The organism is Marinobacter santoriniensis NKSG1 (genome assembly GCF_000347775.1).
GTDB classification, from domain to species: domain Bacteria; phylum Pseudomonadota; class Gammaproteobacteria; order Pseudomonadales; family Oleiphilaceae; genus Marinobacter; species Marinobacter santoriniensis.
This window is the reverse complement of record NZ_APAT01000023.1, coordinates 1-56602: the sequence shown is the minus strand read 5'-3', so window position 1 is coordinate 56602 and position 56602 is coordinate 1. Positions and strand designations below refer to the sequence as shown.

Here is a 56602-nt window from a genome sequence, read left to right as displayed (position 1 = left end):
TGCCTTTTGCCGGAGACCGGCTGTGTCATCTATCAGCCGCCCGCCAACGCACCGGGCGTCGACTTCGACCGGTGGCTGGGAAAGGTTCCCGCGCTCACCGGCACCCTCAGGGCCGGCGACCGGCTGGTGGGACTGTTCTATGCCGACAACGCTGCGGCCGGCTACACGCCGTCCGCCGAGCAACTAACGGCGTTCGAGCACTTCATCCAGAACGCCCAGCTCTGTCTCACCCTGCTTTCCAGCCGAGGGTGAGACGCGGCGCCGGTCACAGCGAGTACAGCTTGGTCACGTGCAGGATCGGTCCGGTCGGTGCGCCGGTCGGCGAACCGCCACGAGGCTCCAGACTGATGGCCAGCGTCCGACTCTCGGACAGGGCCTGACGGGCTTCGTCGCTCAGGCGGACCGTGTGTACGCCACCGGCCGGAATCACACCCAGTGACAACGGCTGGCCACTCTCGGGCACGACCCAGAGCTCGTAGTCCTTACCGGTGGCAGCGGCGGTGGCAGCCACCGAACGCAACTTCAACAACCGGTCGGACGCCGACTCGGACACCAACCACAGCGGATCTTCCATATTGGCCTGAACCACCGCCCCGGAGAGCTGGCCCGTCGCAGGCTGACGAGGTTGCTGAACCAGCACCACCGCCAGCACCAGAACCGCCGCCGTGGCCACCAGGCTCCAACCGGGCCAGAACCAACGGGCAAACCCGGACCGGGCCGGTTCAGCCTTGGGCTGCTGCGGCCACAACTGCCGTTCGATACCTTGCCAGACCGACCGGGGCGGAGCCTCCTCGGGTAGCTCCCGGCTCAGTTCGCTGAGGCGCTCTTCCCAGAACCATACTTCCTGGCGTACCCGGCCGGATTCCATCATCCATTGTTCGAAGCGTCTGCGGGCGGGGCCCCTTAGAGAGCCAAGCACATACTCGGCCGCCAGTGCCTCGATACGTTCAGGTGTCTTTTTCATCGTTCCAGGCACCTCTTCAAGGCCATCAGTCCACGGCGAATCCAGCTTTTTACCGTTCCAATCGGCGAGCTCAAGGCCTGTGAAAGCTCCTCATGGGTAAATCCCCGGTAATAGGACAACAGGATGCTGTCTCTCTGGACATCAGACAACTCATCGAGGCAGCCGGTCAACCGACTGGCGCCAGCATCACGCAGGGATGACTCCAATGGACCACCCCGGCCGTCATCGAGTTCCTCAAGACCTTCATCACCCACCGTGGGGCGAGCCTTCCGGGCGCGCATGAGATCCAGCGTGCGGTAGCGGGCAATGGTCATCATCCAGTTGAGCGGTGCGCCCCGATCGCGATGGTATTCGCTTGCACGGTGCCAGATCTGAACAAAGGCATCCTGCAGCGCCTCTTCGGCAAGATCCCGCTGCCCCGCCAGCTTCAGGCACATCCCGAACATTCGGGCCGCCACCAGTTCATACAGTTGCCGGAATGCATCCCGGTCATCCCGGGCGATCTGCATCAGCAGCCTCATCAGTCGGTCATGGTCGGTGTCGTTCTGGGCATAAGCCACTTGTGGTCCTCCCTTTTTGTTAATCATACGAAGGGACAGAGATTGGAGATGCAGCAACCGGGGCCGATTACAAATTTTTACAGGCAGGTGCATCTCATCCGGACCGGCGCCCGTTTCTCCTTGTGCAACACAACAAAATCTGTGTGAGGAGAGAACAATGAACACCGTCATAAAAACATCCGCCCTTGCGGCGCTGAGTGCAGCCACCCTGCTCTCAACCGGCATAGCGCAGGCCTCCAGCCATCGCGAGGCCCCGTTCATTACCGAGATGCCCAAAGTCGATGCGACCGACTTTTACATGTTCCGAAGCTACGAGTCCGGACGAAGCAATTACGTGACCCTGATCGCCAACTACCTGCCCCTGCAGGATGCCTATGGCGGTCCCAATTACTTCGACATGGACGACGACGCGCTCTACGAAATCCACATCGACAACAACGGTGACGCCAAAGAAGACCTGACGTTCCAGTTCCGTTTCGAGGATCAGTTGACCGACAAGCAGATCCCGGTGGGCAGTGAGATGGTGTCGGTACCGCTGAAGAACATCGGCGATGCCACCGACAACGCAAACGTACAGGTTCGCCAGCGGTATACCGTCAAGGTCGTCAGTGGCGATCGCCGTAAGGGCACCGTTCAGACCGCCACGAACGTGGATTCCGGCACCGAATATTTCTTCAAGCCGCTGGACAACATCGGCGAGAAATCCTTCGGCGGCAACATGGATCCGGCGGCTTACGGAAACTACGCCGACCAGCATATCTACACCGTTAACCTGCCGGGTTGCAGCGCCAACGGCCGGGTCTTCGTCGGCCAGCGTAAAGAGGCATTTGCAGTCAATCTCGGCGAAATTTTCGATCTGGTGAACACCAATCCGCTCGGTGCTCGGGACGCAGAAGGCCCGGGAGACCTGGTAGACAAGAACGTCACCTCCTTCGCACTGGAAGTCCCGACCTCCTGCCTGACCGGTTCGGCCATGACCGCCGGTGGCGATCCTGTGATCGGCGCCTGGACCACGGCCAGCGTTCGGCAGGCGCGGGTGATCAACCGTGCACCGTCTGCTAACGGCAAGGGAGCCACCGTCGAGGGTGGTGCCTGGGCCCAGGTATCCCGGCTCGGCATGCCGCTGGTCAACGAAGTCGTGATCGGCCTGAAGGACAAGGATCGATTCAATGCCAGCGAACCCATGAACGACGGCCAGTTCCTGACCTACGTCACCAATCCGACCCTGCCTGAATTGCTGGAAATCCTGTTCAGCAGTGCCGGCGCCGAGGCACCGAACAACTTCCCGAGAACAGACCTGGTCAGCGCCTTCCTGACGGGTATCGATGGCCTGAACAAGCCTGAAGGCGTAACCGCTTCCGAGATGCTCCGGCTGAATACCGCGATTGCGGTCACGGCCGCCGGCTCCCAGAACGACCTGGGTGTACTCGGTGGTGACACCGCCGGCTTCCCCAACGGCCGCCGCCCGGTGGATGACGTGGTCGACGCTGAACTCCGTGTCGCCATGGGCGCACTGACCACCGATGCTCCCAACAAGGATGTCCCCTTCACGGATGGTGTCCAGCTGGACCCGAACACGCTGAGAACCACCTTCCCGTACCTGGCAACGCCGGTCGCGGGCTCACCGAACGGACTGTGAGGAGGCCGACATGAAAGCGCTTATCAACCTGGGAATTGCGGTCTCCACCGCAATCCTGCTTAGCGGCTGCTTCGGAGGCTCCAGCTCCGATTCCCGATCCGGTTCCGGATCCGGCGTTGCCGCTTCGACGGACTTCACGACCTTCGTGAAGAAGGAAATCGCCAATACCCGTGATGATCGGGAGGCGGTCAACATCAACTCGGTGAAGTTCAGCTTCAATGACCGGAACAATGCGCAAGCCTACAGCGACCTGTTCAGTCAGTAAGCGGTGGGGACGGTGGCGGTTCGTCCGTCACCGTCTCTCCGCCGGCCTGATTCTGATGGTCCTGTCGACGGAGCCGGCGGTCGCCGGCCCGTCTCCGATTCACCCGGATTTCGCGGATACGGCCATTCTGGCGCAACTACCAAACGTCCGGGTGGATACGGCCCAACCGCCATCCTCGCCCGAAGCCCTGGCCAGACAGGTCCGTGACTACATACAACAGGCCCGATCCACCGGTGATCCACGTTTCATCGGTTACGCCGAAGGCATCCTCTCGCCCTGGCCGGAGAACCGGATGACCGACGAGCTCCGGGTTCTGAGAGCGACTCTCTACCAGAGCCAGCACAAGTTCGATAAGGCACGGACCGACCTCCGGCCCGTGATCCAGCAGGGCCACGGGCCGCAACGATTGCAGGCGCTGCTGACCCTGGCAAACGTGCAGACCGTGCAGGGGCGCTACGATCAGGCCCGTACAGCCTGCCAACAGCTTCAGCAGGCGATGCCCGGCCTGATCGCACAGAGCTGTCTCGCGCTGGTGGATGCCCGCACCGGTCAGGCCAGCGAGGCTTATGAAAAATTGCTTGCCGGATACCGGCAGGCCCGGGGCGCAGCAACGGCCGAACAACTGTGGGCCCTGGGCACCCTGGGCGATCTGGCCGCACAGCTCGACAACGACAAAGCCGAGCAGTACTGGCGCGAAGTCCTGCTGTCCAACCCCGATGATCTCTATATCCGGGCGGAGCTGGCCGACTGGTATCTGCAGCACCATCGGGCACAACCGGTGCTCGCACTCACGCGGGGCTATGAAAAGGTCGATTCCCTCGCGGTATTGCGGGCCATTGCCATGAGGCGACTCGATCACCCTGACGCGGCGTCGCTGGTCCAGCGACTGAGGGAACGGTTCAGCGAGGCCCGCTGGCGGGGCAGCATGCTGCACAAACGGGACTACGCCCGGTTTCAGCTTCACGTTGAAAACAATCCGGAGCTGGCACTTGAATTCGCACTGGCCAACTGGAAGACCCAGCGCGAGCCACCGGATACCCGGCTGCTGCTTCTAGCCGCCCGTGACGCCGGCCAGACCGAACGGTCCCGACCGGTTCGGCAATGGCTGGCCCGTCACCATCAGACTGACGCCCGTTATCCTGGAGACACGCCATGAAACCCCGTACCCCGCTTGCCTTCGCGGTCCTCTGGATGGCGTTGCTGGCCTTCATGTCGCCGGTCGCACACGCGCACAAGGCGAGCGACAGCTTCATTTATGTCAGCCCCGACGATGGCCAGCTCCGAGTGGATCTGGCGCTAAGGGACCTCGCTCTGCTGGTGTCGCTTGACCGCAATGGCGACCAGGCGATCAGCGGCGCGGAGGTCCGGGCCGCCAGACCGGCCATTACCCGCACCGTGGAGCAGGGTGTGACGGTGAGTAATGCCGGCGGCCCCTGCCAGCTGACCGGACAGCGCTGGGGTATTTCCGAACACAGTGACGGTAACTACGCAGCGGCCGACTACCGGATTGACTGCGCCGATGGCCAACCGGCGGATACACTGCGCTATACCCTGCTGTTCCGCATCGATCCCCTGCACAGGGCACTGGTCAGCATTGAAGGCACCAGCGGCTCAAGACTGGCCGTGTTCGGGCCCGAAACCGGAAAACTGTCACTCGTCACCCGACCGCCCTCCCCATGGCAGACGTTCCTTACTTTCGTGCATCAGGGCGTGCTGCACCTGTTGATGGGGATGGATCACCTGTTCTTTTTGCTGGTGCTCGCCATCCCGGCGACATTGGGTGTACGGGCAGGGACCAGGTCTCGCAAGGCATTGGGCCTGACGGCGCGATTGAAAAAACTGGCAGGCATCGCCACCGCGTTCACCGTTGCCCACTCGATCACGCTGGCGCTCTCGGCCCTGAACATCGTCAACCTGCCCAGCGCCTGGGTGGAAACCGCCATCGCCCTGTCCATTACCATCACCGCCATCAACGTTATCTGGCCGGTTCTCGGCGAACGGACCTGGCTGCTGGCCTTCGGCTTTGGCCTGGTGCATGGATTCGGCTTCGCCAGTGTGCTGTCGGATCTGACCAGTGGTCAGTCGGAACTGGCCTCGGCCCTGGCGGGTTTCAACATCGGTGTGGAACTGGGGCAGATCGGTTTGCTGCTGGTTGGCTTCCCGTTGCTGTATGCATTGGCCCACCGACCAGTGTACGAACGGGCGATGGTGCCCATCATGCTCGCGGTGGTCGGCGTCACCAGCCTGATATGGGCGGGCCAGCGAGTGCCCCTGCCCGGTTGGATCGGGTGACGCCTTCCGCTCAGTGCAGTGACCGCATCTGCCGCGGGTAGAGCGCGGCACTGACCTCCGGCTCTTCCAGGAGATCGGCCAGTTCCCGATCCACCTCGGTCTCCTCACCCTCTATCGGCAACGGCTCAAACAGGGTGCTGAGCCACGCCGCCACGGAGGGCGCTTCTTCACGGCGATAGTCCGTGGACAACGCCTTGATCCGACGGAAACCAATGATCCGCTGGTGGCGGGGATCACGGATCTGCTCGAAACCACGCCAGTAGACATGGTCCCGGGTGTGCAGCTGGACGAAGAGGGTGTCGATGGGGTTACTGCCATCGTCCTCAGCTTCCGTCGCCGCTTTCTCTTCATCGGTGGGTTTCTGCCGGATGGTGGTCCAGGCCGGGTAGAGCACGGCCACCGCATCGGCTTCCACATGTTCGCGGGCCGCCCGCAGAATCAGGCCCCAGCGGGCCTTATCGGCATCGGTTTCAAGGGAGTTTATGGGCAGATCATAGCTTTGCTCACTGGACAGGACGATTGCCATCATCGGGGCATCCAGTTCCCCCATGGCTTCGGCCTGTGCTACGGATACCAGATCGTCGATTGCCATCGGTTGGTTCATAAGACGCACGCCTCCTCGATGCCATCAGGTAGGTCAGGAAGAAGATGTCTTCCTGACTGACAGCATAGCCTGTTCCGCACACAAAGATAAACGTGGAGTTGCTCCGGGTGGATCACAACCCCCTAAAAAGCATCTTCAAGCCGTTCGTAGTGATTGAACCAGGGGGTCGCCTCTTCCAGCTGGGCCGCCAGTTGCAGCAGCATTCCCTCGCCGCCATGGGGCGCGCCGAACTGAACACCCACCGGCAGCCCGGATTGGGTCCAGTGCAGCGGCATGGACATGGCAGGCGTCCCGGTCAGGTTGGCCAGCTGGGTAAACGGGGTGCGCGCCAGACTCTCCATGGCCATCTGATCGACCTGACCACTGCGATGGACCAGTTTTCCGGCCTTGAGCGTCAGCATCAGGCGGGCCGCCAGCTTCAGGTGGGCCGGGGTCTCCAGCTCACCGATCCGGGCAGGCAGCTGGCCGGTTGTCGGGCACAGGTAGAGGTCATAACCTTCAAAGAAGGTCCCCAGCGCCCGGGCAAAATCGTTCCACTGCTGCCGACGGCGGACGTAATCCGGCAGCGGCATGGTCCGTCCCAGCATGCCGATCAGTCGGGTATCCAGCTCAAAATCGTCCTCGGATGCCCCGAATTCCTCCCGCGCCCGGTCCATCAACGCCGAGACTTCACCGAAGTACATTCCCAGATAACACCGCGCCAGGGCCATACCATCGAACTCCGGCCGGGCATACTCCACCTTGTGGCCCAGGTGCTCCAGGGTCCGGGCCGTAGCCTCGACCGCAGCCACGCACTCCGGCGCCACCTCGGTGTCGTAGGGCGACGATGTGAACACGCCGATCCGGAGCTGTCCGGGGGCTTTTTGCATCAGTTCCCGGTAGGGCTGCGACGGTGGTGCGATCACGAAGGGATCGCCCACGGCGGGGCCGCTGAGTACGTCGAGCATGGCAGCGCTGTCGCGCACCGTCCGGCTGACCACGTGGTCCGACGAGGCACCGGTCCAGGCTTCGCCCATAAATGGCCCGCTGGAGAGGCGTCCGCGCGAGGGTTTCAGACCAAACAGACCGTTGTAGGCAGCCGGGATACGGATAGAACCACCGCCATCGTTGGCACCGGCCATGGGCACCACGCCTGCGGCGACCGCTGCACCTGAGCCACCGCTGGAGCCACCCGGCGTGAGGTCGGGGTTCCAGGGATTACGACAGGGCCCCCAGAGTTCCGGCTCGGTAATGGCCTTGAGGCCGAACTCGGGTGTGGTGGTGCGACCGAGGATGCGCACACCGCCGACACGGGCACGCCGGACGAACTCCGAATCCCGCGGCGCCACATTGTTCTTCAGTCCGCGACTGCCAAAGCTGCACGGCTGCCCGCCCTGTTCCTGGGCCAGATCCTTGAGCAGAAACGGAACGCCTGCAAACGGCGCGGCTTCCGGAAAATCCTGCTCCACCGCCTCCGAAAACTGGGGATGGCAGATGGCATTCAGCGTCCCGTTGACCTGGGTGGCCCGTTCAATGGCCGCGTCACAGACTTCGCGGGCCGTGATATCCCCCCGGGCAATCAGGTCGGCAAGGGCGGTGGCATCGTATCTCAGGTACTCAGCTTGCTTCATAATGGATTCCGTTTGTTATTCTGTTGGCTGAATGGTGACGGGTGATACACAGATGAACCGTAAACTCAAAAGCTTACGCCAGCTCCTGCTGTTTTTCATCCTGGCTGCACAGGCCTTGTTCAATGGTGCCAAAGCGCAGGATACCGATCCCACCGGTACCACCGAAAGCAGTGACTGGACCGATGTCATCCGCGCGTCGCCCTATTGGGTCAGTCAGGGGGTGTATCGCAATATCCTGACGATTCGGCAATGGGTACTGGAAGAAAGCGCCTACTGCAGTGACAGCGACCGCCACATTCTGTTCGACATGCGCGGCCAGTTTCTGTCCTGGCTGGCCGACGGCCCCGACAGCCAGCACACCCAGAAATTGTTGAACGAAACCCGCCAGTCCCTCTTCCAGCGGGGCCGCGTCGACTCCTGGGTGCCCGGCAGTGATGGCCAGACTGGCTACCCGTTTGCTCTGTCCTGCGACCAGCCCCACGTCAACTTGGACGAAGCCATCGCCCGCTACCTGGGCACTCTGCCTCCGGATCGGCTGTGGGGGAGCTGGGACGACCTGACGTTTGCCGACGCGGAACAACCCGGCAGCCTGCATGACGCTCTGGTGTACGTCTTCGACACACGCTCGGAGCAGGGCCGGGTCAACCTGCCTCCGGCCATTCGCCACCACATTGCCGGCCAGATCCTGATTGAGAGCGGAGGACAGGCCCGGGCCCATTCCGCCGCCAACGCCCGGGGCATCCTTCAGCTTTCACCCACCGCACTGTCCGATTGCCAGATCAAGCCGGACAACTACTGGCACCGACTCGCGCAGCTCGACTGCGCCCTTCGCCTGACCGCCCAGAATGCGCGGAACATCCGCCCGGCCTTCGACGCCCGGTTCGGCAACCTGCCCGACGACAAGCGCAAGCGTCTGTTCAACCTGCTGTTGATCCAGGCCTACCATGGCGGAGCCGCCCGGGTTCAGGCACTGCTTGAAGACGAGACGCTTTCCCGCCCCGCCGCCTATTTTGCGCAACATCAGGAGCGGTTTACGGCCGGAGACATTGCCTTTGGCATAGTGTTCCACAACCTCGGTCGGGACCGACTGGGGCTGGCGTCCCTGTATTACGTGGCAGATGTCCAGCTGGCCAGCAACGCACTGTGCAGCACGCCCCGGCTCAGCAAGACGGAATTCTGCGAATGGAAATGACCCTGCTTCCCGACTCGCTCCCGCCGGGCATTGCGGTGTTCCTGCTGGCGTGTTCGGTACTCACTTCCATGATTACCGCCAGCCTCGGCGCCGGGGGAGGCCTGCTCCTGCTGGTCCTGATGGCCGGTTGGCTGCCGCCGGCGGCGATCATACCGGTGCATGGCATGATCCAGCTGGGCTCGAACGCGGGCCGCATGTCGCTGACCTGGAAACACGTGGACTGGGGCGTGATCGCCGCCTTCGCCCCGGGCGTCATCCTCGGTGCCGGCCTCGGCAGCCTTGTGCTGGTCCACCTGCCGGAATACCTGTGGCAACTGACCATTGCCCTGTTTGTGCTGTTCCTGTGCTGGGGACCGCCACTGCCAAAGGGTGCGTTCGGCCGTCCCGGGATTTTCCTTGCGTCGGGGCTGACCAGTTTCGCCAGTCTGTTCGTTGGCGCCACCGGCCCCCTGGTGGCCGCATTCGTCAAACAGATTCACCGGGACCGGTTTACCACCGTTGCCACCTTTGCCTCGGCGATGACGCTGCAGCACCTGCCCAAGGCGCTGGTGTTCACGCTGGCGGGATTCGTGTTCTCGGACTGGCTGGTGTTCATCCTGGCCATGATTGTCTGCGGCTTTGCCGGCACCTGGCTCGGGCTGCACGTACTCCGAACCATGAACAACCAGAAATTTTCCCTGATTTTCAACATCACACTGACCGCACTGGCCCTGCGCCTGCTCTGGCTTTCCGGTGTGACCGCCGGCTGGTGGTACTGGCCCGGCTAGGCGCCATCATCGCCGTCGTCGGGAGGCACCGGCACCACCACCACTGCATTTCGGCCCCTGGACTTGGCCGCGTAGGTCCCTTCATCCGCCCGGGCCATCACTTCACGTGGACCGCTGTCACGGGGGCTCACCTCGGTAAGACCGATGGATGTGGTAACGCCATAACTCCGGCCGTCCTGTTCAATACGGAGCGACTCGACCGATGTCCGGATTTTTTCCGCCAGGGTCTCCGCCCGGGTCAGCCCGCATGCCGGGAGGATAATACCGAACTCATCCCCGCCGAGCCGGGCAACGGTATCCGAGCTGCGGACAGAATCCTTGAACAGTTCCGCCAGCCGCCGCAACAGGTCGTCTCCGACCAGGTGTCCGCCCTCATCATTAACCGGTTTGAAATGGTCCAGGTCAATCAGCATCAGCACCGACGGCACATCCTGCCGACCGGCTTCGCCCAGAACCTTGACCAGTGAGGCGGTAAACGCACGACGATTCAGCAGCTGGGTGAGGCTGTCGTGGGTCGCCTCCCAGGACAGGCGTTCTTCTTCACGGCGCCGGGTGGTGTCATCCCGAAGGACAAACACCATTCGTTCGTTGTGAAGCCCCTGCCGGATGTGCAGCATGGTAAGGTCAATATCGAAAACCTCGTCCGCAGTATTGCGCAGGGTGCAGTAAAGGCTGTCGAGTTCCTCCGATGTCAGGAAATCCTCCCGGGACCACACCCTGTCTTCCGTTTCTACCGTGATGTTCTGGAAAAACGGATGATCGCTCCAGTCACCCTCAATGCCCAGGAAACGACAGGCAGCGAGATTGGCATAGCGGATAACACCATTGACATCCACCATGAGCACGCCCTCCTGCAACACGCCCAGAATACTTTCCGCGCGATGTTGCTCCTGGCGCAGCGCTTCTTCCACCTCCAGTTCGTGGGTGATGTCCTGGACCACCGTAATGGTCCCCAGGGTTTTGTCCGGAGTCCCGATCACCGTAGACATGACGTCGACCCAGACCTCGCCCAGCCGGATCGGAGTATCGAGTCTCAGCCGGGTGCGGTAGATGCTCTGATGGTGCAGGGCAACGCGCCAGCCATCGAGTATCCGGGCCCGGGTATCAGGGTGAACCGTCTCCATGATGAAGGTTCCGGCCAGTTCCTCCTGGGTGCGCCCCATGATGTTTTCATACGCCGGATTCACAAATTCGATACGGCCAAGCACGTCGGTCTGAACAATGCCGATGGGGGCGCTGCGGGTCAGGGAACGGAAAAACGCCTCCCGCTCGGCCAGATGGGAGAGGACATCGTTACGCTCGTCCATGACCCGGTTGAAGGTCTCCGCCACCTGCCGGATCTCCAGGCCACCGGAAATATCGACCGGCCGGTTCCGATCGCCAAGATGACTTTCCTGAATCTGGAGCCCGAGGGTTTTCAACGGTGCCATCAGACGGCGGAACCTCCAGAGCGCCAGGGGCACAACAATGGCGACGACGCCAAGCAGTATCCAGACAAAGGCATCCGCTATGCGGGTAATGGGGGCAAAGGCCTCGCGCTCGGGCCAGACAGCCACCACGAACCACGGCACCTGTGCCAGCTGCCGGACCGACATGATGCTGGTTTTGCCGTCCCCGTTGCGGCCCAGACGGGTACCCTCGAAGCCAGACATCGCATCCCGGAACACGGGATTATCCGGATCCGCCGTCTTTAACGGTGCCTCCCCGGGGCTGCTGATCACAGTGGCGCCATCCCGGGTAATGACCCTCACGTAACCCGTGTGGCCAATCCGGACGCGGGCAATGTCTTTCATCAGACGCCCGCTCTGAAGGGTCATGGCACCGCCGATCATACCGATAAAACGGCCTTTGTGATCGAAGATCGGTGCGGCGATCATCAGTGCCGGGAGGTTCTGGTAGTTGGACAGGTAGGGGGCGCTGATGACGGGCGTCAGCTGGCTGGAGGCGATCTTGAAATAGTCCCGATCCGACACATCAAGGCCGGTCTGATGGTATTTTTCCGGTGTCTCCGCCAGCACCTCACCGCCCGCACCAATCAGATACACGCCATCGAACTGGTGCTGGAGTGCCACTTGCTGCTGAACGATAACCCGGGCTCGCCCCCGAAAGGCCTCTTCTGACATGGTGAGGTTGCCGGCCACATGGCTCAGGGTGTCCAATCGGCGCCGAAGCCGGTCATCCAGCTCACTCGCCACCAGCTCGGCAATGGTCTCTACCTGCCCCCGGGCCTGTTTTTCCAATTCCCCCCGGCTGAGGAACGAATTCGCCAGCGTCAGAACCAGTGCCGTGACCAGCACGGCCGCCACAACCAGCGCGACGGCACGGTTGACCAGACTCCCGAACCACTGCCTCAGCATCACGCCTGTTCGACTCCTGACCCGGCCAACAAAGAGTAGATAGGCACCTCCGGTAACATTTCATGCCTTTACGACTGATTATAAGGCTGAACAATCTATCCGTCGGTTTCCAGTCTAGCAAACCGCGGTTTGACTTCCTTCGACTCTAACCAAGTCTGGCCGGGAATGATTACCCTTTCGGGCAACTTATTGCCCTGACAGCAATCCCTCGCCCACACCTCGGGCACAGTCTTGCTCCGGCACGCTCACGTCAGCCCCTTCGAAATTCTCAACCAACTGTTTTTATTAGAAATAATGAAAGTGGCATAGCCCTTGTAGAGGCAAGCACCGTCCAGGGAGAAACCCACGGACCGATTTTCATTCACACGTCATGGAGCAGACTATGCCAACCCCCTGTTATATCAGCATCGAAGGACAGACCCAGGGCAACATCACCGCAGGCGCATTCACCTCGGATTCCGTCGGCAACATCTATGTCGAAGGCCACGAGGACGAAGTGCTGGTCCAGGAATTCAGCCACGTTGTCACCGTGCCGACCGACCCTCAGTCCGGTCAGCCCTCCGGTCAGCGGGTGCACAAGCCGTTCAAGTTCACCTCTGCCCTGAACAAGGCCACCCCGCTGATGTACAACGCGCTGGCCTCCGGCGAAATGCTGCCCAAGGTCGAGCTGAAGTGGTATCGCACTTCCGTTGAGGGCAAACAGGAGCACTTTTTCTCCACCATCCTGGAGGATGCGACCATTATCGACATCAACTGCAACATGCCCCACTGTCAGGATGCCGGCAACGCCGACTTCACCCAGCTGGTGACGGTTTCCCTGTCCTACCGCAAGGTCACCTGGGAACACGCCGTGGCGGGAACGTCTGGCGCGGATGACTGGCGTTCGCCGATTGAAGCGTAGGTCAGAGCGTTCTTAGCGTAATGGACGTTTCGGAGACCGGAGAGGTCTCCGAAACGTCAGCTATGGAACTTCAAGGAACGAACGAAATGAGTGAATCAATTACTCAGAATGATGTTGATATCATTCAAGCAATCATCAAGTCGTTTTACGGGCAAGGCAACGCGCGTCTGTTTACTTCATCCACAATCACGGATGACACTATCCTCAAAGTAGTCGAATTATTGGCAGAAACGGAAGACTGCAGCACTTGGATTGATTCAGTTCCCAACCCGCAGGATTTGCTTATGCCCGCCAATAAATTGAGAAAGTGGGCTCTGCGCATAATTCGGAAGTCAGGAGAGCCCTTTCTGGTCGGAAACATGCGCATTAACATAATGTGTAAGCGCTTCCGTGCTGCTCAATTCAAACCTGCTATCATCGACTCTTTAAATTGAACAGGGATCCGTTTAATGAAAGTGTTAATCGCTTGCGCGATGTTTTCGTTCAGCCTGTTTTCAGGTTGTGCCTCTCTCAATCAAGAATCCATCCAATTTCACACTTCCAATAACGCCATATTTGAACTCCGCAGTGGAAAATTCGATAGTGTCAGAGTTCAACCGTTTGAGACTCAGCTCTGGCTCGACGCAAATCTGGTGGGCTCTATAACGACGATGAAGACCAACTCCGACTTCTCCACGGCAGTAGAGGAAGTCAGACAGGGTTTTCGGGAAGCGCAAAAATCCTCGGGCAAGGTAACGGAACTGGACCTGGGCGAGGGAAACTTCGGCTTCTCTGTGACAGTAAACGGCTACACCACCGCATTTATAGCAACGTCCCAAGAGCCGTTGTCTTGGGCTACTATCAGCATGACCGATAGCGTTTCCGACGACGTTTTATCCAATTTAAGGGTTCACTAAAGGCATTAAGTCTCCCCACTCTCATGACCGCTTCGAAAGCCCAGGCCCATCTGCTCGGCCAACTCATGTGCGACACCACCCGCGATACCCTCTGGCAGCCCGCCGCCGGGTGGATCAGGGAGCGTCTGCCCGGAAGCGAACTGGTGTGCCGCGTCGGGTCTGGCCAGGCCACCTACCACCGGTTTGACCGGCAACGGAAGCAGCACCTGATCACCTATGGGGTGCGCATGATCGAGGCGAAACACCGCCCTGAAACGGCGAACGGTTGGCTGTCGAGCCGGGAAATACAGAAACGGGGTTACTTTGGCGGTGAACTGAGTGTCCTGAACCTGCTTGCCCACACCTGCTGCCATGAATTTGCCCATCTGCTGCAACAGAGCGCCGGGCAACGGTTCCGTGGCTCGGTCCACAACCGGCATTTTTACGCCATCCTGGATGAGCTGCACGAGAGCGGAGGCGCCGACAAGACCCGGCGGGCGCTGGCCGAACGATCACATGATCGGGGCATTCCCCTGTCGGATGCGGCGTTTGTTCTGCCAGACCCGGGGCATCAACGGGAATGCTGGCAGGTTGGCGAGGCCGTCGCTTTCGGGAAAGGACAGCGAGAGATTCGGGGTCAGATTATCCGCATCAATCGCAAGACCTGCACCGTCGATGGCACAGGCCGTGCGCGGGGCGTTCGCTATCGGGTGCCGCTGCAGATGCTACGCAAGGCTGGCTGACCTCGTCGGATCATTGGCCATGGTCTCACTGCCGTGTCGGTCGAGCATCCGTCGAAGTTCCGGAATGCAGGAACCGCAGTTGGTTCCGCACTGGAGGCTTTGCCCCAATGCATCGATGGATCGTTCCCCGTTTGAAATGGCCGCCTCGACCTGCTTTTCACCGACCTGAAAGCAGGTGCAGATCAGGCGACCGGTATCCTCGGTATCCACTGCCCGCCCGGCCAACAGACACTGACGTTGCTCCTGGCTCAGTTCGCTCTCGGCAAAGCACTGATCCAGCCAATCGAGCTCGGGCAACGCACCAGTCACCGGATCCACCAGCAACACGGCCTCAAGACGTCCCGCCACGACCCTGGCGGCACGGAACCGGCCTTCCGCTGGATCTTCAAGAAGCAGGTTCGGGTCGCCGCCCAGCCATTCCTTTGCCCACCGCGCCCAATTCAGGGGCTGGCGTCCAGCCAGCCACCAACTGTGGCTGTGGGCCAGTGGCTGTCGGCTCCAGTAATCACAGGCAGCCAGACCCTCACCCGGCCATAGCTGGTCCTTACGGCGCATCAGGCGCGCTTGCCAGCGCATGTTGAAAGGCGCCAGGCTTGCGGTGCCGTGCTTGCCCTCCGGCTGTCCGGAAACGGGATCAGAGACACCGGCCATCAGGTTGGTCGCGAGGGCCTGGGACGCGAAACAACTGTTCCAGTGAATCGGAACAAACACCTCGCCCGCTCGCACCTCATCCGTCGACCGTATGCGTCCCACATAACCGTGATCGCCCGGCCCCGAAAGCCTGCCCAGCTCCCCGTCCCTCACACCACAGGCCCGAGCGTCATCGGGATGGACTTCAATGAACGGTTCGGGACGATGTGCGAGCAGCCGTGGCGACAGGGCCGTGCGCGTCATGGTATGCCACTGGTCGCGGATCCGCCCGGCGTTGACCACCAGGGGGCGGGCTTCACTGGCCTGCTGGGCCGGCAGTATGGTGGTCACCGGCACCATCCGGGCTCGTCCGTCAGGCGTGGCAAACACACCGTCGCCAAACAGTCGGGCCGTGCCGGAAGTATCACTCATGTCCTTCCCCGGCAGGGGCCACTGAACCGGACTCAGTGCGTCATACTCCTGGCGTGAGAGATTCGCGAGAGCCGACAGATCAAACCGTCGACGCCCCGGACCACAGCCAAGGGCCCGCCCGGACAAACGTGCGTATTCCCGGAAAATGTCATCCGGACCGTCATAGTCAAAGGCGGTGCCGTACCCCAATTCCCGGGCGACCGCACTGATGATCCACCAGTCCGGCCGAACCTGCCCCGGCAGCGGAAGAAACGCCCGCTGTCGGGAAAGGCAACGTTCGGAGTTGGTGACGGTGCCGTTTTTTTCGCCCCACCCCGCCGCCGGGAGGAGTATGTCGGCAAACGCCGTGGTGTCGGTTTCCGCCATACAATCCGAGACAATCACCAGGGGACACTTTGCCAGTGCTTCGCGGACCCTCGACGAATCCGGAAGACTGACCGCCGGGTTGGTCCCCATGATCCAGATGACCTTGATCTGGCCACTGTGCACGGCTTCAAACAGATCAACGGCTTTCAGTCCCGGCCTGTCCGGTATGGCATGCGCCCCCCAGAACCGGGTCAGCAACTGGCGGGCACCTGGCGTGTCATAGTCAAGATGGGACGCCAGCGTGTTCGCCAGACCGCCCACCTCCCGACCGCCCATGGCATTGGGCTGACCGGTGAGCGAAAACGGCGTCGCGCCGGGCCGCCCCACACGGCCCGTGGCCAGATGACAATTGATGATGGCATTGGCTTTGTCGGTGCCGGCCACCGACTGGTTAATCCCCTGGGAGAAGCCGGTAACCGTTCTCGGGGTTTCGGCAAACCACCGGAAAAACGTCTCCACATCGGCCGACTCCAGATCGCATTGGTTCGCCACGGACGCCACCGACGGTGCCGCCAGTCGTGCGCAGTCCAGGGTTTCCGCATAGTCCGAACAATGGGCGTCAATGAAATCACCCTCTATAGCCTCCCGATCCGCCAGCCAAACCAGCAGGCCGTTGAACAATACGGTGTCGGTACCGGGTTTGAGTTGGAGGTGCAGGTCGGCCATTTCCGCGGTGGCAGTTCGGCGAGGGTCAATCACCACAACCCGACGGCCCGGCCGTCGGCTGGCCTCCATTCGCTGGAAGAGAACGGGGTGAGCCCAGGCGGCATTGCTACCGGCCAGCACCAGCAAATCGGCGAGTTCGAAGTCTTCATAGCATCCGGGGACACAGTCTTCACCAAATGCCCGTTTATGGGCTGCGACCGCAGAGGACATGCACAGCCGGGAGTTGGTATCGACATTGGGGGTTCCGATAAAGCCTTTGGCCAGTTTGTTGGCCACGTAATAGTCCTCGGTCAACAGCTGCCCGGAGAGGTAAAACGCCACCGAATCGGAGCCATGTTCCTGAACAGCCTGACGGATGCCGTCGGCGACCGCCTTGAGCGCTTCCGGCCAGGACGATGTCTGGCCCTTCAAACGGGGCGCGAGCAGCCGTCCAGTCTGACCGATTGTCTCGTGCAGGGCCGAGCCTTTCACGCAAAGGCGTCCCTGATTGGCAGGATGCGACGCGGTACCCTGGACGCCGGACGACCGGGTCGTTACGCCACATCCCACACCACAGTACGGGCACGTTGTTAAAACATCGGCGGTGGGCTCGTACGGATTTGCCACGTGGGGTCCCCCTGTTTTGTGAACAAAAAAAGCCCACCACGCCGGCATCGTGGATGTCACACGTCGCCGGCGTGGTGGGCCTCGTTGCCCGTTCTGAACGGATTCACGCGCCTTTCCTGACGCGTCACTCTGCAATGAGTCAAAGCAATAACAGGGCCAGAAGGCCGCCTGTCGGATGGAGCACCGACCGGACAACGATGTGCCGTTCAACGGCCCGGTTCAAAGTCCACGACCGACGTTTCACATTGGTGCAAAACCGTCTCACTACGCACTAAAACAAACCGATCGACCCCGTTCCCCCTCCAGCTGGCCGGAACGCAGTATCCCATTACCAACTGTTTTGGAAGTACTTTTGATCTCTGGCACAGGCTATGCAACATCCTCCTCGACATTGCAGACAGAACACTCCATCAGGCATAGGCGCCTGCTTTCCGGTAACGGGAGGCAGGCTTTTTTTTGTCTGAAAACCAGTGACGAGGGAACACACCATGAAAGAAGCACGGCATATCATCAGCAACATCAGACGGTTAGCGTTTCTGATGACAGCGGTTTCACTGATGTCCGTCGCCGGCATGACACGAGCGGAGATTGGTCCTCCGGAGAAGCCGGATCTCAAACTCGGGTTCATCAAACTGACCGACATGGCTCCCCTGGCCATTGCCTGGGAACAGGGCTTTTTCATGGACGAGGGCCTGTTTGTCGAGCTGGAGGCCCAGGCCAACTGGAAAGTGCTGCTGGACCGGGTCATCACCGGGGAACTGGACGGTGCGCACATGCTGGCGGGCCAGCCACTGGGCGCCACCATTGGCTATGGTACCCAGGCGAACATCATCACGGCGTTCAGCATGGACCTTAATGGCAACGGGATCACAGTATCCGACAAGGTCTGGGAAACCATGAAAGACCAGATCCCGAGCGAGCACGGCAAGCCCGTACACCCGATCAGCGCCAAGGCATTGAAACCGGTTGTCGAGGCATCAAAGGCCAGGGGCGAGCGCTTCCGCATGGGCATGGTGTTTCCGGTGTCCACCCATAACTACGAATTGCGCTACTGGCTCGCCGCCGGCGGCCTGAATCCCGGCTATTACGCGCCTCAACGCGGTGACACCAGTGGCACCCTGCAGGCGGACGTCTATCTGTCCGTCACCCCGCCACCGCAAATGCCGGCCACCATGGAAGCCGGCACCATCCAGGGCTATTGCGTCGGAGAACCCTGGAACCAGCAGGCGGTGTTCAAGGGTATTGGCGTGCCGGTGATCACCGATTACGAAATCTGGCCCAACAATCCAGAGAAGGTCTTCGGGGTGACCGAGCAATGGGCGCAAAAGAATCCGAATACCCACCTGCACCTGCTCCGGGCCCTGATTCGTGCGGCGCACTGGCTGGACGAAAACAACAACGCCAATCGCCAGGAAGCCGTGGAAATCCTGTCACGTCCAAGCTACGTCGGCGCCGATGCCGAGGTCATCGCCAACTCCATGACCGGCACCTTTGAATACGAGAAGGGCGATGTTCGCGAAGTCCCGGACTTCAATGTCTTCTTCCGCTATCACGCCACCTATCCCTATCCCTCCGATGCCATCTGGTACCTGACCCAGATGCGCCGCTGGGGCCAGATTCCGGACGCCAAACCGGACGACTGGTACATGAAGACCGCCGCCCGGGTCTATCGGGGCGACATCTACGCCAAGGCGGCCCAGTCACTGATCGATGATGGCCTCATGAGTCCGGAGGATTTCCCGGACTTCAGTCAGGAGAACTTCGTCCGCCCGGGACAGGGCAAGCTCATTGACGGAGTGACCTTCACCCCGCGCCAGCCCAATGCCTATATCGACCGGTTCGACATCGGCCTGAAAGGCACACAGACGCCCTGAACCGGCGTCCATAGGAGGATGACATGACAACCCTGACCACTTCAGCGTCCGAGACCGGAGCCCCGGGCCTGTTCCGGCGCCTGTTCGCGCGGCTGTCCGTGCCCGATCCGGCCTCTGCCGGCAAACGGTTACTGCTTCCGCTCATCGGTATTCTCGCGTTCCTGGGTTTCTGGCACCTGGCCGCCCCGCAGGTGAACACATCCCTCGGCGCCTTTCCGGGCCCGGCGCAGGTCTGGGAGCAGGGCGGCCAGCTGTGGCAGGAACATCTGAACCAGCGGGCTCGGGCAGACAAATTCGTCACCATGCAGGAGCAGAGAAACCAGCGGATTCTCGAGAAGGACCCGGATGCCGATGTCCGGATCCGGCCCTATCCCGGCGCCCCGACATTTCTGGACCAGGTCGGAACCAGCCTGATCACGGTGCTCTGCGGTTTTGCGCTGGCGACCCTGATCGCGGTGCCTCTGGGCATCGTGATCGGACTCAACCGTCACTTCCAGGCCGCGGTCAATCCCCTGATCCAGATTTTCAAGCCGGTGTCTCCACTGGCCTGGCTGCCCCTGGTCACGATGGTGGTCTCAGCGACTTACGTCAGTGACGATCCCATGTTCGAAAAATCCTTCCTGACCTCCATGATCACGGTCACTCTTTGCAGCCTCTGGCCAACCCTGATCAACACCAGCGTCGGCGTATTGGCGGTCGACCCGGACCTGCTGAACGTGTCCCGGGTGCTGCGGCTGTCGTTCTGGACCCACGTTCGCAAGGTCGTATTGCCAGCATCGGTTCCTATGATCTTCACCGGGCTTCGGGTCTCGCTGGGCATTGCCTGGATGGTGCTGATCGCGGCGGAAATGCTGGCCCAGAGTCCCGGCCTCGGGAAATTCGTCTGGGACGAGTTCCAGAACGGAAGCAGTCAGTCCCTGAGCCGGATCATGGTTGCGGTGCTGGTAATCGGCTTCATCGGTTTCCTGCTCGACCGCGTCATGCTCCTGATCCAGAAGAAAGTCGCCTGGAATGAATGAGGTATCGATATGAACAAGTCACACCTGGAATTGACCGGCGTGGAAATGGCCTTCGAAACACCCAAGGGCCCGTTCGTTGCGCTTGAAAACATCAACCTGAAGATCCACAAGGGCGAATTCGTGTCACTGATTGGCCACTCCGGCTGCGGCAAGTCCACCGTGCTGAATATTGTGGCGGGCCTGCTGCAGTCTACCCGAGGTGGCTGTGTGCTCGACGGACACGAAGTAAACTCCCCGGGGCCCGAGCGTGCGGTGGTGTTCCAGAATCATGCGCTGATGCCCTGGCTGACCGTCTACGAGAACGTCGAACTGGCGGTGCAGCAGGTATTCCGGAAGACGATGACACGGCAGGAACGGCGGGACTGGATCCTTCACAATCTGGAACTGGTGAACATGGCTCACGCCGCCGGCAAACGCCCGGGCGAGATCTCCGGCGGCATGGCCCAGCGGGTCGGTATCGCCCGGGCCCTGGCCATGAAACCGAGTGTACTTCTGATGGACGAGCCCTTCGGTGCGCTCGATGCGCTAACCCGGGCGCACCTTCAGGATTCGCTGATGGAGATCCAGCAGGAACTGAACAACACAGTGATCATGATCACGCACGATGTCGACGAAGCGGTCCTGCTGTCGGACCGGATCATCATGATGACCAACGGCCCGGCCGCAACCGTCGGCGAGGATCTCCACATAGATATGCCCCGCCCCCGCAACCGGGTTGCCCTGGCCGACAACTCAGCGTACGTGCACTATCGCCAGGAAGTGCTCCGGTTCCTGTACGAGAAACAGCGGAAACTGGAAACCCTCAAACCGGGCCGGGGCCGGTCGTCCGAAGACACGCCGGCAACGGCCCAGGCGGCGAGGGCCTGAAACGATTCACTTCAGCACATCGGCCATGGACACCAGGGCCCGGGCGACCTCCGGTAGCTTGCGGCCCTGATCCATGGCGAGTTTGCGCAAGACCCGATGGGCCTGATCGTTGTCGAGGCCCCGGCTTTCCATCAACAGCAGCACCGCCTTCTCCTGGGTCTTCCGATCGTCCAGTGCTTCCTTCGCCGACTGCAGTTCATCATTCATCTGCTGTAGGCGTCGCGTCTGCTCCTGAACGAGATCAAAAATGGACCGGCCGAACTGCTGGCTGACGCCATCGCTGGCCCAGGCGTCACCCGCGGGTGCTCCGGCCTCACGACCGGAATCGCACAGGACCAGCACGGGCTGGGAGGTGCGATCCTCTCGGTCCAGCGAGGCCAGGAGGGTCTCCTGGTGGTCCAGCGACTCCCGGGCTTCCGCGAAACGCTCGACACAGCAGGCGTGAAAACATCCCTCCACTGAATCCTCCACCATTTTCAGGTCATCAATCCGTTCGGTCATCAACGCAAACCAGCGGTCGGCCAGTTCCGGATCCATCGTTTTGTAGCGCCCCACCGACCATGCCCGTTGCCGAAGTCGCTCGATTTCCACCTCCCGCGGGTGCGCCCGCAGGCTCTGCCAGAGCAGTCGGCTGTCCTCGTCGGCGAAGCTGACAAAGACCTCGAAGCAACGTTCCTGCGCCTCGACAAGGTGCATCATGCGCTGACTCAGTGCATCATCAAAGCGTCCACAGGAGAACCCCGCAGAGCCGGCCGCGCGCTCCTGGCCGCAGTATTCCTTGCCGTTCATCAGATGGACCATCGCCACCAACAGGCCGGCAATGGAGGGGTCCACGACGGTATCGGCCGCCTCGAACACCACCGTAATCAGATGGTGGATGAGCTGGCTGAAACGCTGAGTGGCCGCCTCCGCAGGGATCGATTGCAACTCGATTCTGTCCCGAAGCCCTTCCAGGCCCTCCAGGTCATGGAGCGCGCTGGCGATCCGGTTCAACAGGTGACTGCTGGCCGGATAGTCCGTCAGTTCCCCGTGCACCTCCGACAGGGCCTGTCGAAACTCGGAGACCCGACGATCGACATCGCTTGCCATGGAGGCCCGTTCACTCGCGAACTTCTGGCCGGCGGACCCCAGGAACACGTTCGACGCTCCCCGCTCGCGCTGGAGTCCATGCACCAGGTTGCTGATGCTCTGTACCAACTTACCCATCTGAAGAAAGTACTGGAGGTTCTTCAGCTCGCACTGACGGGATGCAATCAGGTAGTCCGCTGCCGTGGGCAAGGCAACAGCCTCTGTCCGTTTTCGGGTGTTCATAAACTGCTCCGGATTCGGATTCATACGATGTCCTGATGGAGTACACAGCAATTAGTGCGCCATCGAGAGCCTCATCGTCGTGCAGGCCGCCCCAACGCAGGGCAGGTTTCCGGGAGCGATCAAGGACGAAAAATCCGGCCGTGGCAGCAAGACTCTGTTTTTAAAGACAAATAAATATTGGCACGAAGATCGCTAAAGGAATATCAAGGACGAATGTCCCGGCCAAGGATCAGGCCGGACCATCAGATCATTGTTGTTGGCATTGGCGCCGGACCATCGATTCCCCTCGGGGAGGAGATGCTCCGGCTTTTTTTGTTGGTCCGGAAACCGAAGGAGACCGCAAGCATGTCGGAGAACGGAAAAGGCACTCTGGTTGTCTGTGGCCATGGCATGGTGGCCCAACGATTTCTGGAAGAACTCACCGCGTTGGCCCCGGAGGCCTACGCGTCCATCGTGGTGTTCAACGGTGAGTCCCGAGCCGCCTACAACCGTATTCAACTGTCCGCATTGCTGGCCGGCGATACCAACGAAGCCAGCCTGTCACTCCAGACTGAACACTGGTACCGGCAACGTCAGATCCGGGTTCATGACGGGGAACCGGTCCGATCCATCGACCGCAAGCACCGCACGGTGACCACCGCGACCGGTCGGGTCCAGCGCTACGACACCCTGGTTCTCGCAACCGGCTCCCGCCCCTCCCGTCTTGGCATTCCCGGTGAGGAGCTGGACGGTGTGCGGTCATTCCGGGATCTGGAGGACACCCGGGCACTCATCGACCACTGCACACGACATCATCGCGCGGTCGTGGTCGGCGGCGGCTTTCTCGGACTGGAAGCGGCGGACGGTCTGCGTCGACGGGGCATGGACGTCACCGTGCTTCATCGTGGCCCGCACCTGCTGAACCGCCAGCTCGACCCTGTGGGGGGCGAACGGCTCGCCGAGGCACTGCGAGATCAGGGGCTCGCTGTCCGAACGGGGACCGCCCCCCTGAGACTGCTCGGCCGGGAACAGGTCCGGGCGGTGCAACTCGACGACGAAACCCTGCTCAGCGCCGATCTCGTTCTGATTGCCACCGGCATCACGCCCAGTCTCGATCTGGCCCGGGAGGCCGGACTCCGCTGTGACCGGGGGATTGCGGTCAACGACCGACTTCAAACCAGCGATCCGGACATCTACGCAGTCGGCGAGTGCTGCCAGCTGGGCGACCAGACCTTCGGTCTCGTGGAACCGGGATACCAACAGGCCGCCATTCTTGCACGGGTGTTAACGGACGACACCGGGCAGCACCGATATACCCCCTCGAACAGCGCGACCCGCCTGAAGATCAGCGACATTCCGGTGTTTTCCTGCGGGCAGCACTGTCCGGATGAATTCACCGAGTCGCTGGTCTGGCAGGACCTGGAGTCCGGCGCCTACAGCCATCTGATAGTCCGGGACAACCGACTGGTCGGTGCCGTTCTGGTGGGCAATACCCTCCAGGGCCCCTGGTTCCAGCACCTGATCGCCGAAGGCTCAGATATCACGGCCTACCGGCCCCAACTGCCGTTCGGAAAACCATTCTGTCAGGCCGCGGCCTGATCCGCGGCCCAAAGGAGGACATGACCATGAGCAAAAAAAACCTGATCGTCATTGGCAACGGTATGGTGGGCCATCACTTCCTGGAGCAGTTTGCGGCCTCGCCCGCCGCCAGAGATTTCGAGATACGGGTATTTGGTGAGGAAAAGCACCTGGCCTACGATCGGGTGCACCTGTCGGAGTACTTTACCGGCTCCACCCATGCCGATCTCGCGATGGGCACGCCCGACTGGTATGCCGAATCGGGGATTGTACTGCACCTGGGTGAACCGGTGACCGGCATTGACCGCGATACCCGTACGGTCACCACCCCTGAAGGCAGTTACACCTATGACGAGCTGGTACTGGCCACTGGCTCCTATCCATTTGTTCCCCCGATTGAGGGCCGTGAGCACCCCGCCTGTTTTGTTTACCGGACGCTGGAAGATCTTGATGCCATCCGTGCCAGTGCTCAGGGCGGGGAAACCGGCGTTGTGGTTGGGGGAGGATTGCTGGGCCTGGAGGCTGCAAACGCGCTGAAAAGCCTTGGACTGAACGCCCACGTGGTGGAGTTCGCACCACGCCTGATGCCGGTTCAGCTGGACGACGACGGCGGGGCGGTGCTTCGGCAGAAAATCGAGGAGCTGGGCGTTCAGGTGCACACGGAGAAGGCCACGACCACCATCGTCGAAGGTGAGGAAACCCGGCTGCGGATGAACTTCAGCGACGACAGTCACCTGGACACGGACCTCATTGTGTTTTCCGCGGGTATTCGCCCCCAGGATACCCTCGCCCGCCAGTGTGGACTGGACATCGGAGAACGGGGCGGGATCGTGGTCGACAACCGTTGCACCACATCCGATCCACACATCCACGCCATCGGCGAGTGCGCACTCTGGAATGGTCGGATTTTCGGTCTCGTGGCACCGGGCTACACCATGGCCCGGACACTGGCCGCCGCGCTGAATAACGATGAAGAAGCCGCCTTCACCGGCGCCGACATGAGCACCAAGCTCAAACTGCTGGGCGTGGACGTTGGCTCCATCGGCGATGCCCACGGGCAGACGCCGGGCGCCCGCAACATCCGCTACAACGACGAACAGGCGGGCCACTACCGCCGCATGGTCGTCAGTGGCGACGGCAAGAAGCTGCTGGGCGCCATTATGGTCGGCGATAACCATTATTACGACACGCTGCTGCAATACGCGCTGAACGGCATCGACCTGCCTGACCATGCCGAGAGCCTGATCCTTCCGGCGAGTCAGGGCGGAGCCCCGTCGCTGGGCCCCGATGCACTGCCCGACACCGCCTCGATCTGTTCGTGCCACAACGTGACCAAAGTCGACATCTGCGGTGCCCTCGACTCAGGCTGTACCGACCTGGGCGGCGTCAAAGCCGAAACCAGAGCGAGTACTGGCTGTGGTGGCTGTGCCGCCCTGCTCAAGAACGTGGTCGACAGCGAACTGGAAAAACGCGGCGTGGAGGTCAACACCGACATCTGTGAGCACTTTCCCTATAGCCGGCAGGAGCTCTTCCATCTGGTGAAGGTCAACGGCATCCGCACCTTCCGCGGCCTGATCCGGCAGTATGGCAAAGGCCACGGTTGCGACATCTGCAAACCGGCCGTGGGCTCGATCCTGGCTACCTGCTGGAACGACCACATTCTCGCGACGGACCATGTGCCACTGCAGGACACCAACGACACCTTCCTGGCCAACATGCAGAAGAACGGCACCTACTCCATCGTGCCGCGCGTGCCCGGTGGCGAGATCACCCCGGACAAACTGATTGTCCTCGGCGAGGTGGCCCGGGATTACAACCTGTATACCAAGATCACCGGTGGTCAACGGGTAGACCTGTTCGGCGCCACCCTGAGCCAGTTACCGGAGATATGGGAAAAACTGATTGCAGCCGGGTTCGAGACGGGCCATGCCTATGGCAAGTCGCTGCGTACGGTGAAATCCTGCGTGGGCAGTACCTGGTGCCGGTACGGTGTCCAGGACAGCGTGGGCATGGCGATCTTCCTGGAGAACCGATACAAGGGGCTGCGTTCGCCCCACAAAATCAAAATGGCGGTGTCGGGCTGCACTCGCGAATGCGCGGAAGCGCAGAGCAAGGACATCGGCGTGATCGCGACCGACAAGGGCTGGAATCTGTATGTCTGCGGCAATGGCGGTATGCGGCCCCGTCATGCCGATTTGTTCGCGACGGACCTGACCGATGAAGAGCTGGTTCGGACCATCGACCGGGTGCTGATGTTCTATGTACGGACGGCGGATCGGCTGCAGCGGACCAGTGTCTGGATGGAAAATCTGGAAGGTGGCCTGGACTACCTGAAAGACGTGGTTCTGGAGGACAGTCTTGGCATTGGTGCCGAACTGGAGGAGCACATGGAGGACATCGTGGGTACCTACCAGTGCGAATGGAAAACCGCGGTGGAAGATCCCGAGAAACGAAAGCGATTCCGGGAATTTGTAAACGCGCCGGAAAAGACGGATCCGGTACAGCAATGGACGACCGAGCGGAATCAGCGTCGGCCCGTTGCTGAATCGTCGTGAACACTTGAATCTTGTGGAGGTAACGATGAAAACTCGAACTCGTTGGGACGCGGTCTGCGAAGTCAGTGACCTGATACCCGATTCCGGTATTGCCGTTTGGACTGAAGACGGACCGGTTGCACTGTTCTATCTGCCGGACCGACTGCCGGCACTGTTTGCCATCAGCCACACCGACCCCTTCAGTGGCTCGAATGTGCTGGCACGTGGCATCACCGGGGATCTGAACGGGGAGCCGGTCGTGGCGTCACCGCTTTATAAGCAGCATTTCAGTCTGCGTAGTGGCGAATGTCTGGAGGACCCGTCCGTTCAGGTGCCGGTGTATCGGGTGTTGCTGGACGGGGATCGGGTACGACTGGAGATTTCCGTGGCCCGATCAGAGGTCGCAGCCTGAGGCAACCCGGGTCGCCTGATCCACAAGACAATAGGTGCTTTCGGTCAATCAATTCCGGCAGATCCTGAGGTAGTATCAAGGGCAGTATCAGCACAAGGATTGACCGTGACGCCTCTCAGCCCCACCGACCAACTCTTCCTCTGGCTGGAAAAACGCCAGCAGCCCATGCACGTCGGCGGCCTGCAGCTGTTTTCATTTCCCGAAGGCGCGCCCGATGACTACGTGGCCCGACTTGCCGGGCAGCTCCGGGAACAGTCCGTAGTCACGCCTCCGTTTAACCAGCATCTGGACTACCGTCTGGGCCAGCCGGTATGGGTCGAAGACAAGCATCTCGATCTGGAGCACCATTTCCGCTTCGAGGCATTGCCGACACCGGGGCGTATCCGGGAGCTGCTGTCGTTTGTCTCGGCGGAACACTCGCACCTGATGGATCGGGAACGGCCGCTGTGGGAAGTGCACCTGATCGAAGGCCTCAAGGACCGACAGTTCGCGCTCTACACCAAGGTGCACCACTCACTGGTGGACGGGATCTCCGCCATGCGCATGGCGACGCGGATGCTGTCCCCGGATCCGGACCAGCGGGACCTGCCACCAATCTGGGCGTTGCCACCCAGGGTATCCGGCGGAGGCGAAGACGGTGGCGGTTCGCTGGTGCGGAGCATCCGCCACCTGCTGGGCGAATCCGGCCGGCAGCTGGGCACCGTGCCCACAGTTGCCCGGGAATTGCTGAAGACGGTCAACGAAGCGAGAAAAGATCCGGCCTATCGATCCATTTTCCACGCCCCGCGAAGCATGCTGAACCAGAAAATCACCGGTTCGCGGCGATTCGCGGCCCAGTCCTGGAGCCTCAGCCGCATCAAGGCTGTCTGCCACGCCTACGGTACCACCGTAAACGATGTGGTCACCGCCATGTGCGCCAGTGCGCTGAGAACCTACCTGATGAACCAGGATGCCCTGCCGGACAAACCACTGATCGCCATGGTTCCGGTATCGCTTCGGAAGGACGACAGCACCGGCGGCAATCACGTGGGTGTGATCCTGGCAAACCTCCACACCGATGAAAACGATCCGGAAAAGCGGCTGATCCGGATCCATGAAGGGATGCAGGCCGCCAAGGATCGCTATGCGCACATGTCGCCGGAGGAAATCCTCAACTACACCGCCCTGACCCTGGCGCCCGCCGCTTTCCATCTGCTCACCGGCATGGCGCCGGCCTGGCAGACCTTCAACGTGGTCATCTCCAACGTCCCGGGCCCGGACGGGACCCGATACTGGAACGGCGCCAAACTGGAAGGCCTGTATCCGGTTTCCATCGCCATGGATCGCCTGGCCCTGAACATGACCCTCACCAGTTACAACAATCAGGTGGAATTCGGTCTGATCGGCTGCCGTCGCACCCTGCCCAGCCTCCAGCGCATGCTGGACTACCTCGATGACAGCCTGACCGAATTGGAAGCCGCCGCCGGGCTCTGATCAGCCCAGGCGGTGTTCCTGATTACGGATGGAGATCTGGTCGTTCAACGTCCAGAAGTCATAGAGCACCCCGATCAAGAACAGACCGCCGGTCAGCAGGTAGAGAATGCCGGTGATCCATTTGCCCATGTACATGCGATGGACACCGAAGATCCCCAGGAAGGTCAGCAGCAGCCAGGCAATGTTGTAGTCGACATCACCGGCCTGGAACCGCAGGTCCGCCTCCTCGTCCATGGACGGGATCAGGAACAGGTCGATGATCCATCCGATGAAGAACAGCCCCAGAGTGAAGAACCAGATGGTCCCGGTCACAGGCTTGCCGTAATAGAAACGATGGGAGCCCAGGAATCCGAAGATCCAGAGCAGATAGCCGAAGAGTTTGCTATGGGTATCAGGTTTTTCCATCATCGTCTGCTTCGTCCTTTTGCTGTGGTGCATGCGCCGGATTCTGGCCCTAGCCTTCCTGAATTGGTGGCTGGCCGGAGGGGAGATACTCTTTTCCTTGGGAAAAATAACTCGCTGCGCTCAGACATTTTTTTCCTGGCGGAAAAGAGTATCTCCCCTCCGTCCGACAGACTATTCAGGGATAGTCCTGGGGGGCAAGTTAAAATCGGTATATCCACCCGCGGACGGCCTTCTCGTTGGTCGACAGGGCGTGGGGCTGGGGGTGTTTTCTGCCGGGAACAAAGATGTCTGAGCGCAGCGAGTTCTTTGTCCCAGAAGAAAACACCCCCAGCCCCGCGCCCATGCACCCAATCAGGAGGAAACCGACTATCAGGGCCCGACTTCAGGCGCCGGATCCGGCCCACCTTCCCGAAACTCGCTCGCCGACTTCCCGGTCCATTTGCGGAACGCCCGGCTGAAATTGGACAGATCGGCATAGCCCAGTTCGTAGGCGATTTCGCTGACCGACTGGTTGGTGTACCGGAGCAGCTGGATGGCCCGGTCCTTCAGGACCGACTCGACGATCTCGCGATAGCTGGTATCCCGGTCCGCGAGCCGTCGTTTCAGGGTGCGGGAGGACACGCAGAACCGGTCGGCCATCGTCTCCAATGACGGGAGCGGACCCGGCATCATCCGAAGCATGTTCCGGACCGCCATGGCGATGTCGCCCTGTTCCTTGAGGGCCTTCTGGAGTTCGAACTCGCACTGTTCCCGGGCCATTTCCGAGGCATCGGCATCCGCCAGCCGCATCCGTACGCCGAGCAACCCGGTGGGAAAGATCATCATCTCTTCCGGTTGGCCGTAGTCAAACACCACCGGCAGCTGGCTCGCATACCGTCGATAATAAGCGGGCTCTTTACTGGTCAGGTGAACCCGGACCCCCGGCAACTTGCCGTCCTCCAGGGCGAACCCTTTGCGGGCCGCGTCTTCCCGGTCGAGTAATTGCTCGGTGAGCAGGATCAGGGTGGCACTCACGGTTTCGGCAAGAAACGTATACAGCTCGGGCACATCGAATTCGGTGCAGAGTTGTACCAGCACCTGGTCGCCCGCCACGGACTGCTTCATGGTCAGAAAAGGGGCCCGCAACTGGAGATAACGGCGAACGGAATCGAGGGCTCCCTCGAAGGTTGGGCTGGTGAGGGCGGCGAATCCGAGCGTACCGTGAATGGTCAGGCGCAGTTCCCGGGCGAGGGCGAAACTCAGGCCATCCTTCCCGGCGAGGTTCACGGCTCGCTGAGCCATGATGGTCGCGTCGGTCACGAAAATGCGACTGTCGTTGGCCTTGAGGTCGGCCGGGGTGAAATCCAGACCTTCGAAGAGCTGGCGATCGTTATGACCCAGTTTCCGGACGGTATCGGCGAGTACCCGCATGTAGACACCGGGTACCAGGAAAAAGCCAAGCATCTGCCGCTCGTTTTCCGGACTGGTTGTTGCCATCGAAGGCCTCTGATGATTGGTTATTGTGTCATCAGACTCTATCAGAAGCCGGCCCCCCATACAGTGGGATCTCCGGCGCTCGTGATCACGTCATCCGAGTCAATTCTTTTGCCGGTCTGGCCCATCCTGAACGATGGTCGTCCCTTTCTCGCCTTCAATCTCCGGCTTGCACCGCGGAAACTATGGCTATGACATCAGCCAAAGCGCCCAGGCGCAGAGGAGTACAATCATGCTGACAACCACATCCACCCCGAAGCCGGTCCGGGGTTCGCAGACGCCGGACAAGGTCGCCATCAAACCACAGCGGATGGGCTTTGAGTTTGGCTCACGGGTACCCCGGTACTGGCTGGACAACAGTTACTTCATCACCCACACGATGAACGCGCTTTCGGTCCTCTTTCCCGAGGGCGAGCAGTTCTTCGTGGATTCGGTCCGGGCGTTCCGGGACGGTATCGAAGATCCCAAGCTCAAGAAGGACGTTCGCGGATTTATTGGTCAGGAGGCCATGCATTCGCTGGAGCACGACGCCATGAACGAGCATGTGCGAGAGCAAGGCATGCCGGTGGAGGCGATGGAGCGGGATCTCAGAATCATCCTGGATGTGGCCAGGAAACTTCCGAAGCGCCATCAGCTGGCAATCACCTGTGCCCTGGAGCATATCACCGCTATGATGGCGGACATGCTGCTCGAACGTGACGATGTTCGGGAAGACATGCATGAATCCATGCGTCCGCTCTGGGTCTGGCACGCGATTGAAGAGACCGAGCACAAGGCGGTTGCCTACGATGTCTTCCAGCAGGCCGGCGGCACCTACGCCGAGCGGGCCTTCTACCAGGTATTCAGTACGGTAGCGCTGGGCATCGTTGGCTCCTGGTTTACCGGCCGCATGATGCTCAACGATCGAAAGAATTTCTCACTGAAAGAGAGCGCAAAGGGCATGTGGCGCATGTGGGGCCGGAACGGAACTTTCTCCAGCCTGATTCCGACCTGGCTGGAATACTTCAGGCCCGATTATCATCCCTGGGACAAGGACAACAGCGACCTCATCGCGCGCTTCAAGGCCGAAATCGAGGAGCACATCGCACCTCAATACCAGAATGGCAATCGCCGTACCCTGCAGTGACGCCAGTCAGTCAGGTCGGGCATCCGCCCGGCCTGACTGAACCACCTCGCCTTTTCGCCAGAGACGCCACTCTCCGGGCTCGTAGATATCCCAGGTTTCATCCGTTGTCAGGGGCTCTGTGACGATCACACTCACAATGTCATCCGGCGTGGTTTCGGATTCGAAGTCCACCGTTACATCGGCGTCCCTGAGCCGGGCCGGCCCGAACGGGGCCCGCCGGGTAATGCTGGCCATTTTGGTGGTGCAGTAGGTGAACAACCACTCGCCATTGCTGAGCAACAGGTTGAATACCCCCTCGCGGGCATAGTGCCGGGACAGGTTTACCAGGCGCGCCACAAGATCCTCATCGGGCGTGTTCCGGTCGCAGTGCCGTCGCAGGTGGTTGAGGATGTCGCAGAACAGGGCCTCACTGTCGGTCGAACCCACGGGTTCATAGAAGTCGCGACTGCCCCGGAATGCCTTCAGCTGACCATTGTGCGCAAACACCCAGTAGCGACCCCAGAGTTCACGAATGAAAGGATGGGTGTTGGCAAGACAGATTTCGCCAACGTTGGCCTGCCGGATGTGGCAGATTGCCACTTCGCTCTTGATCGGATGGGTCTGGACTACCTCGGCAATGCGGGAATGGGCGCTGGCGTCAGCGTCGTGGAAGGCCCTAACGCCGTGCCCCTCATAGAATGCAACGCCCCAACCATCCTTGTGCGGTCCGGTAGCACCACCCCGGCGGGTAAGGCCGGTAAAACTGAAGCAGAGGTCGGTGGGGGTATTGGCGCTCATGGCCAGCAATTCACACATAATCCGAACGATTCCGGGCGATGGACAATGGACTGCCCCTCAGGATACCCGAATCAGCCGGCACTGCCAGTCAGAAGGTCGCCCTGGGACGACGGCGCACCAGCCCCGGCCACGCGGTTACGACCGGCCCGCTTGCCGCTGTAGAGACACCGATCGGCCACACGGAACAGGGTTTCCGCGTCGCGGCCATGGTCGGGCCACTGGGCAATCCCGAAGGACGCCGTCACCCGGATGCTCGCCTCTCCATATGCCAATTGCTGGCAGGCAATGCGCGCACGCAGTTCGTCCATGAGTTCGAAAGCATCCGCCGGTTTCACGTCCCGCAGGATCAAGCCGAATTCCTCGCCACCAAGACGGCCAACGAAATCCGTGCTCCGCAGCCGCTCGGTCAGACACCGGCTGATATGACGCAGGACATGATCACCCGCATCATGTCCGAGGGTATCGTTGACCACCTTGAAATGATCGATATCCATGACCACCAGGGCAAATCCGGTTCGGCTTCGATCGCATTCCGCAATGGTCCGGTTGAGCGTGGACTGGAAATTCGCCCGGTTGGCCAGCCCTGTGAGCGCATCGGACTGGGCCATATTCACCAGACGCTGCTCCGCCTCTTCCCGCCGGATCTCATACATGTGCACAAACACCAGCATCAGGCCACCGCACAGCGCCATGTTCAGGAGATCGATCATGGCGTGGGGGCTGCCGAGTCGACCAAGCTGGAACAGATAGACCACCGCACCGACCAGCATGAATGGCAGGCTCAGGATCAGTCCCTCTTTCTTGCCCAGCAACAGGTAGGCCAGCACCGGCATCATCAGGACCCATGCAAACGCCGAGACCGACGATTCCGGGAACAGCATGATCACGAGGAAGAAACTGAACAGGGTTACCAGGTAGGCGTAGATCCACTGCTGGAGTCGGGGCGTGGTTCTGAGCCAGCGCATGCCAAAGAACAACGCGGCGCTGGCGCTCCACTCGATGGCGGAAATCCACCAGAACCCGTTCAGCAGTTGCAGGCAGCCGAATACCACCAGTGCCGAACCGGTGACCAGAAACAACAGCCGGATCAGAGAGCGGCGATGACCATCGCGGAGACCCGAGCGACTCTGCTCCAGAGTGGCTCCCAGGTCGGGAATGTGTGGCGAATTCATGCTGACTCTTTCCCTAGACGAACAGCAAGTATAGACCGGAAAAACTGCCTGTAAAATGTACAACAGGCTGACTGCACAGACCAGCCTGTTTTTGCCATCCGGCCCGAATCAGACGTAAAGGTTACGTCGCGAGAAGCGCTCCACGAGCGGCTGGTAGGCCGATCCCAACAGGCGGTTGATTGCATCAATGCCCCAGGCGTCCGGGCCGACCAGAATCCGCGATTCGTTTTTAAGGATGCCTTTGACGATGATTTCCGCGGCCTTGTCCGGCGTGGTCATGGCAATCTTGTCGAAGCCCTTACGCTGGGCCTCGGCGTTCTCCGACTTACCCATGCGGGCCGCGTTGGCGATGTTGGTCCGGATACCGCCCGGATGGACACAACTCACCGACACCGGCTGATTCTCCAGCTTCATCTCCTGGCGGAGGGATTCGGTGAAGCCCCGGACCGCGAATTTCGCGGCATTGTAGGCACTCTGTTTGGGCACACCGATCAGCCCGAAGACGCTGGAAATGTTCACCACATGGCCATCGCCTGAGTTAATGAGGTGTGGCAGGAAGGCACGGGTACCGTGGGCCACGCCCCAGAAATCAATGTCCATGATCCATTTGAAGTCGTCGTCGGTCATTTCTCTGACTGACGCCGAAAGCGCCACCCCGGCATTATTGACGACCAGATTGACGTGGCCGAAATCCTCAACCACCTGAGCGGCGTGGGCGTAGATGGCGTCGCGGTCCGACACGTCCAGGGCATAACTGCGGGCGTCGGTACCCTTCAGACTGGCCAGGGTTTCTGCCAGGCCGGATTCGTTGACATCCGAGATTGCCAGGCGGCATCCGCGCCCGGCGAGGTTTTGGGCCAGTGCGCGACCAATGCCGGAACCGGCACCGGTCACAACGGCAACTTTGTCTTTCAGATCCTTCATGGCGAGAGCCTCTTGTAGTGATTGTTCCAGTAAAGCAAAACTGCTGGGAAAAACCACTTTAGGGAGGTGCCGGGCGGGCGCCTATGGCACAACACGCTGAACGGTACAGGCAGCGAAGTCAGTCGCCCTGCCCAAGCAGGTTATCCAGTGGCTGATCGTAGCTCGGGGCAAACACCTCAAGAAAGTACTGAACCTCAGGCAGGTCATCCCGCTCCAGGCGTTCGCGGATCTGCTCCGCCGCCGGCCCGAATTCCGGGTTTCCCGCCGCCAGTTCAGCCCGGCACTTGAGCCACGCGGATAACCGGTCTGCTGCCTTGATCAGCTCCCGCTCCCCCGGAGTCAGGCGGGATTCCCGCAGGTAGGGCGTAAACGCCGGACGCAATTCTTCCGGCAGGAGGGCCAGCAATTCGTCCTCGGCCTTGTGTTCAATATCGCCAAAAGCACTGCGCATCACCCGGGAGTGATACTTCACCGGCGTCGGCATATCGCCGGTAATCACTTCGGTGGCATCGTGGTAGAGTGCGGCCGCCGCGATGCGGTCCGCATTGACCTGGCCACCAAAGCGCTCGTTTCGGAGGATGGCCAGCGCGTGGGCGAGAGTCGCCACTTCCCAGGAATGGGTGGCCACATTTTCTTCAATGGCATTGCGCATCAATCCCCAACGCCGGATCCAGCGTAAACGGGAGACATAAGCAAAAAAATGGCTCGTTTTACGGCCCATGACTTATATATCCTTTTGACCTATTTTATAAAAATGAACCTTGATTCATCAGCAACTTTGGTGGTTTTATGTGTACCCTAAAGTTACATATAGAACGGAAGCCCGCGTGACCAGCATTCGATCCATCCTTTGCAAGAGTCTGCTCCTTATGACTCTTGCGATTCCAGCGCAGGCAACGACCACCATCAACGTCGGCGTCTACAACTTTCCTCCCATCGCCCAGGTGAACGCAAACGATCAGGCCACCGGTTTGCTGGGAGACCTGCTGGATGCCCTCGAAGAGACCCACCCGGACATCCGGTTCCATGTGGTTTATACCTCCCCCATGCGCCGGTACCTGGATTACGACGCGGGCCTGTTTGACGTCATGTTCTTCGAGAGTCCCGAATGGGAATGGGAGGACAAAGGCGCGCTGATCTCCCCCCCGATTCTGATGGATGAAGACCTTTACGTCGCCCTCAACAAGCCCGGGCGGGATCTGAGCTTCTTCGACGACATTGCAGACCGGAACATCGTCGCCATGGCGGGTTACCACTACGGCTTCGCCGGGTTCGAGACGGACAACCGGAAACTTGCGGAAAAATTCCATATTGAATTTTCCGACAGCCACCGCCGCAACCTCAGTCTGATCAAAGCCGATCGCCCTTCGGTGGCAGAGGTGGCTATCATCAGCTACTCCTACCTGCAGCGTGATCTGGCGCAGCATCCGGAAGACTGGAACCGGCTGCTGATTTCAGACCGTCCGGATCAGGTGTACAAACTCAGCATCATTGCCCGCCCGGACGGGCCAGTAACGGCGCACGACATGATGAACCTGCTCGCGCCCCTGGTGGCCAATGGCCGCTACCGGATGCTGGTGGAACAGTGGGGGCTCCGGCTGCCGCCGGGCTTCCTCGGCCACTTCCCCGACGTTCCCTAGAGCGGTCAGCGAACATCCAGCCGGAACGGTACCACCACCGCTCCAGAACCGTTCACCCCCGCATCCTGGGCCGGGTCCAGCAGAAATAGCTGATCTTCGGGTACGTCCTGAGTGTCACGCAGGACCTTCCGTACCGCCAGTCCGCGATCCCGTGCGAGGTTGTTCAATGCCTCCGGCGGCAGTGAACGCTCACCTTTGAGGTAGGCCTCCCGGGCCTGCTTCCATTGTTCCTCGGTGATGTTCTTCTGTCCGCCATTGGTCAGTTTGTCCCGCAGTAACGCGAGACCATCGGCTTCCGGCGCAACACTGCCCCGGATGTTCAGCAACAAATCGGGACGCTGCTGGAGCGCACTCCCCAACGCGGCCAGTTTCTTCGATTCACCGTCGGCCAGTTCAATGCTGCCGGGCACGAAACCGACCTGACCCAGCTCTTCCCCGCTGAAGCCGGCCATGTCAGCGATCGATCCCAGCATGCTGAAGGGCGACGCGGCGGCCTTCACCAACAGGTTCACGAACGCCCGCATAACCACCTGACCGACACTGAAATCCGGATTCGACAGGTCACCACTGATCGGCAGGTCTACCTCGATTACCCCCTTCCGGTCCCGCAGCAGGGCGAGGCCGAGCTTCACCGGCGCTTTCACCGCCTGGTCGCTGGCAACCGTGCGGCCCAGCGCCAACCGATCCATGATGACTTCGTTGGAGGCGTCGATCCGTGGGCCGGCAATGTTGTAATCCAGGTTGAGATTGAGCTTGCCGCTGTCTACCGCATACCCCAGGTAACGTCCAAAGTAGGGCGACAGGGCCGGGAGTGACAGGTTATCGGCCTTGAGGGTGACCTTGGTGGTGTCATCGGTGCCCAGGGTCCCCAGCGTTCCGTCGAAGTCCACCTGGCCGACCTGGCCGATGCGACCCTTCAGCGCCACCTTACCCTGCTGCGGCGGAATGTTGCTGATGCCGGTCACGGAGCCGTTCAGTTCATCCAGCGAGGTTGTGAAGGCCGGGTCGAGCGTGCGATCCGTATACGCGACAGATCCATTGTCGACCTGAACCTCCCCGATCCGGAAAATCAGCCCCGGCCCGGAATCGCCTGAGCCGGATGGTGTCTCCGTGGTGTCGGCTGCGGGGCTCGACGCCGTCACCGGAATCCGCTCCACGTTATGAATGGCGTCGGTACCACGAACCACATTTGCGACCGGCTGGACCAGGGTTACCGTTCCGATTTCCAGGCGCGCCGGGCTGACGTTGTACTCAATGGGCGCCAGGCGCAGAGATTGCCAGGACAACAAGCGATCCTTGCTGTCAGGCAGGCTGACACTCAGCTTGCTCACTTCTGCCGTCCCGCTGAAGGTCCCGGTCAGTGGTTGCTGCTGGGCATCCAGATCGAGATTCCCGTCCAACGACAGATCCCCGCTGGCAATCGCCAGATTGGCCCCCTGGCGGACGTAGGGTTCGAAGGCGTTCAGGCTGACGTCGGAGCCGGACACGGCAGCCTCAAGAGTGAAGGGGGCCGGCGTCACCTGACCGTCCAGCGACAGGTTTCCGCCGCTTGCCAGACTCGCTTTCAGGGAATAGCGGACGGGTTCCTCGAGATTGTCGGTCAAGGGACTGGTCGAGAGTGAAATCCCCTGGAGCGCCAGGTCCACACCCTCTGGAGGGACCTCGTCGCGCCAGCGAATGTTCGACTCCGACACATCGATCCCCGTGATGGACCATCGGAACGGACGTCCACTGCCGGATGAAGCAGTGTCGCCGGTTGATGTCTGGCTGGCGCCTTCACTCTGGCTCAGGGGGGCCAGCCAGTTGATCTGTCCATCGGCGTCGCGACGGACACCCAGATCCAGGTTAGTAATCGTCACCTTGCCCACCTTCGCCTCACGGGCATCCAGATCAAAACCGATCTGATCCACGCCGATCTGACCGGTCAGCAACTGAGGCTTATCCGCCGATGCATCCAGCGCCACCGCCAGATCTTTCAGGGACAGTTCACCATTGGACGTGGCCAGGTGGACGCTGTCACCGACACTGAGCTGATAATCGGAACTGACGGTGACACTGCCACCACGGAGGTCGTACGGCAGGTAGGGTGCAAGAAAATGGGACAGGGTCTGGTAACTCACATCCGCAATACGAAGCCGACCACTGGAGGCGACGGGCGTGACCGTCAGATCGCCCTGCCACTCGATGGTCTGGCTGCCCAGGGCCGCCAGCAGATAATAGTTACTGTCACCATCTTCCCGCGGCCAGGTGGCCAGATCATTCAGCGCAAGACTGAGCGGGCGCACCTCGAATTCCGCCGGCTTCTCCCCGGACAGGTCCCGGAACAGCATTTCGCCGCCGTTGATCGCCAGCTTCTGGAAGAAAAGGCGGGGAGGTCCACCGGAAGAGGACGCCGGTTGCGCCGGTTCAGCCGGCGCCGGATGGGACTGTTGCCAGTCCCGGGCGACATTGACGTTGTTGCCCTTCAACAGGTCCAGCCGGAAGTAGGGCTCGTCCAGCCGTATTTCCTGGAATCCGACAATGCCTTTGAAAAACTGGAAAAACCCCAGATTGACGAAAAGATCGTCAAATCCCAGCACTTTTTTATCATCACCATCCACCGCCGACAGATTCCGGATTTCGAGCGTCAGTGCGAACGGGTTGCTGCGAATGTCCTCGACCGTCGCCTGCCAGCCCATTTGCTGCTCGAACTGCTCCGGGAGGGTACGTTTCAACCACCAGGGCAATAGCAGAAATCCTGCTGCCGCATACAGCGCCACGAGAACAAGCACGGCAATAACGAGGTTTCTTGGAAGATGACTGCGCTGACGGCTCCGGACCACGTATCGTCTCCTGGTGATGGGGCGAAAAACCGGGGCCAATATGGCCCTCTGCCTGACACAAGGATAGTCGTCCCGGTGCCGTTTTGTCAGCCAGGCTGCATATGACACGCTCCGCTGAACCCGTTATCCTCCAACTGCGTATGATCAGGCAGACCGTCTGTACGAGGAGAAGTGGATGGATATCGGCGATATGCGTCGTGATTTTGAAAGCGAAGGGCTGGATCGTGAGGACCTGGATGACAATCCCGTTCGCCAGTTCCAGTCCTGGTTCGAAGACGCCCGCGAGGCGGGCATACTGGAACCGAATGCCATGTCCCTGGCCACGACGGGGCAGGACGGCATGCCGGATCTGCGTACCGTGCTCCTCAAGTACTTCGACGAACAGGGCTTCGTTTTCTACACCAATTACGGTAGCCGGAAGGCCCGGGAAATCGATGAGAACCCGCGCGCCGCGCTGCTGTTTCCCTGGATCGGCCTCAATCGCCAGGTCCGCATTCAGGGCAAGGTCGAAAAGGTGAGCAAGACCGAATCCCTGCGGTATTTCGCGTCCCGTCCCCGGGGCAGCCAGCTGGGCGCCTGGGTCTCCGAGCAGAGCAAGGCCATTACCTCACGGGGCTTGCTGGAACAGAAGGTGGCCGAGATCAAACGGAAATTTGCCGACGGCGATGTGCCGTTGCCGAGTTTCTGGGGTGGCTATCGGATTGTGCCAGAGCGGATCGAATTCTGGCAGGGGAGGCCCAGCCGTCTCCACGACCGGTTCGAATACACCCGAAAAGCGGATGGCTGGCAGATCGAACGGTTGCAACCCTGAACATGCCTTCCATCTGGCTTTGCCATCAGACCGGCATCGCGCCGGAAAACGCGCCCGCGTGGCTGACCGGCTCCGAGACCGATGCGCTGTCACGGTTTGAAGGCCCCCGCCGGCGGGAATATCTGAGCAGTCGCTGGTTGATCCGGCAGGCTCTGGCGGGCGCCTCCGGCGAGTCTCCCCGGAACTGTCGGCCGATCGCAGGCCGTCCCACAGCCTCCGAAACACCGCCGGGCTGGCATCTGACACTGAGCCACAGTCATGGCCTGTCAGCCTGTGCCGTTGGCCCCATGGCCGGCATCGGTATCGACATCGAGCCTCGCCGGCGCCATCCCCGGTGGCAAAATGTCGTCCAACGCTGGTTCTCGCCCGTCGAGCAGGCGTGGCTGCTGAAAACCGACAACCCGGCGGACTTCCTGACAGCCTGGACGCTCAAGGAAGCCTGGCTGAAGGCCACAGGGAGGGGCATCGCCAACAACCTCCAGACACTGGAAATACGCCCCGGATTTGAACTCTATGGCGACCGGTCCGAGACTGACTGGCGCGTGTGCAGTTACGATTGTGAGGGTTTTCTGGTCACGCTCGTCTACCGGAAGGCGGAAACGGAGGGACCCCAAGCGCTACCGGGCATCCAGCTCCTGTCCCCGCCGCCGGACGACTTCGAGCTGGATGAACCGGGGCGACTCCCGGCGGTCTGGGAGCCCGTCATCCAGCGCGCCATACACCCGAAGGAATGAGCCATCCCATGAGCGAGCCACAGCGATGTCCCTGGTGTGGTAACGATCCACTCTACGTTCATTACCACGACACGGTTTGGGGACGCCCGGAATACGACAGTCTGGCGTTGTTCGAGAAACTCTGCCTGGACGGGCAGCAGGCAGGTCTGAGCTGGATCACCATACTGCGCAAGCAGGACGCTTACCGGGAGGCCTACGATCGGTTCGACCCGGAACGGATCGTGCGTTACGACGACCGCAAGATCGAGGACCTGCTCGGCAATCCGGGGATCATCCGCAACCGACTGAAAGTCCAGTCCATCATTCGCAACGCCCGGGGCTATCTGGCACTTCGGGATCAGGGAACGGAGTTCGCCGAGTTTCTCTGGTCATTCGTGGATCATCAGCCCATCCAGAACCGATGGCGAACCCTCGATGAGGTGCCGACCACAACGCCGGAATCGGTGGCCATGTCGAAAGCCCTGAAAAAGGCAGGGTTCAACTTTGTCGGCCCCACCATCGTCTATGCCTTCATGCAGGCCACCGGCATGGTCAACGACCACCTGGTTACCTGCCCTCAACATTCGGTGTGTTCCGAGCTGTCAAAATGATCCTCTGGTGATTCAGGGTCGTAATTAGGGGGTGAGTCAACTAACCCGGAGCCCGATTGTGAGAATCACCCTCGACGAACTCAGAAGCACGCGGGATCTGGTCATCGACCTTCTTGAAATCATCTCTCTGGAAGGCCAGCGCTACATGGCACGGCTGGTGATCGATGGGCAGACGTTGCTGCTTTCCGACCCGGACCAGAAGACCCGGCTGTTTCGGAGCGCCTGGGAAATTCAGGATACGCTGGCTTCCTTCCAGGTGCGGGAAACCGAGGTGGTTCATCCGTCTGCCTACCACGAGATGGTCGGTATGGCGTCCGGCCCGATCGAGCCCATGCGCATCAAGGTCCAGAGGCAACGCCAGTGATTTCCGTCTCGCGACTGGCGGTTCTGGTGGGGATCGCCGGACTCATACCGTTCATTCTCGGCGTGGTTGGTCTCTTCCTGATTCCGGGAAGCAGCGTCGCAATCATGGGGTATTTCTACCTCTACAGTGCCGGCATCCTGGCCTTCATGGCCGGGGTCTACTGGCCGATTGCAATGCAGCTCGAAGATCGCTGCTACCCGCTCTCCCCCCTGGTCACCATGCTTCTGAGCCAGGTCTTCTTCGTGACCGCAGGTGTGGGACTCCTCCTATCTACCCACGTCCAGATCGTCCTGTACACGCTGGCCTACCTTGCCCTGTACGTTGTCGATGCGCGATGGATGCGGATTTACTGGCCGGATTGGTACCGGCGCCTGCGACTGGTGCTGACCACGGTCGTGCTTACCTGCCAACTGACCGTGGCGGCCTGGTTTCTGTTGTTGCACGGCGCCTGAGAGGGTCAGGCGCCGTAGGCATCGTCCGGACCGTCGAAGCGACTCTGCAATTTGCGCAGCGCGCCCTTCTCAATCTGCCGCACCCGCTCCCGGCTGATGCCCAACTGATCGGAAATGACCTGCAGGGTCTCCGGTGCGGGGCGATCCAGGCCGAACCGTCGGGTGAGGATATCCTGCTCACGTTCGGTCAACTCGCCCAGCATGCGCCGCAGTGCTCGCTGCCGGTCTCTCTCGGACATCGGATGGTCCGGTGTCATACTGCCACGACCCTCGAGGCTGTCTCCCAGGGTCAGGGCACTGTCCTCGATCAGGGGCGTTTCGGTGGAAACCTCACGCGATGCCAGGGCCCTCAGCTCACCAATCCGGGACGGTGAGGCTTCCATTTCGCGGGCCAGTTCGGCCTGGGAAGGTTCTCGACCGAGTTCGCGGTTGAGTCGTAGCGAAACCTTCTGCAACTTGCGGATCTCATCGACCACATTCTCTGGCGTGTGAACCACACGGGTACCTCGCTGAAGACAGCGTTTGACCTCTTCACTGATCCACCAGTAGGCGTAGGTTGAAAACCGGAAACCCTTGCCAGGATCAAATCGTTCTGCCGCCTTGATCAGGCCGACGTTGGCATCCTGGATCAGATCCGACATCGGAATACCGTTCTGACCAAACCGGCGGGCGATGTGCACTGCCAGGCGGAGGTTGCTCTGAATCAGCTTCCGGCGGCAGGCCATGGCAAGGTGGTAGGCCCTCCGACAGCGGGTGGAAAACGCGCAGGCATCCCCAAGGCTGCCCATGACTTCACGGAAGGTCTGGGGCGTGTCCTCGGGCAGGGCCAGCTCACGGCTGACGACCCGGAAACAGAGGGTCAGTTTTCGGGAAAGACGACGTTCCTGTTCGTCGGAAAGCAGGTCGTATCGGGACGCATCCCTGAAATACAGCCCGACCAGGGAATCCCTTTCGCCATCGCGGGGCAGAGTCGGAGACGGTCCCATAGTGTCAGTGTGTAACATGACGTCGGGTCCGATCTTGGTCTGAGAATGTACAGGGAAATACGAGGCAGGGTGGTCACTGGATCGGCCACGCCCGGCCAAAACACTCACACAGGATGAGGCGGCCGGCCGGGCGCCCGATCTGGAGGCAAGACATCCTCCATTACCCGCTAACGAAGCGACCGGTTTCGTCTGCGGGCAACCTCTTACTCGATTGATGCCGCCACGATCGCGTATTCGTGGTTATGCGGTTCAATCAAGGCGCCGTGCAGCGCGACAATGGCCTGTTCGTAATGGTCTTCATCAATCACGAACTGGATGTCCACCTGGCGCATGCATTGATGCACGGCCAACACACTGATCTCACGATCCGCCAGCGACTTCACAGAGCGGGCGAGAATCCCCGGCACTTTCATGTCACTGCCGATGGCCGATACCAGGGCCACCTTGCGAGTGCTGATCTCAGCGTTGGGGAACTCCTGTTCCAGCGCCTTGACCACCCGTTTGATGTGCTTGAGCGTGGTATCCACGTAATGGGTGATGGTATTGGCGTTGGTGTCCTTGGACATGAACCGGACCTTGAAGCGGCTCAGCACGTCCAGAATCTTCCGGTCGGAGCCCGGCTCACCCTGCATGTCCTGGTCGAAGACTTCGATGGCGAACACGCCCTTGGCACCCGCGACGATCTCCACCTGCGCTGTCTCGCTGATGTAATCGCCGGTGATCAGCGTACCGGTATGCTCCGGCTCGAAGGTGTTCATCACCCGAAGCGGAATCTCGTTCTGACGGAGGCCCTTGCCGGCCCGGGGGTGAATCGCTTCCATCCCCAGGTTGGCGAGCTGATCCGCCACGTCGTAGTTGGTCCGGCCCAGCGGCACCACCTTGTCTTCGCCAACGATTTTCGGATCGGCGGAGCTCAGGTGATATTCCTTGTGGATGATGGCTTCGCGGGCATGGGTAATCACCGCCACCCGGCTGAAGGTCATCTCGCTGTAGCCCCGGTCGAAGGTCCGCATCAGACCTTCCTTGCACTGGGCGTAACCGGTCACAATCGGCAACTCGCGGGTCAGATCGACGTTGTCGAACGCCTGCTTGAGCTTTTCGTCCAGCGGCAAAAGTTCCGAATCACGCCAGCCGGTCAGGTCGACAAAACGGGCATTGATGCCTTCCTGCTGCAATTTCAGGGCGGTGTTGAAGGCACTGTGGGCCTCACCGATACCTGCCAGCATCTCCCGAACCGTCAGCAGATGCTCTTCCAGCTGGAACTGGCCATAGGAGCACAGGCGCTGCAGATCGATCAGACATCCCCGGACACCTTCAATACGGTCGGTGATGAACTGGTCCGCCTGCTGTTTGAGCATCGGGTCCTCGAACAGCTCGCCGTTAAAATCGGTCAGGAACTGGATCAGCTTGGTGAGATCGTCGCCCCAGGCCCAGTCCGATTCGGCGTCGGCAAACAGGGCATAGACGCCCGGCTCGCCGGTCTTTTTGTGTTCCAGCAGTTCGTCGGTCACGCCGCCATAGGCGGACACCACGAAGATACGCTGGTAGAGGTCGTCCTTGGTACGCTGGCCAACAATGATGTTGTCGCGCACGGCCTCGTAGTTACTCATGGAAGTACCGCCGATTTTCTCGACGGTATGTTGTGCAGTAGTCATAAGTCGGCCTTCGCTATCCTGCGGAATGAATGTCCTGGAATGAAGGCGTCTTACGACGCCTCACTCACACCTTCCTGCATGATTTCATCGACACTCTCGGCCAGCAGGGCGGCACCTTTCTTCAGGTCTTCCTCGCTGGTGGTCAACGGCATCAGGCACTTGATGACTTCGTCATTGGGACCACTGGTCTCGATGATCAGGCCATGTTCGAAGGCACGCTTGGTAATCGGACCGGTCAGATCCGCGTCCTTCGCCTCGATACCCCGCATCATGCCACGACCCTTCATTTTGAATTCGGTCGGGTACTTGTCGCAAATAGCTTTCAGGGCATCGCCCAGTACCTTGGATTTCGCCTTCACCTCGTTGGCAAAGGCATCGTCCTTCCAGTAGGTCTCAACCGCAGTCCGGGCAGTGATAAACGCCATGTTGTTGCCGCGGAAGGTACCGTTGTGCTCGCCCGGATCCCAGACGTCCAGTTCCGGCTTGAACAGCACCAGCGCCATCGGCAGGCCGTAGCCACTCAGGGACTTGGACACGGTCACGATGTCCGGTTTGATACCCGCGAACTCAAAGCTGAAGAACTCGCCGGTACGACCGTTGCCCGCCTGGATGTCGTCCAGGATCAGCAGGATGTCGTGCTTCTTACACAGATCCGACAGGCCCTTGAGCCATTCAGCACGGGCGGCGTTCAGACCGCCTTCGCCCTGCACCGCTTCAACGATGACGGCAGCCGGCAATTCAACACCTGAGGAGCTGTCAGACAGCACCTTGTCCATGATCTTCAGGGTATCGACATCCTCGCCCAGGTAGCCGTCGTAGAACATGAAGTCGACATTGCCCAGCGGGGTGCCGACACCACCACGGTGGTGTTTGTTACCGGTCGCGGCGACCGCACCGGTGGTCACGCCGTGGAAACCGTTGGTGAAGGAGATGATGCCGGTACGGCCCTTCACCTTGCGCGCCAGCTTCATGGCCGCTTCGACACAGTTGGTACCGGTGGGGCCGGTGAACTGCATCTTGTAGTCCAGTCCGCGCGGCTCGAGGATATGCTTCTTGTACGACTCGATGAAGTCGTGCTTGGCCGTGGTGAACAGGTCCAGGCCCTGGCTGACGCCGTCGGCCTCGATGTATTCAAGCAATGCCTTCTTGAGGATGTCGTTGTTGTGGCCGTAGTTCAGTGAACCGGCACCGGCCAGAAAATCCAGGTACTCCTTGCCGTCTTCGGTGTACAGATGCGCATTCTTGGCGCGGTTAAAAATCACCGGAAAGGCACGGGAGTAAACACGTACTTCGGATTCGGTCGACTTGAAAATTTCCATTGTCTTGCCTCTTAGCATGTCAGGTTCGAGGTAAATGCGCGGGAGCCTGCCGGTTGGTATCTATCGGTCGCGACAAGCCCGCCGTGCGTTGGTTTAAGCCTTAACAGCGGGCCCACCTCGGGCGGCCCACCGGCTAGTCCAAATCACAGTCAGTCATTCACGATGCTTGATCGTGAACTCAGGGCTCTCAGACAGGCTTCGTGAAAGGCCCGATGCGCAGCAGGAACTCGGAGTCGTGCTTGCCGCCAAAATGGGTCTCTTTCTCGAAGTGCTCGTGGTAGGTGAGCTCGGCTCCCATATCACGGGCGAATGAACGGAACAGCGCCCATGAGGCCTCGTTGTCGGCGGTGATGGTCGTTTCCATGTGGGTCACGTCTTTGCACGCATCCCGGGAAACGATCTCTTTCAGCATCCGCTTGGCGAGACCCTGTCCACGACCTTTCTCGTGAACGGCCACCTGCCAGACAAACACGGTCTCGGGCTGTTGGGGAGGGATGTATCCGGAGATAAAGCCGACCAGATCGCCTTCCTTCTCCGCGGCCACGCCGGTTTCGGCAAAGTGGCTGCACTGCAACAGGTTGCAGTAAATCGAGTTGGGGTCCAGCGGGGGGCATTCCGCCACCAGCTGGTGAAGCCGGAAGCCATCATCCTTCGTCGGTTTGCGGAGGCTGATGGCGGTGGTATTCGAACCTTCTGATGTCATAACGTGATCAATTCGCTTCAAAAGTTAGTGCTGAATTATATAGACCACAAAATATATTTCAAGTCAGCGGAAAACAGGCCCTCTGCCGAGAACCCTGCCTCGTCCTATCAATAATAGACCCGATTGCAGCATTCGCCAGTGACATTCGGATGACAGTCAGGCAAGGAACCGGACATCGCCGGGCAGCAGGGTCGTCCCCCCCAGGAGCCGGTTGCGATAGGAGAGCGCGGCGTCGGAACCGGGTGGCCAGAGGGCATCGAACCGCTCCATCCACGCCTCATGATCAAAGGCGACTGGCTGCAGCGAAAACTGCAGATCGTGACAGTCTGTCGCGACGACAGGCTCAACGGCGCCGTCTGCAGCACTGATACGGGCAATCAGACCCCGGCGGTCCGAACTCAGGTTACCCATGCCCGCGGATCCGTTGTTCACCACTACCCGTTCTCGTCCGTTAACACTGCCAGTCCAGAGCACAGGCAGGCAGGTATGTGTGCAGACAATGGCATCCGCACCGGTCGCCTCGAACCAGGATTCGAGCTGTTTTCGATTGCCGTCTGCGAACGCCTCATGGGCCAGACCCCAGCCGGCTATAGACTCCGGATCGCCGTGCAGCACCAAAATCTTTAGGCCTCCAAACATCAGGCATCGGAATCGGGGCAGTCGACCCAGTTTTTCCATCAGGTCCGGCTGATCCCTGGCAATGTCCTGCAGCCTGGAAATGATGCGATTGGAACGTTCGACGACGCCCTGATCGACAAAATCCGGATAGGCGCAACCACACCCCGCACCCGGACTGGGATTCGCCAGCTCATACTCGACGTTCCCGAGGCAGGCCATATGTCGCAACACCCGGGCGTTGATCTCGCGGAACAGGTCGTCGCTGGCGTTGAACCAGTTGAAGTCACCATTGAAGACCAGCCGGACTCTGCGTCCGTTACGCGCCTCCTCAGCAGCCATTCGCTCGATTTCATTCAGGGCCTCAATATTCCCGTACAGTCCGCCAACGACGTAGAGCACATCTTCCGTGATCCGGACGGGATCGTCGCCCAGCCGCGACGGGGAATATCGGTACGCCAGGGGACAGCTGCGCCCTTCCTCCATGGATTCAGGCCTCCCCGGCTGCCAGTGAACGACCCGCGAGCCGGCGGATCGCCAGGGGCAGGAAGAAACCGGCGCTACAGATCAGGAAGCCCCGGGCATTCACACCGAGCAGGAGCGCGTATTTGCCATCACCGATCGCCCAGCTCGCCGGGATCATGCCAATGGCCAGCAGAACGCCCAGTACCAGTCCGGACCAGAAGCTCAGGTGAAAACTCCAGGGCGACCATCGGGTAAATCCGTAGAACAGGAACACCGGCGCCAGCCCCATCACCATGGTCCCTGAAATCGTGGTCGCCTTGAGGATATCGGTACCGGCAAACATCGGGATGTTCCCCAGAAGGGCAAACACCACCATCACGACCGCGCCCACGCGCACACTGGGCAGGCGGTCCCTGGCCCGCTGTGCCAGGCGGGGCAGATCCACCGCCATGGACTTGGCCAGCGAGGTAAAGGTGGAATCCAGCGTTGAGCCTGCGGACGTCATCATGACCACGCTCATGAAGAACAGAGCCGCCAGACCGAGCGACTGCCCCACCGCCGCCGGCGCATTGCCCATGGGATCCAGCCCCTGCAGCCGGGCATGCACACCCACCAGACTGAAGATGAATACCGCAACAAACCCGAGCAGACCGGCCACCACGAAGCTCTTGAGCATGGTTTTCTCCCGGTTCACAAAACCCCGGTCCGTCAGCACCGGATCGTGGAAGGGATAACTGAACATCTGCAGCAGTGCCACAAGCAGCAGGTCAAACCCGGCATCCAGGCGAAATTCGCCATTGCTCAACAGAGCGCTGGTGTCGTTGGCCGGTATGATGAGGAACAGGACGGCGCCCACGAAGAAAACGAACACCACCGCCTGGATCACGTCGGTAAAAATCGAGGACCGCAGACCGCCCTTCAGGCTGTAGGCGAGGGTGAACACGGTAAACAGCATGGCCGCGGTGTAGTACTGCCATTGCCCAGGCAGCCCGAAGTAGCCACCCACCACCGCGGTGTTACTCCAGACTTCGTTATAGAGCCGGATCAGAATCGCCGCCGCAAACGCCAACGCCGCCAGCCGGCCGAACCGGGAGGTGAGAAAGTCCTGCAGACTCCGCGCCCCGGTCTGCGTCCGGATCAGGTAAATGATGTAACCAGCCACCGGAATCGACAGCCAGTAACTCGCGTAAGCCAGCCCCCCGACTACGCCGTAGGCCGCCCCAAGATTGGCCGCGTTGGTCACCGACTTGGCGAAAATCCAGCTGATAAAAATACTCGCCGTCAGTGACCACTGACCCACCGGATTGCCCTGATCATCCGCGCCTTTGTAAAACGAATTCGCATTCTTGCTCTTCGGCGACAGCACGTACATCACCACGCCGTACACCAGCAGGAACCCCCAGAACAGGGAGGCTTCAGTAAAGTTCATTGTTCGTTCCAGCTCTTTGTTTTTGGACCCGGGACATCGCCCGGGATTACATCATTCGGAGATAACGTAGCTGGAAGGTAGGGAGACCAAAAAAACGCCCGTGAACCCATCCGTGGGGGGCTTGGTCGCGCCATCCCTGGCGCTCCACATTTTTTGGTCTCCCTACCTCCCATCTCCTCGTTCAACCATGGCAGTTCAGTCCCCGAGTCCGTGAGATCACCCGAACGCCAAAGAAATCTTTGCTTTTTTCTTTCTTCACGACTGGCAAAGCCGTTTCCGCGGTCTGGGGGTGGGGGTTCTTTCTCCGCCAGAAAAACGTGTCCGAGCGAAGCGAGTTGTTTTTCCAAGGAGAAAGAACCCCCACCCCAAGACCGCCAATGCCCAGCTATCAGTCCTACCGAATCAAGGCGCCGAACAACTAGCCCCGAACCGATAACAGGCAAAACACCGGTGATGCCGCAACATAATCCTCTCGTCCATGCTCTCGGCCAACGTGCCCCCCAGGTCATACTGCGGATCGTCATCCACCAGCGTGCACGCATACACCCGCACCTGATCGTCCTTTTTCACCAGCATCCGGGTATAGGTGCACATGAAATGGGCCCGCGACTCTTTTGTCGGATACTTCTCCATGCAGGTTTCTGTCACCTCCGGACTGCCGTCCTCCGAACCGGGTGTACCCAGATCCGGAAAGGCCGTGAACGCCAGATCCTCGGGAATTCGCCACTCCCGGAAAATGGCCCGGAACGCGGCTTCCACGTCCGCCGGAATCTCCGTCGGATCGGTCTGACGGGCGATCGATACCTTGAAGCCCTGATCGATCAGCCAGCGGATGCCCTCCAGCGCCTGCTCAAAACTGCCCTCGCCGCGATCCTTGTCGTGGCGGGCGCGGTCCGGAAAATCGAGGCTGACCCGGAAATGGATCGGATACGGGTTCTGCAGCAACGGCAACACCTGGTGCCGGCGCTTCAGTAGCGGTTCGGTGGCGTTGGTGAGTACGAAGCAGGGCCGGTGTTGGCTGGCGTAATCCAGGATGTTGACGAAATCCCGGATCACAAACGGCTCGCCACCGGTGAAGGAAAACTGCTCCACCCCCATGTCGAGGGCTTCGTGGATAAACGGCTTTACGTCAGAGAGCTTCATGCCCGGGATACGGCCATCACCCGGATGAGACCCCTCCAGGCAGAACGGACAGGCCAGATTGCAGGCCGTGCCCGTGTGGATCCAGAGCTCTTTCAGCTGGTCCGAATCGATGTAGCCACGGGGATCACCGTTTCGGGTATGGGTCCAGCTGTCCGAGGCCCTGGGTTCCAGGACCTCCACAGCGGGGATACGTCTACGCGCCTCTCGGGCTTCGGTCAGGGGCATATCTGCTCCTCATGCTTGAACGACTTCCATTCCACTGACACCAACGCAACGGCTTTGTTACACGCCTTTGCCAGCAGACATCTGTTTACGGTTGGCCTGGCCGGACTTGCCCCGCCGCCAGCCATGGAGTTTCTCCAGTAACCTGAGCACGCCCGCTGGCGCGTGGGCGCGCTTCCATTCACCGGCAGCGTATTTGGCTGCCTCGTTCCAGGTCGGGTAGGGGTGAATGGTCCCCAGAATCTTGTTCAGCCCGAGGCCGTGTTTCATCGCCAGGGTAAACTCCGCCAGGATCTCACCCGCATGCGCGCCGACCACCACGGCTCCGAGTATCCGGTCTTTGCCCGGCGGGGTGAGCACCTTGATAAACCCCTGCGCCTCGCTTTCCGCAATCGCCCGGTCGAGATCATCCAGCCGGTACCGGGTCAGCTCGTAGGCAATGCCTTTCTCTTTGGCCTCTGCCTCACTGAGCCCCACCCGAGCCACTTCCGGCGAAGTGAAGGTTACCCACGGCATCACCCGATAATCCACCTTGAAGCGCTTGAACTGGCCAAACAGCCCGTTCACCGCCGCATACCAGGCCTGGTGCGCGGCGGCATGGGTGAACTGGTAGGGGCCGGCGACATCGCCACAGGCAAAGACATTCGGATATCGCAGGCTCATGTCTTCTTCCACCGGCACCGTGCCATTGGGCAAGGTCTCGATCCCGAGCCTCTCCAGGTGGAGGCCCGAGGTATTGGCCGCACGGCCAACGGCGACCAGCACCTCATCGAAGGGAATCCTGACCCGTTCGCCCTCGTGTTCGCAGTAGGCGACCTTCTCACTCTCTTCTATCCGGAACTCCGCGGCAGCATGGCCCAGAAGAACGCGGATGCCGTCCTCTTCGAACTGTTTTCGGACCATGTCCGCCACGTCCGCATCTTCCCGGGGCAGCAAACGCTCACCCCGTTCCACCTGAACAACCTGGCTCCCGAGCCGGGCAAAGGCATGGGCCAGCTCGCAACCGATGGGGCCACCGCCCAGCACCAGCAGACGTTCCGGCTGATCCTGAAGTTCCCACAGGTTTTCGGAGGTCAGCGGGTTCATGTCTTTCAGGCCCGGAATCGGGGGCATGGCCGGTTTACCGCCGGTGGCCACAACGATACTCCTTGCGGTCAGCCTCTCGGTACGACCATCCGTGTGCGTCACTTCCAGTTCCCAGGGAGATACGAAGCTGGCCTCGCCAGAGATGCAATCCACACCCAGCTTGCGGTAGCGCTCCGGGGAATCGTGGGGCTCCACCTGGGCAATGACATCCTTGACCCGGTTCATGATGTTCCTGAACGAACCTTTCACCGGGACCGCTTCCAACCCGTAACGATTGGCATGACGCAGCGTATCCGCCGCCCTGGCACTGCGGATGAGCGCCTTGGAGGGCACACAACCCGTATTCAGGCAATCGCCACCCATTTTGTCTTTCTCGATCAGTGCCACTTTCGCTTTCACAGCCGCTGCGATATAGGCGGACACCAGCCCGGCGGAGCCGCCACCAATGACCAGCAGGTTGTAGTCAAAGTGCGTCGGCTTCTTCCAGCCCGCATACACTTTACGGCGGCGTAGAAAGCCCACAACGAACTTGGCGATGAGAGGAAACAGGCCGAGGAGGGCAAAGGACACGAGCAGGTCGGCGGAAACGATATCGCCCGTAGACTGGATCTGACCAAGCTGGGTACCTGCATTTACGTAGACAAAAGTGCCCGGCAGCATGGTAATCCAGCTAATCAGGGCATAGGTGCACAGTTTCATGCCGGTCAAGCCCATGGCCAGGTTGATCAGGAAAAACGGAAAAACCGGCACCAGACGCAGAGTTGCCAGGTAAAAGGCACCATCTTTTTCGATGCCCCTGTCGATCTTGGCAATGGTGTCCTTGTAACGCTGCTGCAAGGTATCCCTTAACAGGAAACGCGCCACCAGAAACGCCAGTGAAGCACCCACGGTCGACGCAATGGATACCGCGGCCAGGCCATACAAATTTCCAAAGAAGGCACCTCCGGCCAGGGTCATGATGGTTGCACCGGGCAAGGAAAGAGCGGTCACAAGCACATAAATTGAAGCATAACCGAGAACCGCCGCCAGGAGGTTCCGACCAATCCACTGTGCCACCGCCGCCTGGTTGGCCTGAAGATTCTCCAGGGTAAGCAATTTATCGCCGTCAAGGCCGATAAATAAAGCCACGATCGCAGCAATAACCAGAACGAGTAAAAGCTTGCTTCGATTCATATTCATTCCTGTAAAAGATCTATAAAACAGTACGCTGTTATTGCCTAGACACGATCACCCGCTGGAAATTACATCGTCCTTGAATTAATATTTTTGAGCAATCACTACAAATTATCGGAACTTTTCCGGAATACGAACCACTATAAAAACACCGTGATTCAAACCAGATTGACGAGGAAAGGAAACCCATGGCCACCCCGGTGCACCTGGAAACCGAAGTGTCACTGATCGATGCGCTCAAGCGCGGTGATTCAGCAGCGTATGAGACAGCCGTGCGCGAATACTCTTCCGGTATGCTGGCGGTCGCCCGGTTTTACCTCGATCCCTCAAGCGCGGAAGAGATTGTCCAGGACTGCTGGGTGACCGTAATTGATGCGGTTCAGAAGTTTGAGGGACGCTCAGGACTCAAAACCTGGCTGCACCGCATCGTCGCCAACCGCTGCAAGAACCGTCTTCGCACCGCCAACCGGGAAGTTCCAACGGAATTTTCCGAAAGCCTGGAGCCCGAACTGGCAAACCGCTTCAACGCCAAAGGGCGCTGGAACCTGCCGCCGCAACTGCAGTTTCACGACTCCGCAGACACCCTCATGGAGAACGGTGCCCTCAGCGACTGCCTGGACAAACACCTTTCCGCCCTGCCGGAAACCCAGCGCTCTGCCCTCATGCTCTACGAGGCCCACCAACGCAAATCCGAAGATGTCTGTAACATTCTCGATGTCAGTGCCTCTAACCTGCGTGTTCTTTTACACCGTGCGAGGCAGAAGATCTTTCTCATGGTGGAAACCTTCCAGGAGACAGGCGAATGTTAATGTGCAGGGATCTGGCGACCATCGCCAGCGACTACATCGACGGCGAGCTCAGCGGCCGGCAGAACCTGTCTGTAAAAATGCACCTGCTCATGTGCCGGGACTGCCAAACATTTATCGGCAACCTGCGGGCAAGCAGCGAACTGATGAACGCCCACTCTTCGAGGAAGCTCAGCAACGAGTTTCTACGCCGGATTGATGAGCGGGTTGCACGGGCTCTTGCAGAGAAAAAATCAGAAAACCAGAACCAAAGCTGACGTGGCTTATTGAACGCCACTATCGGATGATGCCTGCGTCTTTCAGGCGCTGTTCAAATCGACCGACCGTGAAGCCGTGCATCCGCTGACCGCCAATGATGAAAAAGGGTGTGCCCCGGCCGCCCAGCCGTTTGAAAGCGCTTAGCGCCGCGTCTGACGAAGTGATATCAAACTCACGATAATCAATTTCGTGAGCGCGCAGATACGCCTTGGCCGCCTCGCATCCCGGACAGAAGGGTTGGGAAAAGAGGTAAATCTGAGAGCCAGACGCAGCCCCGGCCGACTGGCCACCAACAAGAAGCCCTATGGACACTGCAACGGCCCGCAACAGTTTCTCGATGCGCATTGTTTCCTTCCCTAAACTGACGGAACTATGGGGGAGATCATCGTTCAATTTGCCGCACGGTCAGAACCTGCCAAACTCTTGCCTGGACGCCTTTCTCGCTTCTTCGTGAACAGCTTGCTCAGCAGCTTCCGTCGCCCGAAGCAGATACAGATCCTTGCTCACGCTGGTATAGGTGGACACCAGGTACGGCACGCAATAGGTCAGCACGACTTTTAGCCAGTTGATCGAAGCCGGGCCGGTCAACGCTTCCCATTGATTGATAAACACCAGGAGCGTACCGACCACCGCAGCCAGCCGGGCGGCACGCCGAGGCGTGCCATCGCTGAAAGCGAGCTCGCATGCCGCTCCGCATCGGCGAAAAGAGTGAGCATATTTCCATTGGAAAGGCATTAAAACCTCGCTGTCAGCCCAGTGTTATCTGAAAAACGCCTGAAAGACCCGCTCGGTCTGGGGCGATCTGAGGTCGTCCAGGCCAACGAGGAGAATGTCTGGCGCCCGGCTTTCGGAGGGAAACCCGACTCGCTTGCCGGGAAATACCTCGGCAAGGTCTTTGCCAAGCGATTTAATCGCCATATCCGGCTTAAGCAAGGTTGCCACCACTAAGGGCACATCATCCCAGGTATTTTTTACCAGTTTAAGCACATCCTCAAAACTTCCCGCTTCCGAGGTCACGCTACTGGACACAATAACACCGGCGGGCCTTCCTGAGGATTTTCCGGCGACCGGCGCGAAGCCAATTTTCGTCAGCAGTTCTGTCATCGGTTTACGGATGAAAGGGTGGGGGCGGGCAAGCACAACTTCTCTAGGCATAACAAACTCCTGACGAACCGATTCAGCGTGATGATAACGTCAAGACACCAACCGGGCTTATTTGTTACACCCATTCATCAGCGCGACACATTAACGGACGGCCGGGCTGTAACATTTTTTGTGAATATCTGTCTTCGTAAAAACTATAGGAACCGTGAAACCGGAGGCCACATGCTACTGAATTGGTTGTCGAGGCGGCTGGCCGCCTATCTCTCCAAACAGATCCAATGCCACTCCGTAAGGACCTCCACCTGGCAAGCGCTGCAGAGCACTATCCAGCCAGGCGACGTGCTGTTGGTGGAAGGTAAGACACGAATCAGCATGGCGATCAAATACCTGACCCAGTCGACCTGGTCCCATGCCGCCCTGTATCTGGGCCCGGATGCCGGGCTGAGTGCTGGCGATGGCGAATCAAACGTTCTGGTTGAGGCGGATCTTGAGGAAGGCATTCGATCACTGCCCCTGTCCTTTTACCGACACACCCATACCCGTATTTGTCGGCCGGTTGGGCTCAGTGACCATGACCTGCGACACCTGGTCGACTACGCGAAAAGCCGACTGGGGCATCAATACGACCTGAAAAACGTCTGGGACCTCGCACGTTACCTCTGCCCCACGCCGCCGGTACCCAACCGTTTCCGCCGATCCATGCTGGCCCTGGGCAGCGGTGACCCAACGCGAGCGATCTGCTCCACGTTCATTGCCGAGGGCTTTCAGTCAATCCGGTATCCGATTCTGCCGGAGCGCCTCGAAGATGAAGACGATCACCCGGATGCCGAGGCCCAACGGCGTGAGTCTTTCCAGATTCGTCACCATTCGCTGTTTGCCCCACGGGATTTTGACGCTTCGCCCTATTTCGAGGTTATCAAACCCACCCTGGCGCAGGGATTCGATTACCGGCAATTTCAGTGGGCGGAATGAGCCGTCCCTTCATGCAGTATCCGGATCGACCTCGCTCTGGAATCCGGCCAGCCTGGGCTTGCCCAGGAGAAAACCCTGCAGTTCGTCGCATCCCGCCAGAACAAGCCAATTAGCCTGTGCCTCTGTTTCCACACCTTCGGCAATGACCTCACACCCCATGTTGTGCGCCATCGTAATGATGGTGTTGCACAGAACTTGATCCTGTTCATTGTGTGGCAAACCCGTTACGAATGTGCGATCAATTTTGATTCGAGAGACGGGCAGGCTCTTGAGGTAGGCCAGGGACGAATAGCCCGTACCAAAGTCGTCCACGGCCAGAGCCAGACCTTGCTCACGGAAGCGGTTCAGGGTGGCCATGGCGCGCTCAACATCCTCCATCAAAGCGGTCTCGGTTATTTCCAGCTCCAGCTGCTGGGCGCCAACTTCGAAGCGACTTAGCTGACGGGATATCCGGTCTGCAAGCCCAGGATCATGGAGTTGCAAGGCAGAAACATTGACCGCGATACGGCCCATAAATCCCTGATCCGACCAACGCTTCAATGCCTCCACGGCCTGTTCGAGAACCCAGTCGCCAATTTTCAGGATCAGACCGGTTTCCTCAGCGAGAGGAATAAACTCTGTCGGAGAAATCGCGCCGAGCAGGGGATGATGCCAGCGCAGAAGGGCTTCAAATCCGGTGTTCCGTCGGAGACGATCGAACTGGGGCTGAAAGTACAGCTGCAGCTGATGGTTCTCCACAGCAGTCTTGAGACCGTGAATCAATGCCTGTCTGTGCAGAACCTGGTCGCCGAATTCCGAGGCAAAAAACTGCACCCGCTGGCTCGGCGATTTTTTCGCCCGATGCATGGCGATTTCCGCAT

The 56602-nt window shown here is 60.1% G+C and carries 54 protein-coding genes (1 of these 54 cut by a window edge); 28 read left to right on the top strand and 26 right to left on the bottom strand.

Translation table 11 applies throughout. The features are described 5' to 3' along the window. On the top strand, nt 1-252 hold the final stretch of the coding sequence (locus MSNKSG1_RS15750; RefSeq protein WP_008940287.1) for an HDOD domain-containing protein. The gene continues 1167 nt to the left of window position 1, outside the view; only the last 252 of its 1419 coding nucleotides appear in the window; the start codon falls outside the window, past its left edge; its stop codon occupies nt 250-252. Between the two features lie 13 nt (nt 253-265). Here MSNKSG1_RS15750 and MSNKSG1_RS15745 read toward each other — a convergent pair whose 3' ends face one another. Both MSNKSG1_RS15745 and MSNKSG1_RS15740 read right to left on the bottom strand, forming a co-directional pair. Continuing rightward, on the bottom strand, nt 266-964 hold the full coding sequence (locus MSNKSG1_RS15745; RefSeq protein WP_008940286.1) for an anti-sigma factor: 699 nt from the start codon (nt 962-964) through the stop codon (nt 266-268). Continuing rightward, nucleotides 961-1524, bottom strand: coding sequence for a sigma-70 family RNA polymerase sigma factor (locus MSNKSG1_RS15740; protein WP_008940285.1), 564 nt, complete (start codon nt 1522-1524; stop codon nt 961-963). The genes MSNKSG1_RS15745 and MSNKSG1_RS15740 overlap by 4 nt, the downstream gene beginning before the upstream one ends. Nucleotides 1525-1681: 157 nt before the next feature. On the opposite strand from MSNKSG1_RS15740, the gene MSNKSG1_RS15735 reads away from it, so the two are divergent. Genes MSNKSG1_RS15735 through MSNKSG1_RS15720 form a run of 4 tightly spaced genes read left to right on the top strand, consistent with a single transcriptional unit; the run spans nt 1682 to nt 5720 of the window. Beyond that, the gene (locus tag MSNKSG1_RS15735; protein ID WP_008940284.1) at nt 1682-3163 is read left to right on the top strand and encodes a DUF4331 domain-containing protein; all 1482 of its coding nucleotides are present in this window, start codon (nt 1682-1684) and stop codon (nt 3161-3163) included. Nucleotides 3164-3173: 10 nt separating this feature from the next. After that, nucleotides 3174-3428 carry a hypothetical protein gene (locus tag MSNKSG1_RS15730; RefSeq protein WP_008940283.1) on the top strand — a complete coding sequence of 85 codons (255 nt, stop codon included), beginning with the start codon at nt 3174-3176 and terminating at the stop codon, nt 3426-3428. After that, nucleotides 3394-4584, top strand: a complete 1191-nt coding sequence (locus MSNKSG1_RS15725) for a tetratricopeptide repeat protein (protein ID WP_227498048.1) — start codon at nt 3394-3396, stop codon at nt 4582-4584. The genes MSNKSG1_RS15730 and MSNKSG1_RS15725 overlap by 35 nt, the downstream gene beginning before the upstream one ends. Then, nucleotides 4581-5720, top strand: a complete 1140-nt coding sequence (locus tag MSNKSG1_RS15720) for a HupE/UreJ family protein (RefSeq protein ID WP_008940281.1) — start codon at nt 4581-4583, stop codon at nt 5718-5720. Before MSNKSG1_RS15725 ends, MSNKSG1_RS15720 begins: the two co-directional genes overlap by 4 nt. Before the next feature lie 10 nt (nt 5721-5730). Here MSNKSG1_RS15720 and MSNKSG1_RS15715 read toward each other — a convergent pair whose 3' ends face one another. Then, the gene (locus MSNKSG1_RS15715; RefSeq protein WP_008940280.1) at nt 5731-6324 is read right to left on the bottom strand and encodes a hypothetical protein; all 594 of its coding nucleotides are present in this window, start codon (nt 6322-6324) and stop codon (nt 5731-5733) included. 122 nt (nt 6325-6446) lie between these two features. Beyond that, entirely contained in the window at nt 6447-7934 is a 1488-nt protein-coding gene (locus MSNKSG1_RS15710) for an amidase (protein ID WP_008940279.1), read from the bottom strand. A 52-nt stretch (nt 7935-7986) separates the two neighbouring features. Here MSNKSG1_RS15710 and MSNKSG1_RS15705 point away from each other — a divergent pair, with 52 nt between their 5' ends. Together MSNKSG1_RS15705 and MSNKSG1_RS15700 are read left to right on the top strand one after the other, a co-directional pair. Beyond that, the gene (locus MSNKSG1_RS15705; RefSeq protein ID WP_008940278.1) at nt 7987-9126 is read left to right on the top strand and encodes a lysozyme family protein; all 1140 of its coding nucleotides are present in this window, start codon (nt 7987-7989) and stop codon (nt 9124-9126) included. Continuing rightward, nucleotides 9117-9893, top strand: coding sequence for a sulfite exporter TauE/SafE family protein (locus MSNKSG1_RS15700; protein WP_008940277.1), 777 nt, complete (start codon nt 9117-9119; stop codon nt 9891-9893). The genes MSNKSG1_RS15705 and MSNKSG1_RS15700 overlap by 10 nt, the downstream gene beginning before the upstream one ends. Here MSNKSG1_RS15700 and MSNKSG1_RS15695 read toward each other — a convergent pair. Continuing rightward, nucleotides 9890-12250 carry a sensor domain-containing diguanylate cyclase gene (locus MSNKSG1_RS15695; RefSeq protein ID WP_008940276.1) on the bottom strand — a complete coding sequence of 787 codons (2361 nt, stop codon included), beginning with the start codon at nt 12248-12250 and terminating at the stop codon, nt 9890-9892. The genes MSNKSG1_RS15700 and MSNKSG1_RS15695 overlap by 4 nt on opposite strands. 382 nt (nt 12251-12632) lie before the next feature. On the opposite strand from MSNKSG1_RS15695, the gene MSNKSG1_RS15690 reads away from it, so the two are divergent. The 4 genes from MSNKSG1_RS15690 (at nt 12633) to MSNKSG1_RS15675 (ending at nt 14769) form a co-directional block, all read left to right on the top strand. Further along, complete coding sequence (locus MSNKSG1_RS15690; protein WP_008176957.1) at nt 12633-13151, top strand: Hcp family type VI secretion system effector; 519 nt, start codon at nt 12633-12635, stop codon at nt 13149-13151. A gap of 86 nt (nt 13152-13237) precedes the next feature. Beyond that, a complete protein-coding gene (locus tag MSNKSG1_RS15685) occupies nt 13238-13585 on the top strand; it encodes a hypothetical protein (RefSeq protein ID WP_008940275.1) in 348 nt (115 codons plus the stop codon). 15 nt (nt 13586-13600) lie between these two features. After that, nucleotides 13601-14047, top strand: a complete 447-nt coding sequence (locus MSNKSG1_RS15680) for a hypothetical protein (RefSeq protein WP_008940274.1) — start codon at nt 13601-13603, stop codon at nt 14045-14047. A 23-nt stretch (nt 14048-14070) separates the two neighbouring features. Further along, nucleotides 14071-14769, top strand: a complete 699-nt coding sequence (locus MSNKSG1_RS15675) for a hypothetical protein (protein WP_008940273.1) — start codon at nt 14071-14073, stop codon at nt 14767-14769. Here the strand turns inward: MSNKSG1_RS15675 and MSNKSG1_RS15670 are convergent. Further along, on the bottom strand, nt 14752-17469 hold the full coding sequence (locus MSNKSG1_RS15670; protein ID WP_051067805.1) for a nitrate reductase: 2718 nt from the start codon (nt 17467-17469) through the stop codon (nt 14752-14754). The genes MSNKSG1_RS15675 and MSNKSG1_RS15670 overlap by 18 nt on opposite strands. A 539-nt stretch (nt 17470-18008) precedes the next feature. Here MSNKSG1_RS15670 and MSNKSG1_RS15665 point away from each other — a divergent pair. The 3 genes from MSNKSG1_RS15665 to MSNKSG1_RS15655 are packed head-to-tail and all read left to right on the top strand — an operon-like array spanning nt 18009 to nt 21229. Next, nucleotides 18009-19343 (top strand): CmpA/NrtA family ABC transporter substrate-binding protein, encoded by a 1335-nt coding sequence (locus MSNKSG1_RS15665; protein WP_152638805.1) that lies wholly within the window; start codon nt 18009-18011, stop codon nt 19341-19343. Nucleotides 19344-19366: 23 nt separating this feature from the next. Then, complete coding sequence (locus MSNKSG1_RS15660; RefSeq protein WP_008940270.1) at nt 19367-20362, top strand: ABC transporter permease; 996 nt, start codon at nt 19367-19369, stop codon at nt 20360-20362. Between the two features lie 9 nt (nt 20363-20371). Then, nucleotides 20372-21229 (top strand): ABC transporter ATP-binding protein, encoded by an 858-nt coding sequence (locus MSNKSG1_RS15655; protein ID WP_008940269.1) that lies wholly within the window; start codon nt 20372-20374, stop codon nt 21227-21229. A 6-nt stretch (nt 21230-21235) separates the two neighbouring features. On the opposite strand, the gene MSNKSG1_RS15650 is transcribed toward MSNKSG1_RS15655, so the two are convergent. Beyond that, nucleotides 21236-22540, bottom strand: a complete 1305-nt coding sequence (locus tag MSNKSG1_RS15650; protein ID WP_040887006.1) for a nitrate- and nitrite sensing domain-containing protein — start codon at nt 22538-22540, stop codon at nt 21236-21238. A gap of 345 nt (nt 22541-22885) precedes the next feature. Here MSNKSG1_RS15650 and MSNKSG1_RS15645 point away from each other — a divergent pair, with 345 nt between their 5' ends. The 4 genes from MSNKSG1_RS15645 (at nt 22886) to MSNKSG1_RS15630 (ending at nt 28516) form a co-directional block, all read left to right on the top strand. Continuing rightward, nucleotides 22886-24118, top strand: a complete 1233-nt coding sequence (locus MSNKSG1_RS15645) for an NAD(P)/FAD-dependent oxidoreductase (protein ID WP_040887005.1) — start codon at nt 22886-22888, stop codon at nt 24116-24118. Between the two features lie 26 nt (nt 24119-24144). After that, a complete protein-coding gene (nirB, locus tag MSNKSG1_RS15640) occupies nt 24145-26652 on the top strand; it encodes a nitrite reductase large subunit NirB (RefSeq protein ID WP_008940266.1) in 2508 nt (835 codons plus the stop codon). Nucleotides 26653-26677: 25 nt separating this feature from the next. Further along, complete coding sequence (gene nirD, locus MSNKSG1_RS15635) at nt 26678-27043, top strand: nitrite reductase small subunit NirD (protein ID WP_008940265.1); 366 nt, start codon at nt 26678-26680, stop codon at nt 27041-27043. 105 nt (nt 27044-27148) lie between these two features. Then, a complete protein-coding gene (locus MSNKSG1_RS15630; RefSeq protein ID WP_008940264.1) occupies nt 27149-28516 on the top strand; it encodes a WS/DGAT/MGAT family O-acyltransferase in 1368 nt (455 codons plus the stop codon). Here the strand turns inward: MSNKSG1_RS15630 and MSNKSG1_RS15625 are convergent, their stop codons facing one another. Both MSNKSG1_RS15625 and MSNKSG1_RS15620 read right to left on the bottom strand, forming a co-directional pair. Beyond that, a complete protein-coding gene (locus MSNKSG1_RS15625) occupies nt 28517-28921 on the bottom strand; it encodes an NINE protein (protein WP_008940263.1) in 405 nt (134 codons plus the stop codon). It abuts the gene before it with no gap. A 369-nt stretch (nt 28922-29290) separates the two neighbouring features. Further along, nucleotides 29291-30397, bottom strand: a complete 1107-nt coding sequence (locus tag MSNKSG1_RS15620) for an AraC family transcriptional regulator (protein WP_040887002.1) — start codon at nt 30395-30397, stop codon at nt 29291-29293. Between the two features lie 229 nt (nt 30398-30626). On the opposite strand from MSNKSG1_RS15620, the gene MSNKSG1_RS15615 reads away from it, so the two are divergent. After that, nucleotides 30627-31520 (top strand): metal-dependent hydrolase, encoded by an 894-nt coding sequence (locus MSNKSG1_RS15615; RefSeq protein WP_008940261.1) that lies wholly within the window; start codon nt 30627-30629, stop codon nt 31518-31520. 6 nt (nt 31521-31526) lie between these two features. Here MSNKSG1_RS15615 and MSNKSG1_RS15610 read toward each other — a convergent pair whose 3' ends face one another. The 4 genes from MSNKSG1_RS15610 to yfbR all read right to left on the bottom strand — a co-directional run bounded on the left by MSNKSG1_RS15610 (nt 31527) and on the right by yfbR (nt 35114). Continuing rightward, nucleotides 31527-32315 carry a class II glutamine amidotransferase gene (locus tag MSNKSG1_RS15610; protein ID WP_008940260.1) on the bottom strand — a complete coding sequence of 263 codons (789 nt, stop codon included), beginning with the start codon at nt 32313-32315 and terminating at the stop codon, nt 31527-31529. A 53-nt stretch (nt 32316-32368) separates the two neighbouring features. Next, on the bottom strand, nt 32369-33469 hold the full coding sequence (locus MSNKSG1_RS15605; protein ID WP_008940259.1) for a GGDEF domain-containing protein: 1101 nt from the start codon (nt 33467-33469) through the stop codon (nt 32369-32371). A 108-nt stretch (nt 33470-33577) separates the two neighbouring features. Next, nucleotides 33578-34393, bottom strand: a complete 816-nt coding sequence (locus tag MSNKSG1_RS15600; RefSeq protein ID WP_008940258.1) for an SDR family NAD(P)-dependent oxidoreductase — start codon at nt 34391-34393, stop codon at nt 33578-33580. Between the two features lie 118 nt (nt 34394-34511). After that, a complete protein-coding gene (yfbR, locus tag MSNKSG1_RS15595; RefSeq protein ID WP_008940257.1) occupies nt 34512-35114 on the bottom strand; it encodes a 5'-deoxynucleotidase in 603 nt (200 codons plus the stop codon). 148 nt (nt 35115-35262) lie between these two features. Between yfbR and MSNKSG1_RS15590 the strand changes: the two genes are divergently transcribed. Further along, nucleotides 35263-36033, top strand: a complete 771-nt coding sequence (locus MSNKSG1_RS15590) for a transporter substrate-binding domain-containing protein (protein WP_008940256.1) — start codon at nt 35263-35265, stop codon at nt 36031-36033. A 5-nt stretch (nt 36034-36038) separates the two neighbouring features. On the opposite strand, the gene MSNKSG1_RS15585 is transcribed toward MSNKSG1_RS15590, so the two are convergent. Beyond that, entirely contained in the window at nt 36039-38855 is a 2817-nt protein-coding gene (locus tag MSNKSG1_RS15585; protein WP_008940255.1) for a DUF748 domain-containing protein, read from the bottom strand. Nucleotides 38856-39030: 175 nt separating this feature from the next. Here MSNKSG1_RS15585 and pdxH point away from each other — a divergent pair, with 175 nt between their 5' ends. Genes pdxH through MSNKSG1_RS15560 form a run of 5 tightly spaced genes read left to right on the top strand, consistent with a single transcriptional unit; the run spans nt 39031 to nt 41806 of the window. Then, the gene (gene pdxH, locus MSNKSG1_RS15580) at nt 39031-39666 is read left to right on the top strand and encodes a pyridoxamine 5'-phosphate oxidase (RefSeq protein ID WP_008940254.1); all 636 of its coding nucleotides are present in this window, start codon (nt 39031-39033) and stop codon (nt 39664-39666) included. A gap of 2 nt (nt 39667-39668) precedes the next feature. Next, nucleotides 39669-40400, top strand: a complete 732-nt coding sequence (locus tag MSNKSG1_RS15575; protein ID WP_008940253.1) for a 4'-phosphopantetheinyl transferase family protein — start codon at nt 39669-39671, stop codon at nt 40398-40400. Nucleotides 40401-40408: 8 nt separating this feature from the next. After that, nucleotides 40409-40990, top strand: a complete 582-nt coding sequence (locus MSNKSG1_RS15570; protein WP_008940252.1) for a DNA-3-methyladenine glycosylase I — start codon at nt 40409-40411, stop codon at nt 40988-40990. A 58-nt stretch (nt 40991-41048) separates the two neighbouring features. Next, nucleotides 41049-41354 (top strand): DUF6482 family protein, encoded by a 306-nt coding sequence (locus tag MSNKSG1_RS15565; protein WP_008940251.1) that lies wholly within the window; start codon nt 41049-41051, stop codon nt 41352-41354. Beyond that, nucleotides 41351-41806 carry a DUF3429 domain-containing protein gene (locus MSNKSG1_RS15560; protein WP_008940250.1) on the top strand — a complete coding sequence of 152 codons (456 nt, stop codon included), beginning with the start codon at nt 41351-41353 and terminating at the stop codon, nt 41804-41806. The genes MSNKSG1_RS15565 and MSNKSG1_RS15560 overlap by 4 nt, the downstream gene beginning before the upstream one ends. A 5-nt stretch (nt 41807-41811) precedes the next feature. Here the strand turns inward: MSNKSG1_RS15560 and MSNKSG1_RS15555 are convergent, their stop codons facing one another. The 8 genes from MSNKSG1_RS15555 to MSNKSG1_RS15520 form a co-directional block, all read right to left on the bottom strand. After that, nucleotides 41812-42810, bottom strand: a complete 999-nt coding sequence (locus tag MSNKSG1_RS15555) for a sigma-70 family RNA polymerase sigma factor (protein WP_040886997.1) — start codon at nt 42808-42810, stop codon at nt 41812-41814. Between the two features lie 185 nt (nt 42811-42995). Continuing rightward, nucleotides 42996-44447, bottom strand: a complete 1452-nt coding sequence (locus tag MSNKSG1_RS15550; protein WP_008940248.1) for an aspartate kinase — start codon at nt 44445-44447, stop codon at nt 42996-42998. 50 nt (nt 44448-44497) lie between these two features. Further along, entirely contained in the window at nt 44498-45766 is a 1269-nt protein-coding gene (gene ectB, locus MSNKSG1_RS15545) for a diaminobutyrate--2-oxoglutarate transaminase (RefSeq protein WP_008940247.1), read from the bottom strand. Between the two features lie 187 nt (nt 45767-45953). Beyond that, the gene (gene ectA, locus MSNKSG1_RS15540) at nt 45954-46469 is read right to left on the bottom strand and encodes a diaminobutyrate acetyltransferase (protein WP_008940246.1); all 516 of its coding nucleotides are present in this window, start codon (nt 46467-46469) and stop codon (nt 45954-45956) included. Between the two features lie 156 nt (nt 46470-46625). Then, nucleotides 46626-47570 carry a metallophosphoesterase family protein gene (locus MSNKSG1_RS15535; protein WP_008940245.1) on the bottom strand — a complete coding sequence of 315 codons (945 nt, stop codon included), beginning with the start codon at nt 47568-47570 and terminating at the stop codon, nt 46626-46628. A gap of 4 nt (nt 47571-47574) precedes the next feature. Continuing rightward, nucleotides 47575-48978 (bottom strand): sodium:solute symporter family transporter, encoded by a 1404-nt coding sequence (locus MSNKSG1_RS15530; RefSeq protein WP_008940244.1) that lies wholly within the window; start codon nt 48976-48978, stop codon nt 47575-47577. A gap of 402 nt (nt 48979-49380) precedes the next feature. Further along, nucleotides 49381-50346, bottom strand: a complete 966-nt coding sequence (locus MSNKSG1_RS15525; protein ID WP_008940243.1) for a radical SAM protein — start codon at nt 50344-50346, stop codon at nt 49381-49383. 57 nt (nt 50347-50403) lie between these two features. Next, nucleotides 50404-52602: an FAD-dependent oxidoreductase gene (locus MSNKSG1_RS15520; protein ID WP_008940242.1), complete on the bottom strand. Its 2199-nt coding sequence runs from the start codon at nt 52600-52602 to the stop codon at nt 50404-50406. 188 nt (nt 52603-52790) lie between these two features. Between MSNKSG1_RS15520 and MSNKSG1_RS15515 the strand changes: the two genes are divergently transcribed. Together MSNKSG1_RS15515 and MSNKSG1_RS15510 are read left to right on the top strand one after the other, a co-directional pair. Continuing rightward, nucleotides 52791-53411, top strand: coding sequence for an RNA polymerase sigma factor (locus MSNKSG1_RS15515; protein WP_008940241.1), 621 nt, complete (start codon nt 52791-52793; stop codon nt 53409-53411). After that, complete coding sequence (locus MSNKSG1_RS15510; RefSeq protein WP_040886996.1) at nt 53405-53665, top strand: zf-HC2 domain-containing protein; 261 nt, start codon at nt 53405-53407, stop codon at nt 53663-53665. Before MSNKSG1_RS15515 ends, MSNKSG1_RS15510 begins: the two co-directional genes overlap by 7 nt. Nucleotides 53666-53684: 19 nt before the next feature. Here MSNKSG1_RS15510 and MSNKSG1_RS18760 read toward each other — a convergent pair whose 3' ends face one another. From MSNKSG1_RS18760 to MSNKSG1_RS15495, 3 genes are read right to left on the bottom strand one after another with little or no spacing between them, the layout of a single operon-like run. Further along, a complete protein-coding gene (locus MSNKSG1_RS18760) occupies nt 53685-54011 on the bottom strand; it encodes a glutaredoxin family protein (RefSeq protein WP_008940239.1) in 327 nt (108 codons plus the stop codon). Nucleotides 54012-54071: 60 nt separating this feature from the next. Next, the gene (nrtS, locus tag MSNKSG1_RS15500; protein WP_008940238.1) at nt 54072-54401 is read right to left on the bottom strand and encodes a nitrate/nitrite transporter NrtS; all 330 of its coding nucleotides are present in this window, start codon (nt 54399-54401) and stop codon (nt 54072-54074) included. A gap of 24 nt (nt 54402-54425) precedes the next feature. Beyond that, nucleotides 54426-54770: a hypothetical protein gene (locus tag MSNKSG1_RS15495; protein WP_227498047.1), complete on the bottom strand. Its 345-nt coding sequence runs from the start codon at nt 54768-54770 to the stop codon at nt 54426-54428. 222 nt (nt 54771-54992) lie between these two features. Here MSNKSG1_RS15495 and MSNKSG1_RS15490 point away from each other — a divergent pair, with 222 nt between their 5' ends. Continuing rightward, the gene (locus tag MSNKSG1_RS15490) at nt 54993-55742 is read left to right on the top strand and encodes a YiiX/YebB-like N1pC/P60 family cysteine hydrolase (protein ID WP_008940236.1); all 750 of its coding nucleotides are present in this window, start codon (nt 54993-54995) and stop codon (nt 55740-55742) included. 9 nt (nt 55743-55751) lie between these two features. Here MSNKSG1_RS15490 and MSNKSG1_RS15485 read toward each other — a convergent pair. After that, on the bottom strand, nt 55752-56602 hold an 851-nt coding region (locus MSNKSG1_RS15485), incomplete at its 5' end, for a putative bifunctional diguanylate cyclase/phosphodiesterase (RefSeq protein WP_008940235.1).

Bases quoted from the DNA above. Each gene is read 5' to 3' on its own strand.
- MSNKSG1_RS15710 (WP_008940279.1), bottom strand. From the start codon at position 7,934: ATGAAGCAAGCTGAGTACCTGAGATACGATGCCACCGCCCTTGCCGAC.
- pdxH (WP_008940254.1), top strand. From the start codon at position 39,031: ATGGATATCGGCGATATGCGTCGTGATTTTGAAAGCGAAGGGCTGGAT.
- MSNKSG1_RS15615 (WP_008940261.1), top strand. From the start codon at position 30,627: ATGCTGACAACCACATCCACCCCGAAGCCGGTCCGGGGTTCGCAGACG.
- MSNKSG1_RS15660 (WP_008940270.1), top strand. From the start codon at position 19,367: ATGACAACCCTGACCACTTCAGCGTCCGAGACCGGAGCCCCGGGCCTG.
- MSNKSG1_RS15520 (WP_008940242.1), bottom strand. From the start codon at position 52,602: ATGAATCGAAGCAAGCTTTTACTCGTTCTGGTTATTGCTGCGATCGTG.
- nirD (WP_008940265.1), top strand. From the start codon at position 26,678: ATGAAAACTCGAACTCGTTGGGACGCGGTCTGCGAAGTCAGTGACCTG.
- MSNKSG1_RS15665 (WP_152638805.1), top strand. From the start codon at position 18,009: ATGACAGCGGTTTCACTGATGTCCGTCGCCGGCATGACACGAGCGGAG.
- MSNKSG1_RS15730 (WP_008940283.1), top strand. From the start codon at position 3,174: ATGAAAGCGCTTATCAACCTGGGAATTGCGGTCTCCACCGCAATCCTG.
- MSNKSG1_RS15555 (WP_040886997.1), bottom strand. From the start codon at position 42,810: ATGTTACACACTGACACTATGGGACCGTCTCCGACTCTGCCCCGCGAT.
- MSNKSG1_RS15705 (WP_008940278.1), top strand. From the start codon at position 7,987: ATGAACCGTAAACTCAAAAGCTTACGCCAGCTCCTGCTGTTTTTCATC.
- MSNKSG1_RS15575 (WP_008940253.1), top strand. From the start codon at position 39,669: ATGCCTTCCATCTGGCTTTGCCATCAGACCGGCATCGCGCCGGAAAAC.
- MSNKSG1_RS15610 (WP_008940260.1), bottom strand. From the start codon at position 32,315: ATGTGTGAATTGCTGGCCATGAGCGCCAATACCCCCACCGACCTCTGC.
- MSNKSG1_RS15715 (WP_008940280.1), bottom strand. From the start codon at position 6,324: ATGAACCAACCGATGGCAATCGACGATCTGGTATCCGTAGCACAGGCC.
- MSNKSG1_RS15725 (WP_227498048.1), top strand. From the start codon at position 3,394: ATGCGCAAGCCTACAGCGACCTGTTCAGTCAGTAAGCGGTGGGGACGG.
- MSNKSG1_RS15490 (WP_008940236.1), top strand. From the start codon at position 54,993: ATGCTACTGAATTGGTTGTCGAGGCGGCTGGCCGCCTATCTCTCCAAA.
- nrtS (WP_008940238.1), bottom strand. From the start codon at position 54,401: ATGCCTTTCCAATGGAAATATGCTCACTCTTTTCGCCGATGCGGAGCG.
- MSNKSG1_RS15600 (WP_008940258.1), bottom strand. From the start codon at position 34,393: ATGAAGGATCTGAAAGACAAAGTTGCCGTTGTGACCGGTGCCGGTTCC.
- MSNKSG1_RS15495 (WP_227498047.1), bottom strand. From the start codon at position 54,770: ATGACAGAACTGCTGACGAAAATTGGCTTCGCGCCGGTCGCCGGAAAA.
- MSNKSG1_RS15515 (WP_008940241.1), top strand. From the start codon at position 52,791: ATGGCCACCCCGGTGCACCTGGAAACCGAAGTGTCACTGATCGATGCG.
- MSNKSG1_RS15735 (WP_008940284.1), top strand. From the start codon at position 1,682: ATGAACACCGTCATAAAAACATCCGCCCTTGCGGCGCTGAGTGCAGCC.
- MSNKSG1_RS15525 (WP_008940243.1), bottom strand. From the start codon at position 50,346: ATGCCCCTGACCGAAGCCCGAGAGGCGCGTAGACGTATCCCCGCTGTG.
- MSNKSG1_RS15680 (WP_008940274.1), top strand. From the start codon at position 13,601: ATGAAAGTGTTAATCGCTTGCGCGATGTTTTCGTTCAGCCTGTTTTCA.
- MSNKSG1_RS15645 (WP_040887005.1), top strand. From the start codon at position 22,886: ATGTCGGAGAACGGAAAAGGCACTCTGGTTGTCTGTGGCCATGGCATG.
- MSNKSG1_RS15620 (WP_040887002.1), bottom strand. From the start codon at position 30,397: ATGGCAACAACCAGTCCGGAAAACGAGCGGCAGATGCTTGGCTTTTTC.
- nirB (WP_008940266.1), top strand. From the start codon at position 24,145: ATGAGCAAAAAAAACCTGATCGTCATTGGCAACGGTATGGTGGGCCAT.
- MSNKSG1_RS15625 (WP_008940263.1), bottom strand. From the start codon at position 28,921: ATGGAAAAACCTGATACCCATAGCAAACTCTTCGGCTATCTGCTCTGG.
- ectA (WP_008940246.1), bottom strand. From the start codon at position 46,469: ATGACATCAGAAGGTTCGAATACCACCGCCATCAGCCTCCGCAAACCG.
- MSNKSG1_RS15550 (WP_008940248.1), bottom strand. From the start codon at position 44,447: ATGACTACTGCACAACATACCGTCGAGAAAATCGGCGGTACTTCCATG.
- MSNKSG1_RS15685 (WP_008940275.1), top strand. From the start codon at position 13,238: ATGAGTGAATCAATTACTCAGAATGATGTTGATATCATTCAAGCAATC.
- ectB (WP_008940247.1), bottom strand. From the start codon at position 45,766: ATGGAAATTTTCAAGTCGACCGAATCCGAAGTACGTGTTTACTCCCGT.
- MSNKSG1_RS15535 (WP_008940245.1), bottom strand. From the start codon at position 47,570: ATGGAGGAAGGGCGCAGCTGTCCCCTGGCGTACCGATATTCCCCGTCG.
- MSNKSG1_RS15590 (WP_008940256.1), top strand. From the start codon at position 35,263: ATGACTCTTGCGATTCCAGCGCAGGCAACGACCACCATCAACGTCGGC.
- MSNKSG1_RS15690 (WP_008176957.1), top strand. From the start codon at position 12,633: ATGCCAACCCCCTGTTATATCAGCATCGAAGGACAGACCCAGGGCAAC.
- MSNKSG1_RS15510 (WP_040886996.1), top strand. From the start codon at position 53,405: ATGTTAATGTGCAGGGATCTGGCGACCATCGCCAGCGACTACATCGAC.
- yfbR (WP_008940257.1), bottom strand. From the start codon at position 35,114: ATGGGCCGTAAAACGAGCCATTTTTTTGCTTATGTCTCCCGTTTACGC.
- MSNKSG1_RS15675 (WP_008940273.1), top strand. From the start codon at position 14,071: ATGACCGCTTCGAAAGCCCAGGCCCATCTGCTCGGCCAACTCATGTGC.
- MSNKSG1_RS15530 (WP_008940244.1), bottom strand. From the start codon at position 48,978: ATGAACTTTACTGAAGCCTCCCTGTTCTGGGGGTTCCTGCTGGTGTAC.
- MSNKSG1_RS15650 (WP_040887006.1), bottom strand. From the start codon at position 22,540: ATGAACACCCGAAAACGGACAGAGGCTGTTGCCTTGCCCACGGCAGCG.
- MSNKSG1_RS15700 (WP_008940277.1), top strand. From the start codon at position 9,117: ATGGAAATGACCCTGCTTCCCGACTCGCTCCCGCCGGGCATTGCGGTG.
- MSNKSG1_RS18760 (WP_008940239.1), bottom strand. From the start codon at position 54,011: ATGCGCATCGAGAAACTGTTGCGGGCCGTTGCAGTGTCCATAGGGCTT.
- MSNKSG1_RS15745 (WP_008940286.1), bottom strand. From the start codon at position 964: ATGAAAAAGACACCTGAACGTATCGAGGCACTGGCGGCCGAGTATGTG.
- MSNKSG1_RS15695 (WP_008940276.1), bottom strand. From the start codon at position 12,250: ATGCTGAGGCAGTGGTTCGGGAGTCTGGTCAACCGTGCCGTCGCGCTG.
- MSNKSG1_RS15570 (WP_008940252.1), top strand. From the start codon at position 40,409: ATGAGCGAGCCACAGCGATGTCCCTGGTGTGGTAACGATCCACTCTAC.
- MSNKSG1_RS15605 (WP_008940259.1), bottom strand. From the start codon at position 33,469: ATGAATTCGCCACACATTCCCGACCTGGGAGCCACTCTGGAGCAGAGT.
- MSNKSG1_RS15720 (WP_008940281.1), top strand. From the start codon at position 4,581: ATGAAACCCCGTACCCCGCTTGCCTTCGCGGTCCTCTGGATGGCGTTG.
- MSNKSG1_RS15655 (WP_008940269.1), top strand. From the start codon at position 20,372: ATGAACAAGTCACACCTGGAATTGACCGGCGTGGAAATGGCCTTCGAA.